This window comes from Rhodoferax sp. U2-2l (genome assembly GCF_020594515.1).
Classification (GTDB): Bacteria; Pseudomonadota; Gammaproteobacteria; order Burkholderiales; family Burkholderiaceae_C; genus Rhodoferax.
Window position 1 is genome coordinate 1 of sequence record NZ_JAJCTH010000007.1, and the last position, 56,142, is coordinate 56,142.

Sequence of the window (56,142 nt, forward strand, 5' to 3'; positions counted from 1 at the left end):
GGCGCTGTACTCGCGCCGCCGGGGTCGCTCTACTGTCGATATTTGATTCATCATCTCCACGATCTCCTTCGTGGGGACGATGCCTGATCATCTGCATCGACTCAATATGGGATGCCCAGCCGCATACACTGTACCCCGCGAGGGGGCAGGAGAACGGTTACCCCGTCGCCCGCCTAGCGCCACACAAACCAGCAGCTCAAATCACTGCATTAACCATAGCTACCTACCTTTATCTAAAAAAGGCTAGAGGCTATTTCCATTCAACGAATTCGAGTTGATCACGCCCACGAAAAAGATACGCAACTAACGTACAATTTACGTATGAAAGCCACCTTTGTTGAACTACCGCCGTTCGAGCGAAACCGCAAAGACTACATGGATGACGATGCCTACAGGTCGTTGCAGCTCGAGCTGATGGGTAACCCAACAGCAGGTGACGTGATAGAGGGCACAGGCGGTTTGCGCAAGCTGCGTCAAGCGGACCCGCGTCGCGGCAAGGGCAAACGCGGCGGCCTGCGGGTGATTTATTACTGGTGGTCGGGGGGCGATCAGTTTTGGCTTTTTACGGTCTATGACAAAGACCAAGCCGATGATCTGACCGCAGCGCAACGCAAAGTGCTCAAGCAACTATTGAAACAGGCGTTGGAATCTCGCCAACTGCAAGATGGAGAACATGATGGCCAATAAACGCGATATTTTTGCTGAACTGACCGAGGGTTTTGATGCGTTGAAATCTGAACGCGAAGGCAAGCTCACGCTGCGCACCTTCAAAGTCGAAAGCAAGCCAGCGCCCGTGCTGTTGCCGCAAGAGGTGCTACAGGTGCGTGAACAGCTGCATTTGTCACGCCCCGTGTTTGCGCGCTACCTGCGCACCAACCCGCGAACGCTTGAAAACTGGGAACAAGGTCGGGCCAAACCCAACGCACAGGCCGCGCTGCTGATTCGGATGGTGGCGCAGTTCCCGGATATGGTGCAGCGCTTGGCCGCAATTTAGGTCCGATGACAAAGATGTAAAACCCACCGAAGGCGGGTGGTGTGGTAACCGGGCGCAGAACCCATTCGCGTGATGAGGCAGATGGCGCACCACCCTTAGCGGCAACACCCCAACAAGCTCCCAACTCCAGCCATATCCCGCGAGGGGGCCGGAGAACTGTCGCTGTGTGCTATTAACGTTAACGAATCAAAAACGCCAGCACCTTGTCCGCAAACTTGCCATACGGTGGCCACAGGAACTTGAGGGTGCTAAAGCGCGTCTGGTAGAACACCGGGCGCATTTTGGAGAAGGTCTCAAAACCTTCCTGGCCATGGTAATGCCCCATGCCGGAATCGCCCACACCGCCAAACGGCAGGTCGTGCTGGCCCACATGGAACAGCGCGTCGTTGACGGTGACACCACCGCTCATCACATGGTTGATGAGGTGCTGCACCCGCGCCTTGTCATAACTGAACGGGTACACCGCCAGCGGCCGGGGCCCGGCGTTGATGGTGGCAATCACCTCGTCCAGGTCGGTGTAGGCGCGCAGCGGCAGGATCGGGCCAAAAATTTCACCTTGCAGCAGTTGGCAATCGGGCGGTGCGTTCAGCACGATGTGCGGCGCAATCTTGCGGCTGTGGTGGTCAAACGCGGGGCCGTCCAGCAACGACAGGACTTGCGCGCCGCGATTTCGGGCATCGTCCAGCGCCGCCAGCAGGCGCTTGAACGCGCGCTGATCAATGATGGCGGTGTAGTCGGGGGAATCCAGCCGCGGGTAACGCTTGGCCACCAGTCCGCGCGCCAGGTCGACAAACGCGTCCACCTTGGCCGCGGGCAGCCAAGCGTGGTCGACCGTGGTGCAAATTTGCCCGGCGTTGAGCAGTTTCACAAACAGGATGCGCTCAGCCGCCAGCTGCAAGGGAAAGTCGTCGCAGACGATGGCCGGGGCTTTGCCACCCAGCTCCAGCGTGACCGGGCAGAGGTTCTGCGCGGCAGCGGCCATCACCGCGCGGCCGGTCTGACCACTGCCGGTGAACAGCAGGTGGTCAAACTTGAGCTTGGAAAACTCCACGCCCACCCCACCGGTTTCGTCAAAAAACTGCAGCTTCTCAGGCGGAAAGTAAAGCGGCATGTGCTTGATCAAGTACGCCGCCAGATAGCGCGAGTTCTCGCTCATCTTGACCAAGGCGCGGTTGCCTGCGGCAAAAATGTACGAGAGCGGCACCAAACTCAGGTTCAGCGGAAAGTTCCACGGCACGATCACGCCCACCACGCCCAGCGGTTGCGGCATCACCCGGTTGCTGGCACCCAGAAAGTTGCGCCAGTCCACCCCCCGGCGCTGCGCGCGCATCCAGCCACGCAAATGCTTGAGGATGTGGTCCACACCGTCCACCGTCGGGAAGATTTCTGCCAGCAACGTCTCGTGGCGCGAGCGGTGGCCGTAGTCCGCGCTGATGGCATCGCACAACGCATCCTGATGCTCACGCACAAACCGCTGCAACGTGCGCAGGTCTTGTGTGCGCTCTTGCAGGCTGGGCACGGGGTGGGCCAGGTAGGCCTGACGCTGCAGCGCCAGGGCATCCTGCAGCACGCTCGCGGGAGGGGGGTGAATGTGCTTCATCATGCAGTCAGTTTAGGCCGCAAAGGCCGTCAGCGGCATGCCGCCCACCAGGTTTGAACGGCTGGCTCTAACTGCACTCCTGGCAGCGAAACCACCACAACGCATGAAAGACGATGGCAACGGCTCTCAATGCAGGGTTCCCAGGTCGGTGCCCGGGATGACACAGCCCTGTGCAAGGTTACTTGGCAGCCCGGTCACCCCACAGGCTGCTCAGTCGGGCATCGCGCCCGCAACTGGTGCGGTAAAACTTGTATTGCAAGGGGTTTTTCTTGTAATAGTCCTGGTGGTAAGCCTCGGCCGGGTAAAAGTCGGTTCCCATACGGATCTCGGTGACGATGGGTTCCTTGAACGGTTTGGACTTGTCAACCGCCGCCTTGGAGGCGTTGGCTTGCGCCAGTTGTTCCCCGTTGACAGCAAAGATGACGGTGCGGTAAGGCGAGCCGTAATCGCAAAACTGGCGGTCTTTGGTGGTGGGGTCGATGGTGTGCCAGAAATGGTCCACCAACTGGCGGTAGCTCACCTTGGCGGGGTCAAAAACAATTTTCACCGCTTCGGCGTGGCCGGTGGTGTGAAGGGACACCTCTTCATAAGTGGGGTTGGCTTTGTTGCCGCCGATGTAGCCCGAGGTGGTGGAAATCACGCCCGGCAGCTTGTCAAAGTCAGCCTCGACACACCAGAAACAGCCCCCAGCAAAAATCGCCGCCGCCTGGCCCGCCGCCACAGTGCCCGGTGCCGGGTCTTGCGCCTGCGCGCGGTTGGCGTAAAACATGGCGGCGCCCAACAACAGCAAGGTGCCCAGGGCTCGCAAGGTGGCACGGCGCAGCGCCTGCTGCGGTGCTGGGGAAACGGTTGAAACGGTTGAAACGGTTGAAACGGTTGAAGCGTGTGGCATGGCATGTCTTTCAGTGGGCCGGGCGGGTGCCGTCGGCCTCAATGTCTGGAAGATAACCGTTTGCGCATGTGCCGTCGCCATGGCCCGGCAAAAGCCGTGGCCAGGGGCCGGTTTTGCCTGCAAAACGTCTTTTACGGTGCTGCGCTTGCATCACAATGTGACACCCTTTCAACCTTCTTTTGCCCATGACTTCTTCAACCTCCAGCCCCTCTGTGGTCACCTGGCTGGGATATGGCGGGCTGATTCCGTTTGTGGTTTTGGCACTGGCCAACGTGTTTGAGCCCACGTATGCCACCACCTGGACGCGGGCGCTGCTGGGGTATGGCGCGGTGATTTTGAGCTTTGTCGGCGCACTGCACTGGGGCTTTGCCATGGCCCACCCGCAACTGCAAGACAGAACCCATCACGCGTTGTACCTCTGGAGCGTGGTGCCTTCGCTGCTGGGCTGGGTGGCACTGTTGATGGTGCCCAAGGCGGGTGCCACCCTGCTGATCGCTGGCCTGCTGGCGCATTACCGGCAAGACCTGCGCCTGGCGCGCGTCATCAACCTGCCGGGCTGGTATTTGCCCATGCGCCTGCGCCTGACTGTGTTGGCTTGCCTGTGCCTGGCGGCCCTGTTTGCCGCCTGAGGCCAGCCCCGCCACCCGCTTTTAGTCACTACATTCAAACACCGCCCAAGGAGTTTCACCATGACCGAGGACACACGCTGCTGCGGCACCGGCACCTGCATGATCAACGCCGAAGGCCTGTGCTGGTGCGGCCAACGCTGGAACGGCGATGAGATGTGCGCCCCGCAGTCGGCAGCCAGCCAGCCGCCAGACCCGGAAGAAAAAGGCCTGGAAGCGGCAGAAATCGAAGCCAATGCACCACCTGACGCAGCCCAGGGCCGAAGCTGATCCGCACCCAACCGATGCCGTGTAGCGTCGTCTGGTTCAAGCGCGACCTGCGCCTGCACGACCACGCTGCCCTGCATGCCGCGGCCACGCATGGGCCGGTGCTGTGCCTGGTTGTGATCGAGCCCAGCCTGTGGGCGCAGCCCGATGCGGCGCACCAGCATTACGCGTTTTTGCTGGAAACCCTGCGTGAGCTGGCCCAAGGCGTCAAAGCGCTCGGTGGCCGCCTGCATGTGCGCACCGGCGAAGTGACCGATGTGTTGGCGCAACTGCACGCGCTGGTAGCTTTTGATCGCCTGTGTTCGCATGAGGAAACTGGCAACGCCGTCACGTTTGCGCGTGACAAAGCCGTAGCGCGCTGGTGCCGCTCGCACGGTGTCACCTGGCAGGAATTCCCCCAATTTGGCGTGGTGCGCCGCCTGACCAACCGCGACCATTGGCTGCGCCATTGGCAGGCCCACACGGCAGCGCCGCAACTGCCCTGCCCCGAACTGACGTTCCATTCGAGCCCCTGGCCCGCGCAGCCGGTGCCTGGCGCGCCCGACCTGGGGCTGGATGCATGGGACCCGCCGCAACGCCAGCGCGGTGGCCGAAGCATCGATCTTGCCGTGCTGGACGACTTTTTGAACCACCGCTGTCGCCACTACCGGGGCGGCATCTCGTCGCCCTTGAGCGCACCCACGGCCTGTTCGCGCCTGTCGCCCTACTTGTCGCTCGGCGCGGTGAGCTTGCGCGAGCTGGTGCAGGCCACCGCGCAAAAGCGGCTGCAACTCGCGGCACAGCATCCCGATGCCGCCAAAGGACTGGACGCCTTTTTGAGCCGCTTGCACTGGCACTGCCACTTCATCCAGAAGCTCGAATCCGAGCCCGAACTGGAATGGCGTAACCTGCACCGCGGCTACGACGGCCTGCGTGAAAACGACTTCAACCCGGTCCACTTTGCTGCCCTCACCCAAGGCCGCACCGGCTGGCCGATGGTGGACGCCTGCGTGGCCATGCTGCGTGAAACCGGCTGGCTCAACTTTCGGATGCGCGCGATGCTGGTGTCGGTGGCCGCGTACCCGCTGTGGCTGCACTGGCAACCGGTTGGCCAGTGGCTGGCGCGCCAGTTTCTGGACTACGAGCCTGGTATCCACTGGAGCCAGATGCAAATGCAGAGCGGCACCACCGACATCAACACCACACGCGTTTACAACCCGGTCAAGCAGGCGCAAGACCATGATCCAAAAGGCATTTTTGTGCGCTGCTGGTGCCCGGCCCTGCGCCGCGTGCCCGATAGCTGGCTGCTGGAACCCTGGCGCATGCCTGAGAGCGTGCAGCAAGCCTGCGGTGTGCGCGTGAGTGCCGATGCCCCCGCCGGTGCGCCCGATGCCTGGCCGCTGCCAGTGGTGGCGCTGGACGCCGCCACCCGCAGCGCCAAAGACCGCCTGCACAGCCTGCGCAAACAACCCGAGGTGCGCGCTGCCAAAGCCGCCATTGTCGACAAACACGGCTCGCGCAAAGAGCGTGATGGCGGTCCAAGTCGCGCCCGTCCCAGACCCGCCGCAGACGGCCGCCAGATCAGCTTGTTTGATGCCCCGCAGTCACAGGTGGTTTAGGTAGCGCTCAAGGTACTGATCACCAATTTGACACATGTTAGCAATCCCTGACCATGGCGACTGACAATGACCTGCCACCCGCGCCAGCAGCGGGCTTGGTTTGATGGACACACCCCATGAAAATGCGCAAAAAATCTGACCTGCCCAGCAAAACCTGCCCGGTGTGTGGCTTGGCGTTTGCGTGGCGCAAGAAGTGGCAGCGGGATTGGGCGCAGGTCGTCTATTGCAGCGAGCGCTGCCGCCGCTCGGGCACCCCCGCAGCGGTCAGCGCAAGCGCCAAGCCAGCGGCGGACAAATAAGACCCAGGCCGAGACAAGCCCGAGCGCATGGCACCCGTGATTTACTGGTTTCGCAACGATCTGCGCCTGACTGATGCACCTGCTCTGGCGCACGCCACCCAACTGGCGCAGCGCACTGGCCAGACGCTGTTGCCGGTGTTTTGCCACGCACCGCCTGAGGTCACCCGCTGGGGTTTTGCGCGCGTGGGGCTGCATCGGCAGCGCACTTTGCGCACCGCGCTGGACGATCTGGCCGCGCGTTTGCAAGTGCACGGCAGCCGTCTGGTCGAGTTGGTGGGCGCACCGGCCACCACACTGCCCGCGCTGTGCCACGCGCTGGGCGCCACGCACATCGTGAGCGAAGACATTGCCGCGCCTGAGGAACAGGCTTCAATTGCGGCCTTGCGCGCCACCGGTTTAACGGTCGAGACCGTCTGGCAGTCGAGCCTGCTCGACCCCGCACAACTGCCATTTGCCACAAGTGATTTGCCCGATGCGTTCAGCACCTTTCGCCAGCGGGTGGAAAAGGCGGGGTTGACTGCGCCCGCGCCGCTGCCCGAGCCCACCGCACTGCCCACCCTGCCAGAGTTGGACAGCCCGGCCATCACCCAATTCATCGAAAAAAATCAGGCTCAGACACCGCCACGTCAGCAAGCGCTGGCTGCGCTCACTTTGGGGGAGCCCGAGGTGCACTCGTCCTTTCCCTACCACCGACCAGAATGGGCAGGTGGTGAAACTGCGGCGCTGGCGCATCTGCGGCGTTACCTGGCGGCCAAGCTGCCGCACAGCTACAAAGCCACACGCAACCAGCTCAGCGGCACCGGCTTTTCCAGCAAGTTCTCGCCCTGGCTGGCCAGCGGGGCGCTGTCAGCGCGCACGATCTATGCGCAGCTCAAAACCTTTGAGGCCGAATGGGGCGCCAACGACGGCACGTACTGGCTGTGGTTTGAACTTCTGTGGCGGGACTACTTTCGGTTCTTGCACTTGAAATACGGCGCGCGGCTGTACCACGCCCAAGGCTTGCGCCAGCTGGAGGGCGCCCAAGCCACAGCGGCCGACAACGCAGGCGTGCGACGCAGCCCCGCAGCCCAAACCGAGGCCTTGCAACGCTGGTGTCAGGGCCGAACCGGCGAGGCGCTTGTCGACGCCGCCATGCGCGAACTGTGCGGCACGGGCTACCTCTCCAACCGCATGCGCCAGGTGGTGGCCAGCTATTTGATCTATGACTTGGGCGGCGACTGGCGCGCCGGTGCCGCCTGGTTTGAATCGCAACTGGTGGACTTTGACATCTACAGCAACCAGGGCAACTGGCTCTACATCGCAGGTCTTGGCACCGACCCACGCGGCGGGCGGCGCTTCAACCCCGCCAAACAAACCCAAGACCATGACCCGGACGGCCGCTACCGGCGACTGTGGCAAAACGTCTGAGCGTTTGCAGCACGGTGTTGTCGGCTAAGTGCGATGCGTCGACGGCGCAACGGCCAAGCCTCCACGCCCTCGCCCACCTCCTGCGCTTCACACACATCCCGCAGCGATGGCCCACGTGACGGCGTGTCGGCGTGTCGGCGTGTCGGCGTGTCGGCGTGTCGGCGTGACATTTAAATCACAGCAATCCTGGCACCTCGCGCCTGCACAGGTGCAGCGCAAGGTGCCAAGATGATGGATAGATCGCGCTGCTCAGAACCCGATTCGCAGCAAGCTGTAGCTGGCCACCACGGTGCCCAGCAACGGCAGGCCATAACACACCAGTTTGGCACCCGTGCCAGCGTGAATGCCGATGTCATGCAGACTGTGAAAGATGCGGTGGCCGGCATGCCACAAAAACAGCACCACCACGGCCAGCAAAAAACCTTTGCCGATGAAGTTGGTGGCCAGTGCATGCACATTGGCGTAACTCAGTGCAGTCGGGCTGATCCCGAGCCCCAAGGGCGCGCCAATGCCGGTAATGAACACGAGCGCCGCGCCAAACAGGGCAGAAAGCATGCCGCCAGCGCCAAACAGGGCCCAGAAAATCGGCGCGTTGGATCGTTTCAGTGGGGTGTTCATCGTCCCATCCCCCAGGCAAGTACCAAAATGAGCAGGCTGGCCATGCCTGCAGCCGCCAGTCCAATCGTTGTGATGGCGGCAGCACTCACACGCTTGCCACCCACCATGATGGGCGGCAGGGTGCGCGGCATGATCTTGAACCAGGTCCAGCTGTGATACAGCATGGCGACCAGTACCGCCAGATGAAAGACGACGGCCAGCGGGCTCGTGTGCGCCTCAAGCCAGCCATTCCAGGCCGTCTCACCCTGCGACAGTCGCACCACACCCACCAGCAGCACGGCGGCGTAGGCGGCCACAAACAGGGCCGTGGCCTCGTGCACCATGTACTCGACAAAAAACGGGTTCTTTTTCCACCACCCGTCCATGGGCCGCACGTAGGGGCGGCGTTTGGATTCTGCTTTGCTCATTGGCTTTCTCCTTTGATACAGGTCTGTGCTTTGGGGGAGACAAAACGTAGGAAATAGTCCTTGGCGGCTTCGGTCTTGCCGATGTTCACTGCGTTGGCCGGGTCCACATGTTTGGGGCAAACCTCGGAGCAGTAGCCCACGGCGGTGCAGTTGAATACACCCTCTTCGGAGCGCACCAGCTCATTGCGCAACTCGGCGCCACCATCGCGGCTGTCCACGTTGTAGCGGTGCAGCAGCGCCATGATGCCAGGGCCGACGAACTTGGGGTTCAGCCCGTACTGAGGGCAAGCGGCATAACACAGCATGCAGTTGATGCAGGAGCTGAACTGTTCGTACACGTCGCGCTGTGCAGGTGTCTGCAGGTACTCACCTTCGGCCAGCGTGCGAGGTTCGGCCGGGATGATGTAGGGGTGGATGCGCTCAAGCTTTTCAATGAAATCATCCATCACAATGACCAGGTCGCGCTCGATCGGAAAGTGGTCCAGGGGTTCGATGGTGACCTTGCCAGGGTAATAGTCGCGCAGAAAGGTTTTGCACGACAGGCTGGGTTTGCGGTTGACCATCATGCCGCAGCTGCCGCAAATCGCCATGCGGCATGACCAGCGGTAGCTCAGGCTGCCGTCGAGGTAGTCCTTGATGTACTGCAAGCCCTGCAACACCGACATGTCATCGGTAAACGGCACCTTGAAGGTCTGCAGAAAAGGTTTTTCGTCCTGCTCGGGACGGTATCGCAGCACATCCATCTCGATGATCCGCTCAAGTTTGGCGATCGGTATGACTTTTTTGATGGGCGCAACATCAGACATGGTTGGCGTTCCTTTCCTGTGCGGCTTTGCGGTCCTTGTCGGCCTGCTCGCCAGCGGCGCCGTAAGCGCGGGTTCCCGGTTGGGATTTGGTGATCTTCACATCGCCGTAGTCGATGCGTGGTGCGCCCGCACCGGTGTAGTGGGCTTGTGTGTGCTTCAGGAAGTTCACATCGTCACGTGCCGCAAAACCATCCAGGCGCTGGTGGGCACCCCGTGATTCCTTGCGGTTGATGGCCGAATACGCCATCGCCTGAGCCACGTCGAGCTGGTAACCCAGTTCAATGGCCAGCAACCATTCGCTGTTCCAGACGCTGGATTTGTCCTCAATGTTGACGTTTTTGAAGCGCTCGCGCAGTTCGTCTATTTTGTGGCAAGTGGCCTGCATACTGTCACCCAGGCGGTAGATGCCGCAACCGTCTTCCATGGACTGGGCCATTTCCTTGCGCAAGTCGGCAATGCGCTCTTTGCCCTTGGTGTTGCTGACCATGGCGGTGGCACTTTGCGCGATGTGCTCTGCCAGTTTGAGCAGGCTACCCGACTTGCCTGCCCCCACGGACTTGGCAAACTTGGCTGCTTCTACCCCGGCCACCTTGCCAAACACACACAGTTCGGCCAATGAATTGGACCCCAGACGGTTGGCGCCATGAAGGCCGACGCTGGAACATTCACCAGCGGCGTAAAGGCCCGCCAGTGGTGCGGCGCAGTTGCCATCCACCAGAATGCCGCCCATCGTGTAGTGCACTGCCGGGCGCACGGGAATGGGCGTGTGGGCGGGGTCCACACCCAAAAATTCTTCGGCCAACTCGTAGATTTGCGGCAGCCGCTCACGCAGATAGGCTTCACCCAAATGGCGCAAGTCCAGGTGCACCACCGAGCCGTGAGGCCCTTCGATGGTGCGGCCTTTTTGCTGCTCATACCAGAAGGCCTGGCTCAGGCGGTCACGCGGACCGAGTTCCATGGCCTTGTTGCGTGGTTTGTCCTCGGCCGGGCCCAGGCCGTAGTCCTGCAAGTAGCGGTAGCCGTCCTTGTTCAGCAGCAAACCGCCTTCACCCCGGCAGGCCTCGGTAAACAGCAGGCCGGTGCCCGGCATGCAGGTGGGGTGGTACTGCACAAATTCCATGTCGCGCAGTGGCACCCCGTGGCGATAGGCCATGGCCATGCCGTCACCGGTGACGATGCCGCCATTGGTGTTTTCGCGGAACACGCGTCCGGCACCACCTGTGGCAATGATGACGGATTTGGCTTCTATCAGCGTGAATTGCCCGGACGCCATGTCGATGACCACCACACCTTGGACACGACCCTCGTCCACCACCAGATCCACACAAAAATGCTCGTCAAAACGTTGGATGGACGGGTATTTGATGGAGGTCTGGAACAGCGTATGCAGCATGTGAAAGCCGGTCTTGTCGGCAGCAAACCAGGTGCGCTCGATCTTCATGCCGCCAAAGGCGCGCACATTCACGTGGCCATCGGCCTTGCGGCTCCAGGGGCAGCCCCAGTGCTCCATCTGCACCATTTCTTCGCGGCACTGGCCGACAAAAAACTCCACCACGTCCTGCTCACACAGCCAATCGCCGCCCCCCACGGTGTCATTGAAATGGTGCTCCAGGCTGTCATGTGACTGGGTGACTGCGGCTGACCCCCCCTCGGCTGCCACCGTGTGGCTGCGCATCGGGTAGACCTTGGAGATCAGGGCAATCTTGAGCTTGGGGTCTGTCTGTGCGACAGCAATCGCCGCTCGCAATCCGGCGCCACCGGCACCCACAATGGCCACATCCGCTTTGAATACTTCCACGCTAAAGACTCCTTGCTGGTAAAGGCTTGCCTCAGGGTGGTCTGTTCAAGGGGTTGCACGTGTGGATTGCCTGTGGCTGTTTGAGCCAGGCCACATCAGTTTGAGCCAGGCCACATAAGGAAGCCGACATCCTCTGCTTGAGGACAATGCGTATTATCCCTAGGTCGTGCGCGAACAAACGCCCAATCGCACGTTGATTGACCTGACACAAGTACCGTGGCGGTCCGGCCGGCGCAGGACAGGCTCTGCGCAAACGATGGGGCACCGGCCTACGCGGCGGGCGGCGCTTTATCATCGCCAAACAGACCCAGGACCATGACCCGAATGGCCTTGACCGGCGCTTATGGCGGCCACTGACTGACTGCACAAAACCACCGTGAACCCAAGCCACCTTTCACCACCGCAGGCCGCGCACCCATCGGGTGGCGCCGCCAACGCCACCCCGCCCACCCACACCCTGCGCCTGATTCTGGGCGACCAGCTCAACCCGCTGCACCCGTGGTTTGCTTTCACTGACGCGGGCGTGGTGTATGTGCTGATGGAAATCCGCCAGGAAACGGACTACGTGCTGCACCATGCACAAAAAATCATCGCCATCTTTGCCGGCATGCGTGAGCTGGCTCGGCAGCTGCAGGCGCAAGGCCACCGCGTGCATTACCTGGCCATTGACGACCCGGCCAATCTGCAGAGCCTGACCGGTAACCTGAGCACGCTCTTTGCGCTCTACCAGCCCCAAGTCTTCGACTACCAGGACCCGGATGAATACCGGCTGGACCAGCAGTTGAAAGACTTCCTAACCTCCAGCCCAGACGCCATCAACATCACCAGCACGCAGGTCGATAGCGCGCACTTCTACACCCAGCGCCACGAAGCCGCCGCCCTTTTTGCCGAGCGCAAGCCCTGGCTGATGGAAACCTTCTACCGCCACATGCGCAAACGCCACCGGGTGCTGATCGACGGGCCGGACAAACCTGCGGGTGGCCAGTGGAACTTTGACGCGGACAACCGCAAACCCTGGAAAGGCACCCCGCCCGAGCCGCCGGACCTGAGGCCGCGCCATGACCACGCCCAACTGTGGCAAAGCATTCAGGCCGCAGGCGTGCAGAGTTTTGGCGAGCCCGCTGCCGACAACATCCGCTGGCCAGTCAACCGTGCCGAGGCGCTGCAGCAGCTGGACCACTTCATCACCCACGCCCTGCCGCACTTTGGCGACTATCAGGACGCCATGAGCCGCAAGGCCTGGCGGCTGTTCCACAGTCTGCTATCTTTTTCGCTCAACGTGAAGATGCTTGGGCCCCGTGAGGTGGTGAACCGGGTCGAGGCCGAGTGGCGCGCAGGCCGGGTCGAGTTGGCCGCTGCCGAGGGTTTTATCCGCCAGATCATCGGCTGGCGCGAGTACGTGCGCGGCATGTACTGGGCGCAAATGCCTGGTTATGACCAGCGCAACTTCTTTGGTCATGCCACGCCGTTACCGCAGTGGTTCTGGTCCGGTGAAACGCGTATGAACTGCCTGGCCGCCGCCATCACCACCTCGCTGCACAACGCCCACGCGCACCACATTCAGCGCCTCATGGTGATTGGCAACTTTGCGCTGCTGGCTGGGCTGGATGTGCAGGCGCTGCACCGCTGGTACCTGGGGGTGTACATCGACGCGTTTGAATGGGTGGAGCTACCCAACACGCTGGGCATGAGCCAGTTTGCCGACGGCGGCCTGCTGGCCACCAAACCCTATGTGTCAAGCGCCGCCTACATCGACCGCATGAGCGACTACTGCAAAGGCTGCGCCTATGACAAAAAACAGCGCCTGGGCGACACCGCCTGCCCGTTCAACGCGCTGTACTGGGACTTTTACCAGCGCAACACCGACAGACTCAAAAACAACCCGCGCATTGGCATGGCCTACCGCCAGCTGGCCAAGATGCCGCCTGACGAGCTGGCGGCGCTGCAAGCCCAAGCGCAGCAAGCCCGCCAGCGGCTTGAGACGCTCTGAGCGCCGCGCGGGTGGCGGGCTGGAATTGCCACGCCCACCCGCCGCGTGATCAACGCTGCTGGTTGTAACTGTTGCGGTCGCCGCGGTCGTTGCGCATCATCCGGTTCAACTCGTCGTTCAACCGGACCAGTTCTTCACGCAGCTGGCGGCGTTCTTGCGGGGTCACGACACCGTCGCGCTTGTAGGCAACTTCGTGGCGGGCAATCTCGCGCTCGCTTCTGTGCAACCTGCGCGCTTCGCGCTGGGTGATGCGGCCAGAACGCACGCCCTCATCAATGCGTTGGCTGATGTTTTGCTGGCGGTTGTCGATGCCGGTGGTGGTGCCCGCGTTGTTGGCCGGTGGCTGAACATAGCTGTTGTTCATCATCAGGCGCTCCACTTCGTTGCCCAGGCTGTCCACGTCGGCGCGCAATTGCTGGCGCTCCTGGGGTGTGGTGCTGCCATTGGCTTTGAAGCGGCTTTCGCGCTGGTCAATGTCGCGGTCACGGCGCAGCAGTTCCCTGGCCTCGGAGGGCGTGATGTGGCCCGACGCCATGCCTTGCTGGATGCGGGCGCTGATCGCTTCTTGCGCGCGGTCAATGGCTGGTGTGTTCGTGCCTTGCGCCATGACCGGGGCCAGGCCCAGACCCAAAAAGAGGGCCGATGCCAACAGCGAGGTGGTGAAGAATTTGGGTGTCATGGTGTTTCCTGAGTTGTCAAACCGTTGGGGGGAGCTTGCACGGCCTGCTTGGGCAGAACATGTTGCCCAATCTTCGTCAGTACTCAGGAGGGTGTCTGTGCGCATGCGAACACAAGACAGGTGTCTGCCAGCACCCCGACCGGCGGACCTTGGGCGGATCAGCCTTTTCTGCGAATCTCGCGCAACATGAACAGGTACAGCCCTTCAACCTTCTCGCGCGCCCAGGGCGTTTTGCGCAGGAATTTCAGGCTGGACTTGACGCTCGGGTCCAGCGCAAAACAACGCACCGGGATGCGCTGGGCCAACCCGTCCCAGCCATAAAAGTCCGCCAGCGCGGTCACCATGGTTTCCAGGGTCACACCGTGCAGCGGGTTGCGCGGCTGGGCGGGTGGTTGCGGTGCAGGCAGGGCCTGATGGGGTGGGGAGGATTCAGACATGTCAGCATTTTGACTGGTCCTGGTGCAACAATGCGGGCTCTAAACTGCCGGACTGCACATAAAGGAAAAGGATGCGATGAAAGCATTTCGTTGGGATCCGTGTTTTTTGACCGGGCTGCCCACGGTTGATGACCAGCACCATGCCCTGGTGGACATGATCAACCGGTTTGGTCATGCCCTGATGCGCCCGCAAGGTGCCAGCGCAGCCGAGATCGAGGCGCTGTTTCAAGATCTCAAACGCTACACGATTTACCACTTCCGCGAAGAAGAAGCGCTGATGGAGCAGCGCGGTGTGTACGCCATCCATATCGAGCACCACCGCCATGAGCACGCCCAGTTTCTGGCCGATTTGGTCCACATGCACACCAGCATGGCGGGCGACAACCGTGAGGCCGCCACGGCGCTGCTGAATTTTTTGTCAAACTGGCTGGCTTTTCACATTCTGGGCACCGACCGGCTCATGACCTGGCTGATGCAGGCTGCCCAGGCCGGTACACCGGCGCAAGAGGCGCTGGATGCCTTCCAGAAGACCCGCGACCCCGCCACCGCCACGCTGCTGCAAGCCATGCATCGGCTGGTGCACCAGTTGTCAGAACGCAGCCGGGCGCTGTTTGAGCTGAACCGAACCCTGGAAGCCCGCGTGGCCGATCGCACCCAGGAGCTTCAGGCGCTGAACCAGCGGCTGGAAACCATCGCCATGACCGATGTACTGACCGGCCTGCCCAACCGGCGCATGGCCATGCAGGTGCTGGAGCGCGAATGGCAGGCATCGCTGCAACACGGCACACCATTGGCCTGCATGATGATCGATGCCGACGGCTTCAAGAAAATCAATGACACCTGTGGCCACGATGCGGGCGACGCGGTGCTGCGCCAACTGGCCCATACCCTGCAGGACGCTGTACGCAATGATGACCTGGTGTGCCGCCTCGGCGGTGACGAGTTTCTGATCATTTGCGCCCACACGCCCCTGCAAGGCGCCTGGTTGACCGCCCAAAAGGTGTGCCGCGACGTGTCGGCCTTGCGTGTGCCCGCAGGCAGCAGCTTCTGGCTGGGCAGCATCAGCGTGGGTGTGGCGGCCCGCCAGAGCGACATGACGGGTTTTGAAGCCCTGCTCAAAGCGGCAGACGAAAGCGTCTATGTCGCCAAAGCCAACGGCCGCCAATGCGTCGCGAGTGTGCAGACGGTGGCATGACCAGACACCACTGACGATCTGACCCGCGGGTGTTGGACAGCGCCCGTACGTGTGCGCCCTGATTCACACACCAACGCCTCGCAGCTACGCTCATAGACGGAGCTAAAGACACGGCCACTGTTGGCGCGTGCCTGGATTAACCATCCGAGGAGAAAAAACACATGTCCAGCCGCAGCGTAGTGGCCATTGACCCTCAAGGCGACGTCAGCAACGACTTGCGTGCAGAAGCCGGTTCCGATGTCCAGGTTCATTGTGTCGCGTCGGTGGAGGATGCCAAGAAGTTGCTTCTCAGACAGCCCTGCACGGTGGGGCTGGTCGTATTCGATGCAGCAGCGCCGCTGCGTCAGGAGTCCGTCGAATCGCTGGTGGCCTCGGCCACCCACATCGAGTGGATCGCTGTTGTGACCGCCCAATCCCTCGCATCGCCCAGTTTCAAAGCCTTTGTGCTGTACGCCTTTCACGACTATCACACGCTCCCCATCGACCCGCAACGCTTGCTCATGACCGTCGGCCATGCGTGTGGCAAAGCGAACCTGAGGCTCTCGCTGAACGGCAAGGACAACGGGAGTTCCGGCCGCTTCGGCCTCTTTGGTCGCAGCCCGTTGATGCAGGATTTTTTTCAGCGCCTGGAAAAAGTCATCACGGCCGATCTCCCGGTCCTGATCGGCGGCGAAACGGGGACGGGCAAAGAACTGGTGGCGCAGGGCATCCACAAACACTCCCAACGCGCCGACGGTCCATTTGTGGTGGTCAACTGCGCCGCCATTCCGGAATACCTGATTCAGTCGGAGCTGTTTGGTCATGAAAGGGGTTCTTTTACCGGTGCAGTAGCCCGCAAGATCGGCAGCATCGAAGCGGCCAACGGGGGCAGCCTGTTCCTCGACGAGATTGGCGACCTGGCCTTGAGCCAGCAGGCCAATCTGCTGCGGGTGATCCAGGAGCGCAACATCACCCGGGTCGGGTCCACACAGGCCATTCCTGTCAACTTCCGGATCATTGCGGCGACCCACGTCGACCTGTTTGAAGCCGTGCGTGCCGGTCGTTTCCGCGAGGACTTGTATTACCGTTTGAACGTGCTTCACCTGGAATTGCCTCCTTTGCGCCAACGTGAGGGAGACGTGGGCCTGTTGGCCGAGGCCATTCTCAAAAAAAGTGCCGATGGCCACCGGGGCGCCAGGGCGAACGGGTTCAGCGCGCAGGCCATGCAGGCGATGAACACCTACCACTGGCCAGGCAACGTGCGTGAACTCATGAACCGGGTTCACCGCGCGGTCGTCCTCAGCGACAACAAACTTCTCAGCGCTGCCGACCTCGGGCTGGAGGCCTACACCGCAAGCCACACAGAAACGACCCTGGAAAACGCCAGAGCCACGGTAGACCGTGCCGCTGTCGAGCACAGCCTGCGCACCAATGCCTACAACGTATCGCAGGCAGCGCGCCAGCTCGGTGTGTCCCGGGTGACGTTCTACCGCATGATGCACAAGCACAACGTGGCGGCGATGCGCTAACAAGAAGATGTCAGATTCAACAGGTTTGTATGGCCTACACACTGAGGAGTTCACATGATGAAAACCAGGTCGACACGACACCTTAGCCGCCCGCACGGCCCCCTCCTTGGGCTGCTGACTGTTTGTTGCGGCGGTTTGGCACACGCGGCAGATCCGCTGCCGGCAGACCTTGACGTGCTGCGCGCGCAGATCGTCGAGCAAACCCGGCATCTCGACGCCATCAAGCGGCAGGTGGCCGAGGCCGATGCCAAACTGGTCGAGATTCAGCGGGTGCTGGGCACCGAGGCACTCGGCGCGCAACGTGCCACGGGTGTCAGTCCCGTGCCCGATGCCCAGGCCGCCGCGCTGGCGCAAGCCGCACCGGCGGCCCAGTCGAAACCGGTTGGCCAGGCGCCCACGCAAGGGCCCGTCCAGCAGATGGCGCAAATCTTCGAGCAACCAGGCATCCTGACACCGCGTGGCAAATATGTGCTGGAGCCCGGCCTGCAGTACGGCTATTCGTCAAGCAACCGGATTTCACTGGTGGGCTACACCATCATTCCGGCGCTGCTGATCGGGCTCATTGATGTGCGTGAAGTCAAGCGCAACACCGTCACCACCACCTTGACCGGACGCTACGGCATCACCAACCGGTTCGAGATTGAGGCCAAGATTCCGTATGTTTATCGCTCTGACTCCGTGATTTCGCGGCCACTCAATATCGGTGAAGGCCGCGACCAGCTGTTCTCCAGCTCCGGCAAAGGCCTGGGTGACGTTGAATTCACTGGCCGCTACCAGCTCAATGATGGTGGCGCCGACAGCCCCTATTACATTGGCACATTGCGCGTGAAGAGCCGCACCGGAAAAGACCCGTTTGAAGTTCTGACCGATACGGTCGCGGGCACGTCCAATGAGCTGCAAAAGGAGCTGCCCACCGGCTCAGGCTTTTTGACGGTGCAGCCGGGTCTGACCGTGCTGTATCCGGCAGATCCAGCGGTGTTTTTTGGCAGTGTCAGTTACCAGTACAACTTCAAGCGCTCCAACGTCACGTTGAACACCACCAACGGACCGGTTCCGTTGGGCGAGATCGCGCCAGGCGGTGTGCTTGGTTTCAATTTCGGCATGGGCCTGGCCATCAACGAACGCTCGTCTTTCAGCATCGGCTACGACCATTCTTCTGTCGGCAGGACAAAGATCAATGGCACCAACGCCGTCAACTCGGTCCGAACCCAGCTGGGCACCCTGCTGGTGGGTTATTCACAACGGCTCAACAAGTCCACGTCGCTGAATGTGTCGGTAGGTATGGGTGTGACCCGCGACACGCCGGATGTTCAGCTCTCGGTGCGTTTGCCCATGACCTTCTGATCGCACTCTGCCCGGTAAATAACAAGGGCCGCGAAAGCGGCCCTTGTTATGTGTACTGAACAACCCCGTGCCGAAAAATCACCGCCGGATCGAATCAACGATACCGCTTTGCACCGCCGATTGCACCGACATCGCACGCATCACCTGCAGGCTGTTGACCGTGGCATTGATGGTGGTGACGTGTTGGATTTTCTGGTTGTCCAGGGTGTTCTGAATCACGGTGCCGACCATGTCAGGCCCCACTTGCGCCGTGAAATGGTTGCCTGGTCCGTTCTGGATCACATCCAGCGTGGCTGCGGCGCCATGGACACCTGTGAGTTCCTGCACGGCCGCCCCGCGCCCGGCCACCGTGCCCAGGTCCTGCAACCTGAGCACCGTGCGGGCCATCAGTTCACCATTGATGAACACGGCGCGCTCAATGCCGAAGGTGTACTTCAGATGGGAGCCAGGCACGTCAAAACCACCCCGAACCTCATCGAGTGAAGCATCCCCAAGCGCCAGAGCCCGGCCCACCAGCGGATCAGGTGGCGAGGGGGGTGTTTGGCCTGCAGGCACGCTGCGCGCCTGCGGTGGCTGCACCGCCCGATCGGGCTGGCTGACTGCCAAACCGGCGTCTGCTGGCACGGTATCGACCGACTCCTGGGCGCTGGCCACGGGCGCCGCGGATGCGGGCGTGTCGCCGGGCGGCACGGATGCCGTGACACCTGGCGTGCTCAACGCCTGAATCGTCTGTTCAATCCGCCTGAGCGCCGCAGCGCGAACTTCGGCCGCGCTGCGAAAACTCGAATAATCAATGGGCGTGTCACCGGTGTGGGCATACAGCAGCGTGCCCGCCAACGGCAGTGCCAGTACCAGGGACAGCATCGTTTTGCCAAACCGCCCGGAGGGTGCCAACTGTTTGGGTTTCATGACCTGTCCTAATAATCCGACGGACCCCGCCTGGGGAACATGGGCTCGGCAGCACCACGGTACGCGGCACCGCCCAGCGGCGCCAGGGGTGCGGCCCGCCAATCCGCCTCGGCATTGAATTGGGCCAGATGGCGCTGGTTGCGCACCACAAACAGGATGTGATTCGCCCACAATTCCTTGAATCGCGCATACGGCATGGCGCGGGTGCCAGACGCCGGGTCACCCACCAGAATACGACCGTCTTTCATGCCCTTGACCACCACAAAATGGTTGTAGCCGTTTTCCTTGATCAGCACGATGGCCGGCACACCTGACGACCGGAGCTGATCCAAGTCGGCCTGGAAACCATCCGCCTCAAAACCGTGGGCTTGCAGGTAGTTTTTCATGTCGAGCAACGAAAAACCTTCGCGCTTGATCTTGACCTGGTTGCCACGCGCGTACATCTGGCCAAAGACATCCTGCTCGCTGACTCGGTAGCCATAGTGGTAGGTCAACAAGGTGGCTACAGCTGCGGAACCGCAGCTGAAGTCATATTGCTGGCGCAAGGTGTTGTTGAAAGTCCGGCTTTTGATGCTGTCGACCGGCACGGTGAAAGCCCCCCCGGACTGGATCGGCACGTCCACCTGGCCGCCCAAGGCGTGCCCAAGGCAGCCGCCCGTCACCACCAGCATGGCGAGCCAACGGGGGCGGGGCATTGTGCGCATGGCCCGCATCCTCATTGCACCTGCAGATTGATGATGGTGGCGTTCTGAATGAGAACGTTGTTGCCAGAGTTCTGAATCACGGTGGACATACCACTGGCATCTGTAAACGAGCCTGAGGTGACCCAGTTACTGCCCGTCGTCAGGTTATAGGCCTGGTTGTCGCTGACCACACCGTCGAGGGCATTTTTGTTGAGCACTTCCACTTGGGCACCGCCGCGATTTGCATCGAGCGCGTTGCTATCCACAGCCGCCACACCGAAGAGTTCGCCCACTGCTGTCACCGTCGTTGTTGCATCGGCGGCATCCGATGTCTGAGCTTCCTGCGGCAAAGCGCTTGCATGATCATCCGACACGGGTTCGGCGACAACCTGGCCATGAAGCATGCCACCTAACAACGCGCCTGCCATCAACCACCGGGAAATTTGAGCAGCCATAACAGGGTTCTCCACTAGGAATCGGGGAAAAGCCCGAAGGCCAAATGGCCTTCGGGGCATGCTCTCAAAGACTCACGGTCCGGTGCGGGCCAGGCTCAGGTTGGCCTGCACGTTCACAGCGTTCTGCACCAGTGAGTTGATACCGCTGTTTTGCGTTGCCACCATGATGCCTGCTGCCGACTGACCCACGCTGGTCATGGTGTTGGACATATCGAACGCGCCCGTCGTCACCGTGATGACGCCGCCCGCACCGCCAGCACCGCCAACGGCACCGTTGCCGACACCGCCTGCGCCGCCTTCACCGCCTTCACCCGTGCCGCCAGCCGCGCCCACGGCACCTGCTGCACCCGCACCGCCATTGCTGGAGCCACCGGCCGCACCGCCCGCACCGGCTGCACCATTGCCAGCCGTCGCGGTCGAGCTACCGTTGCTGGCAGACGTCGAGGCGCTGCCGTTGGTGGCTGCACCGCCGGCACCGCCGGCGCCGCCTGTGTTGCTGGCTGTGCCGCCTGCGCCACCGGTGGCTGTGCCGCCAGCGCCTGTCGCAGTGGCTGTGCCCGTGTTCGCGCCGCCCGTGGCCGATGCTGCGCCTGCGGTTGCTGCGCCGCCCGTGGCGCTAGCCGAACCCGTGCCCGCACCGCTGGTGCCAGTTGCCGCGCCGCCTGTGGCTGCCCCGGCTGTGGACGCTGCAGAACCGGTGGCTGCACCTCCGGTGTTGGTGGCAGTTGGTGTGCTGCCGCCCGTGCTGGCCGCTCCACCAGCGCCGCCGGTTGTTGCCCCGCCTGTGGTGGTGGACGTGTCGTTTCTGGCTGCACCACCGTTGCCGCCGGGCACCACTGGATCAACCGAACCACCGCCGCCCGCGCCAGCTGTTGCCGAATTGGTGGAGTTGGTACCGCCCGCGCTGGTGGCGGTGTTGGTATCGGCACTGCCGGTACGGGCACTTTGCTTGGAGGCGGACATACCACCCATGGCTGCGTCGAGTGCTCTGGATGAGCCGCCGTCTGCCGCCGATTTCACATCATCCACAGACCCGGTTCGGACGCTGTCGGAGGATCTTGTCGAACCCGTCGTGGCAACGCTGGTGGCGTCAGAACCCTTGGCCGACTGCATGTTTGCTGCCTTGCCGTCGCCACCATAGGCGGTCGCTTCACCCCCATTGGCACCCCGTGCACCGCGGGCGTTACCGCCATCGCCGCCGTTGCCGGCTGTGGCGCTGCCATTGGAAGCGTCACCGGCAGTGGCGCTGCCGTTGTCAGCCGTGGCAGAGCCACCGGAGCCACCCGAACCACCCGAGCCACCGGCGCCGCCGTTACCGGCATTGCCACCGAAGCCGCCGCTGCCGCCGGCACCGCCGTCACCACCGCTGCCACCCCGGGCGTTGCCCCCATTGCCACCCATACCCGCACCACCTGCACCACCACTGGCGCCATTGGCCGTGCCGTAGTTCCGGGCCACGTTCCCAATGTCAAACACCCGGTTGCCGCTGACGCTGCCTTCCAGATCAATTTTGGCAATGGCCTTGCTGGTGTTGAAGGAGTCGGTAAAGCTGGACGTAGCTACCCCGCCGTTGTTGGCTGAGGTGGCGTAGTCATAGGCCTTGGCATCACCTTCATTTTTGCTGTTGGTGTTGCTGCTCTTGTCATTGTTCTGATCAGAGCTGTTGGTCGATGCCGTGCTGCCGTTGTTGGCAGACGCGGCCTGATCCTTGGCCCTGGCATCGCCGTTGCTGGCCGAGGAGTTGTCGTTGGTGGTGGTGGCCGTGCTGCCGTTGTTGGCGGCAGCGGCCTGGTCTTTCGCCTTGTTGGACCCTGTGTCGGTCCTGCTTAGCGTGTTGTTGCTGTTTCTGGTGTTGGTGCTGCTGTCTGTGTCGGTCTTGCTGTAGGTCGAGCTGTCTGTCCAGCTGTCCGACACCGACGCATTTTCAGTGGCCTGGTTGTTGTTCCGGCCCTCCTGCGTGGGGTTAACTGACGCCATCTGCGACAGTGATGCGGAACCCTCCCCCGGCGTTGCGGCAGGGTCCAGTGTCACTGTCGCCGTGTTGGTCGGGTTAGCCCAAGCCGTGCTTGCGCCAAATGCCAGTGCAACAGCTGTTGCGAGTAGTGTCTTGTTCATGAGGAACCTCTCCTATGTGTAGTGGCCATCCGATAACAGACGCCGCCCTATGCCGCGCCCTGCGCACTCTTCAGCAACACCTGTGCCAGCACATTAAATTGATCTATGTTGTTGTTTTAAAACGGTTTTTTTAATACGCACGCCAAACCGGATGCGCCATACCCCCGCTTCTGTAAACCTGGTGAAACAGAGGATGCGTTGCAACTATTTGTATCAGTTGTTAGCTTGAGCTGTGCCGCCAATGAAACCGGTCCATTGACGTCAAATGGACCCCCTGTCTCAGTTCTGAAACACCTTTGAATAATGGGGGGGTGGTCGTCACGTGGCCGCGACCCGGCGCATACGCCACTCGGCGTATTTCCCAAACCTGCGGGCGTCCCTAAAGTCAGGCCATCGCTGATCCTCCAACCCGCTGTCAACAGCGGGCACCGCCAGCGACAACGGTTTCATCAACTTTGCAGGAGCCCCCATGTCACTCTCTAACTCACGTCGTTTTACCCTGAAGGCACTCACCGCTGCCGTCGCCCTGACCACCCTGTCCGCACTGCCCGCCTACGCGGCAGACACCATCAAGGTCGGCATCCTGCACAGCTTGTCTGGCACCATGGCCATTTCCGAGACCGTGTTGAAAGACACCGTGCTGATGGCCATTGACGAGATCAACGCCAAGGGCGGTCTGCTCGGCAAGAAGCTGGAGCCCGTGGTGGTGGACCCGGCTTCCAACTGGCCGCTGTTCGCAGAGAAGACCAAGCAGTTGCTGGGCCAGGACAAGGTGGACGTGATTTTTGGCTGCTGGACCAGCGTGAGCCGCAAGTCAGTGCTGCCCGTGGTGGAAGAAATGAACGGCTTGCTTTTCTACCCGGTGCAGTACGAAGGTGAAGAGCTGTCCAAAAACGTGTTTTACACCGGTGCCGCGCCGAATCAGCAAGCCATTCCTGCGGTGGACTATCTGATGAGCAAAGACGGTGGCGGCGCCAAACGCTGGGTGCTGCTGGGTACCGATTACGTCTACCCCCGCACCACCAACAAAATCCTGCGCGCCTACTTGAAATCCAAGGGTGTGAAAGACACCGACATCGACGAAAAATACACCCCGTTTGGCCACTCGGACTACCAGACCATCGTGGCGGACATCAAGAAGTTCAGCGCCGGTGGCAAAACCGCCGTGGTGTCCACCATCAATGGCGACTCCAACGTGCCCTTCTACAAGGAACTCGGCAACGCTGGCCTGAAGGCCAAGGACGTGCCGGTTGTCGCCTTCTCCGTGGGTGAAGAAGAACTGCGCGGCGTGGATACCAAGCCGCTGGTGGGCCATCTTGCCGCCTGGAACTATTTCCAATCGATCAAAAACCCGACCAACACCGAGTTCATCAACAAATGGACCGCTTACGCCAAGGCCAAAGGCATTGCTGGTCACAAAGACAAGGCTTTGACCAACGACCCGATGGAAGCCACCTACATCGGCGTGAACATGTGGAAACAAGCGGTTGAAAAAGCCAAGACCACCGACGTGGACAAGGTGATTGCCGCCATGGCCGGCCAGACCTTCAAGGCACCCAGCGGCATCGTGAGCAAGATGGATGAGAAAAACCACCACCTGCACAAGTCGGTGTTCATAGGTGAGATCAAGGCCGACGGCCAGTTCAACGTGGTCTGGAAGACACCCGGCCCGGTGAAAGCCAAGCCATGGTCGCCGTACATCGAAGGCAACGCTGGCAAGCCTGACGAGCCTGCGAAGAAGTAACTGGTGGTTGGGTTGGGTGCCTAGGTGGGCTGGGGTTACGTGTGAACTCAGGACGTCGCGGTACTCAGCTCCGCGGCTGTCCCCCGGCCTGCGGCCTTCTCCTTGATGCCGCTGCGCTGAGTACCACGCCGTCCTGAGTCAGCCAACCGATCAGCGCACCAAGGTCTGGTACCCCATTTGGAGCACCTACAGCGTCGGCTGACGATGACATTGGGGCAGATGGTGCAGCGAAATTAAGGAGGAGACCGCGCAGCGGGCGGGGGACATTCGCGGAAGCATCTGCCCCAATGTCATCGGCTCCTACAACTCCGCTTCAAAGGTCTCTGGTCGATAAAAAACAAGCAAAGAACCCATGCGACATTACCTAGCCATCGCCGCCCTGCTGCTCGCCCCCCAGGTTCATGCCTTGACGGCTGACGAGGTGAAAGGCATGACTCTTGGCGAGACCGACAGCCGCGTTGAAGCGCTGGGCCAAGCCATGCTCACCGCTGACGACAAAACCGCAGCCTTTCTGCAAGCCCTGTCGGACGATGCCGTCAAGATCGCTGGCGACAAGATTCTGGTGATCCAGGGTGACAAGGTCGTCGACGCGGTTACCGAGGTCGAAGTGGCTTTACCCGATGATGCCGAAGACGTGATCAACAACAACCGCATGCGCGGCGAGATTGATTCGGCACTGGCGGCGCTCAAGCTGTTCTCGCCAGACGACACGGTGCGTGCAGCCGCAGTCAAACAATTACAAAGCGACGCCGACGAGACCAAGCTGCCACTGATCGAAAAAGCCTTGGCCACCGAACAGAACGCCAGCATCAAAGACCAACTGGGCATGGTGCGTGCCGCCGCCCTGCTGGGCAGCGCCGACAAAACCAAACGCCTGGAAGCCGCGCAACTGCTGGCTGGCAGCGGCCAGGCGAACACCAAAACCATGCTGCTAGCGCAGCTGGAGGCCGAGACCGAGCCGGACGTCAAAGCCGCCCTCACAGCCGCCCTGCGCCAGGTGGAATCGGCCTTGGCCTGGGGTGACAAGCTGGGTGCCCTGTTCAGCGGCATCAGTCTGGGCAGCATCCTGCTGCTGGTGGCGCTGGGCCTGGCGATCACCTACGGGCTCATGGGTGTGATCAACATGGCCCACGGTGAGCTGATGATGATTGGCGCCTACGCCACCTATGTGGTGCAGGGTCTGTTTCGCACTTACCTGCCCGGCGCCTTTGACTGGTATCTGCTGGCGGCGGTGCCGGTGGCGTTTTTGGCCTCGGCGCTGATGGGCGCGCTGCTGGAGCGCAGCGTGATCCGTTTCCTCTATGGCCGCCCGCTGGAGACGCTGCTCGCCACCTGGGGCATCAGCCTGATGCTGATGCAGCTGGTGCGCACGGTGTTTGGCGCACAAAACGTCGGCGTCGAAAACCCGTCGTGGATGAGTGGCGGTGTGCAGGTACTCGGTAATCTGTCGCTGCCTTACAACCGCCTAGTGATCATCGGTTTTGCCATTTTTGTACTCGGCAGTGTGGCCTGGATGATTGGCAAGACGCGCCTGGGGCTGTTTGTGCGCGGTGTCACGCAAAACCGGCCGATTGCGTCGTGCATGGGCGTGAACACCGCACGGATTGACACCTACGCCTTTGCCCTGGGCTCGGGCATTGCCGGGCTGGCCGGCTGTGCGTTGAGTCAGGTTGGCAACGTGGGTCCGGACCTGGGTCAAGGCTACATCGTGGACGCCTTCATGGTGGTGGTGCTCGGTGGTGTCGGCCAACTGGCTGGCACGGTCTACGCCGCACTGGGTCTGGGCATCCTGAACAAGTTTCTGGAAGGCTGGGCCGGTGCCGTACTGGCCAAGATCGCGGTGCTGGTGTTCATCATCATCTTTATTCAAAAGCGGCCACAAGGCATTTTTGCGATGAAAGGCCGCGAGGTATGAACACCCCCCGGCCTGCCCACTTCGTGTGGCCGCTTTCCCCCTTGCAGGGGGCAACGCCAGCGGCCCGGCTAAGCCGGTTCCGCGGCGTTTCTGGCCTGTACCCCGCTGGCACTCTTCGGTCTCGTGAAAACTGAGCGCACTATGTCATCGAACCCTGTATCACTTCCTTCTCATCCTCCGCTGCTGAGCCGCACCGGCTGGGCCGCCTTTCTGGTGGCGCTGATCATCGTTTGTGCAGTGGCGCCGGTACTGAATCTGCTGGTACCCGCAGACAGCGCCTTCCATCTGAGTGACTACGGCGTGGGCCTGGTCGGCCGCATCATGTGTTACGCGATTTGCGCGCTGGCGATGGACTTGATCTGGGGTTTTACCGGCATCCTGAGCCTGGGCCACGGGCTGTTTTTTGCGCTGGGTGGGTATGCCATGGGCATGTACCTGATGCGCCAGATCGGCACGGACGGCAACTACAAGAGCGAACTGCCCGACTTCATGGTGTTTCTGGACTGGAAAGAGCTGCCCTGGCACTGGACGTTTTCTGACAGCTTCATCGCCACGCTGTTCCTGATCATTGCGGTGCCGGGCTTGGTGGCGTTTGTGTTTGGCTACTTTGCCTTCCGTTCGCGCATCAAGGGTGTCTACTTTTCCATCATCACCCAGGCGATGACCTTTGCCGCGATGCTGCTGTTTTTCCGCAACGAGACCGGTTTTGGTGGCAACAACGGCTTCACCGATTTCAAACGCATTCTGGACATTCCGATTGCCACGCCAGAGATGCGCATGACACTCTTTGTGCTGACCGGTGTCACGCTGCTGGGTTTCTTTTTGATGGCGCGCTGGCTGATCAACAGCAAGTTTGGCCGGGTGTTGCAGGCGGTGCGTGACGCAGAAACGCGGGTCATGTTCAGTGGGTATAACCCGCTGGGCTACAAACTCACCATCTGGACGATTTCGGCCATGATGTGCGGGGTGGCTGGTGCGCTGTATGTGCCGCAGGTGGGCATCATCAACCCGGGTGAAATGAGCCCGGCCAATTCGATCGAGATCGCCATCTGGGCGGCAGTCGGTGGGCGCGCCACGCTGATCGGGCCGATCCTGGGCGCCTTCATCGTCAGCGGCGCCAAAAGCTGGCTCACCGTCGCTTACCCCGAATTCTGGTTGTACTTTCTGGGCGCGCTGTTCATTGGTGTGACGTTATTCCTGCCGGATGGCGTGGTCGGGCTGGTGAAACGTCTGAGCAAAACCGCAGCCGCCAAATCAGGAGACAAAGCATGACCCCCGAGCTGATGGAGCAAAACGCGCGCCACTTGGATGCCTACCGCGCGGCGCACCCGCCCAAAACCGGCAACACCGAATCAGGTGGCCGCACCGCCGCGTTTTCCCGCCTGACGATTCCCGGCGAGGTGGACACCACCCACGGCCGCATCCTGTACCTGGAAGACGTGAGCGTCAGTTTTGACGGCTTCAAGGCCATCAACCAACTCAGTCTGGACATTGCCCCGGGTGAGCTGCGCTGCATCATCGGCCCCAACGGCGCGGGCAAAACCACCATGATGGACATCATCACCGGCAAAACCCGCCCAGACGCGGGCCGCGTGTTTTTCGGCAGCACCATTGACCTGCTGCGCTACAAGGAGGCCGACATCGCCCAGATGGGCATTGGCCGAAAGTTCCAGAAACCTACGGTGTTTGAGCAGCTCACGGTGTTTGAGAACCTGGAGCTGGCGCTCAAAACCAACAAGGCCGTCACGCAGTCGATGTTGTTCAAGCTCGACAGCACGCAGAGCGACCGGCTGGCCGAGGTGTTGCACACCATCCACCTGAGCGAGAGTGTGTCGCGCCAGGCGGGTTTCCTGAGCCACGGGCAAAAACAATGGCTGGAAATTGGCATGTTGTTGATGCAGGACCCCAAATTGCTGCTGCTCGATGAGCCCGTGGCTGGCATGACCGATGAGGAAACCGAACGCACGGCCGAGCTGTTTTTGTCTTTGAAAGGCAAACATTCGCTGATGGTTGTGGAGCATGACATGAGTTTCATCAACACGATTTCTGACATCGTGACGGTGTTGTGTGATGGGTCGGTGTTGGCGCAGGGCACGCTGGCGCAGGTGCAGGCGGATGAGAGGGTGATTGAGGTGTATCTTGGGAGGTAGTGTTTTGTCTTGGCCAGACGGGCTGGCCCTGCCGGGCGGGTTTGCCAGGGTGTGCGCCCGGCGGCGCTGGTGTCGGGTTGTGCGCCCGACTGCGCACTCACTTTTCTTTGTCTCGCCAAAGAAAAGTAAGCAAAAGAAAAGCGACCCCACTGTCTGCGTCCCGAAGCAGAGCTTCGGGCAACCTGAGGTGTGGCGGGTTGGCGGGGAACCGCTCGAACTCGGCTTCGCCTCAGACAATCGCGGTTCTTTTTCCCGCCAACCCGCCACACCTCAGGCGCATACAGAAGGGGCTGGGGACCAACTGCTCGTGGCGCTTTGCGCCACTTTGCGCCAGCGGCAGCGCGCTGGCAGCCCAAAGCGCTGCAATGCCCGGCGCAGCCGGGCGAGCAGTGCTGCGCACTGCGCCGTGGTGCGTCGGCGAGTAGCGCAGGGCTGGGCGGATCAGGGCTCGCGATTGTTTGAGGCGATAGCCGAGTTCGAGCGAGACCCCGCCCGGACCGAGCAACGCAGCGTGCCCGAAGCTTTGCTTCGGGACGACGCATTCGGCTCGCCTTTTCTTTGCTTACTTTCTTTTGGCGAAGCAAAAGAAAGTGAGTGCGCAGCCGGGCGCATGTCCCGGCAAACGCCGGCCGCGCAGGCAAACTCAATCAAAGCAATTCACCCGCCGGGGCGAGACCCGGCCAGCCAGCGCACGCTAAAACAAAAAAAGGATAAAAACAGATGCTGACCGCAACCAACATCAACCAATACTACGGCGGCTCGCACATCCTGCGCGACATGAGCCTGCAAGCCAGTCTGGGCAAAGTCACCGTCATCCTGGGCCGCAACGGGGTCGGCAAAACCACCCTGCTCAAAAGCCTGATGGGCCTGATTCCGATCAAAACCGGCACGATTGAATTGGACGGAAAACCCATCCAGAACGCCACACCGTATGAACGCGCCCGCGCCGGCATCGGCTTTGTGCCGCAAGGTCGCGAGATCTTTGCCCGCCTCACGGTGGAAGAAAACCTGCGCATGGGCCTGGCCTACAAACCGGCCAGCACACCCATTCCGCCCGAGTTGTTCGAGCTGTTTCCGGTCTTGAAGCAGATGCTGCAGCGTCGTGGCGGTGACTTGTCTGGTGGACAGCAGCAGCAGCTCGCCATTGCGCGGGCGCTGGCGGCAGGCCCCAAACTGCTGATGCTCGACGAGCCCACCGAGGGCATCCAGCCCAGCATCATCAAGGACATTGGCCGTGTGATCCGGATGCTGGCCGACCGGGGCAACATGGCGATTGTGCTGGTGGAGCAGTACTACGATTTTGCCCAGGAGCTGGCCGACCAGTACGTGGTGATGGAACGCGGCGCCATCAAGGCGCAGGGACTGGGCGCCTCCATGGAAGCCGATGGCGTGCGCCAGATGGTGGCGATTTAACTTCCGTGGCGGGACGTGGCCCGCCATGACAGCCAGACAGCCATGCCAAAGATTCGCCCGCGCTGACACCCTCGCACTCGGCCAGTCAGCCAGTTCATTGCGTCGGCTGACAAACGCCCACCGCTTCCTGCCCGCGTTGCCAGCACGGGCTGGCAGCGGTGGGGTCCAGCGTCGGGATGCCATCCAGGTTGATGGCCGCCACGCGGGTGTCGAAGGCGGTCACGCCTTGCTTGTCAAGTCGCAGGCGCAGCACCCAGCCCTGGCGCTGGCGCGCGTTGTCGGTTTCTTTCATGACGAAGTTGCCCACGCTGTAGATGATGGGTTTGCCCTGGTAGTGCTCCATGTCTTGGGTGACGTGCGGGTGGCCGCCAATCACCGCATCGGCACCTGCGTCGATCATCAGGCGGGCCAACTGGCGCTGGCGCGGGTTGGCGGTGAGTTCGTTCTCCCAGCCCCAGTGCATCACCGGGATGACCAGATCGGCCCGGTAAACCGTGCGCGCCTTGTGAATGTCGGCCACCACCTGCTCGTCCTCGCTCCAGGCCACGCCAGGGGCGTTGGCATCAGCCTCAAAACTGCGCGGCATGAATTCGTTGTAACCCAGCAAGGCCAACCGCAGGCCTTTGCGCTCGATGATCAGTGGGGTGTGCGCCTCGCTCAAGTTGTGGCCACCGCCAAAGTAGCCCAGTTGCGACTGCTTCAACAAGCCCAGCATTTGGGCAAACGCCTCGCGGCCAAAGTCGCCCGAGTGGTTGTTGGCCAGCGCCAGTGCGTCAAAGTGGCGCTTGAGCACGGGTAGCGTGCGCGGATGCGCCCGGAAGGTGAAATTTTTGGCACCGGCCGAGCCCACCGTGGCCACCACACATTCCAGATTGCCCAAGCGGATGTCCGCCGCCTGAAACACGTCCGCAAAGTTGGCAAAGGGGTCTTTGCCACGGCGAATCATCTCGCCCGCCGTGTCGTCCAGCACGATGTCTCCAACAAACACCAGACTGACCGGCGCGGCATCATCCGCCGCACACGCTGCGGCGCACCCCAGCAGCAGCAGCGCCGCCGCCAGCCAGCGGTAACCCAATGCGCGGATGACCGGGCTCATGGCTGAACCCCGTGCAAGGTGCAGCTGTAAATCAGCTCACGCTCCACCGGGCCCGCGTACAGATGGTGCGTGCCGGTCAGGGCGTAGGGTGTGGCGCCTGTCTGGAACGGCGGCAGGTGAACCGCCTCATGGATCAGCACCGGCTGCTTGGGTGTGTCCAGGTAGGCGTAAAGCTTGACATAGTCCACGCGGCCGCCCTGCCCCACCATGACGGGTTTGAACCAGAAACGCCCGCCCATGTCACGGGAGGGCACCGGGTACGGGTCGGCCACCGGACCTGTTTCAAACACTTGGGTGCTGCCCGCGTAGGTGACCTCGCAGCGCAGCAACGCCGCCGACCAGACCGACGGCGCCAAGACCAGACAAGCCAGCGCCAGGACGGCGTGTTTCAAGGGACAAGGCAAGGGCCTCATGAACGCTGACCCAAGGGCGAGCCGGGTTCACACATCGCTCAGAATCAGTTGCGCCAGCGCTTGACCCGAGACCAGCGTGATGCCGTTGTCCCTGGCAAAACGCTGCGCCTGCTCAGACACCGCCCCCAGGCTGATGTAACTGCACTGATCGGCGGCCAGCGTCTGTTGCGCCGCCACCAGTTCGCGCAAGGCCTCGACCCCGTGGCTGGCGGCTTTCCAGCGCTTGCAGCTCACCAGGGTGGTGCGGCCGGACAAGGTGAGCTTGAGGTCGGCCGTCGGGCCACCCAGCAGGGTCACGTCATATCCCTGGCGCTTGTACGCTTGCTGCAGCACGGCCGAAAAATCCCGCCAGGGCATCGTGCCCGCACGCTCCAGCGCCAAGGCCACACGTTTCGGGCTGGGCGCCTGCAGCTGCTGCCACGCGCGGTACAGACCAATCCCCAGAAACGGAAACGCCCCCATGAGGCCAAAGACCAGGTACTCGGCGGGCAGCAGCGCCCCGCAAAGCATCACAAACACCAGAACAATCAACAAACTGACCCACCACGGTGAGCGCAGCAAGATCGCAAACAGCGAATTGGGGGACATCTTCCATTTCATAGGGTCACACGGGGCCTCTCAGGTGGGGTCAAAACTGCAGTGTAGGCGCTTGGTTGCCCAGTCAGGTGGACCAGATGCGTGGCGTCACGGCGGATAGCTGCCAGAAATGGGCGCGCCAGCCCAGCCAGACTTGGCGCAGCAGTTGGACGGCAGGTTCCACCAAGGGCGCCAGCACCCGCACCACCATCACCTGGCTGTTGGGGCAGGTCGCACCGGCGGTGCCGCACAAGCTGTGGCTGGCCAGCATGTCCCGCGCCAGCTCAAGACCCCGCTCCCGGCGCTGCCGGTCCAGCGCGGTGCCCGCGACAAAAAACAGCGAGGCCATGCAGCGCTGCCCGGCCAGCCCCAGCGGGCCGTTCATCAGGCGGGCATCCGCCGCGTTCAACAGGCCACGCTCCAGCCAGACACCGGGCAGTTCGATGTGTTGCAGATAACTGCCTTGCTCAAACGGCAGCGCCGCGCTGGGCAAACCGAACGCGGTCACGTCCCAGCCGATGAACTCGGCCTGCGGGGCCAGGTTCAGGGTCAAGCGGTTTTCAGCCCGGCACTGGTTGTAGGCGATGGCCTCGAGCGGCAGCCACTCCAGCCGGGCCTGGTCCGCCAGGCTGATGTGGGTGCGCTGCAGCGCCAGCTCACCCGCTGAACGGTAAAAACGCGTGGCACCCGGTGTGGTGATCAGACCATGGGCAAGGCCTCTGGCGCTGATGCGCATGTCCAGCGTGTCACCACCCACCAGACCGCCGGGCGGGTGCACCAGCACGTTGTGGCAAGTGGCATCGCCCTCGGGGTACAGGCTTTGCAGCACCCGCAGCGGGCCGGTGTGGCTGTGCCGCGCCACGGTGCGGTTCTGTTCAACGGTGTAGTCGATGTCGAGTTGGGCGTGCCAGGTCATGGGTCAAGTTTATGGTCAGCCGGCCTCAGGTGGCCCGCCATCTGGCCCAGGCTGTGAGGCGTCGGCCGTGAAGCAGACGGGGCTGGAGACGATTCAGGCTTGCCAGAAGCTCAGGTGCAAGGCGGCGATCTCGGCCTCGACCTCGGCCACCGGACCCAGCACCTGGATGTTTTTGTGTCCGGCGGCAAAGACACTGCGGCACGGCACATCCAGCGTCGGGTTTTCGGCATGGTTGCCGGTGATTTCGAGCAAATGCCGCTCGGTCATGCCAAACACCAGGTTGCCAATGTGCGCCCAATACTGCGTCCCGGCGCACATGGCACAGGGCTCGACGGTGGTCACCAGCGTGCAGTGCCACAAAAAATCAGGCGCAAAGTTCGCCGCCGCGGTGCGGGCCAGCACCGCCTCGGCATGGTTGACAGCGTCCACATTGCCCTGCTCCAGCAGCACCGTTTCGCCATCGGGCGCCACCAGAATCGCGCCGAACGGGTGATGTCCCTGCGCCAGCGCCCGCCGGGCCACGTCGTTGGCGCGGCGCAACTGGCAGCTGGCTTGCTCGGGGGTCATGGCGATGGTCATGATCAATGGTTTTGCGAGCCGCGGTGCGCCCAGCCGGTGGTGTGTTTCTCGATGGCGCTGAACAGCTCGTACATCACCATCGCCATCGCGCCCACCACCACCAAGCCGGCAAAGGCCAGACCCATCTGCATGCTGGAGCCCGCGCTGATCAGCAGGTAACCGATGCCTTCGTTGGCGGCGGTCATTTCACTGACCGTGGTGCCCACAAACGCCAGGGTGATCGCCACCTTCAGCGAGCCGTAAAAATACGGCATCGAGCGTGGCAAGCCCACCTTGACCAGCACGTCCCAGCGCTTGGCCCCCAACACGCGCAGCACGTCTTCCAGCTCCGGCTCCAGCGTGGCCAGGCCGGTGGCAATATTCACCATGATCGGGAAAAAGCTGATCAAAAACGCCGTCAGGATGGCTGGGCCCACGCCAATGCCAAACCACACCACCAGAATCGGCACAAACGCGGCTTTGGGCAAGGCATTGAACGCCGTCATCAATGGATACACCGCCGCATAAGCCAAGCGCGAACTGCCAATCACAAAGCCCAGCAACACCCCCACCACAATGGCGATGCCAAAACCGACCATCGTCACCCAGAAGGTGCGCCAGGCATGGCCGGCGATGGTGTCGCGAAATTCCCAGAACTGGGTCCAGATGCGCCACGGGCTCGGAAAGATGAACTCCGACACGGCAAACGCCGAGCACAAGATCTGCCACATCACAATCACCGCCACCAGCAGCAGCCAGGGCGACCAGATTTCCATTTGTTTTTTGTTCATGTGATCACCTTGCGTCTGTCATTGCGGCACCGGCGCACCAGTTTGGCGCATGGCGCCGATGTGGCCACGCAGTTCATGCACCATGTCGCTGAAGTCCTTGGTGTAGGTGATTTCCAGGTCGCGCGGGCGCGGCAAGTCGATTTCGCGGCGCACCACAAAGCGGCCCGGGCTTTTGCTCATCACATACACCGTGTCAGCCAGGAACACGCTCTCGCGCAGGTCATGGGTGACCAGGATCACGTTGAATTGCTGCTCGGTCCACAAATCGCGCAGGATGCACCACAGTTCTTCGCGCGTGAAGGCGTCCAGCGCACCAAAGGGCTCATCGAGCAGCAGCATCTTGGGCTCGTGGATCAGCGCCCGGCAGATGCTGGCGCGCTGCTGCATGCCGCCGGAAAGCTGCCAGGGGAATTTGTCCTCGTAACCGCCCAGCCCCACTTTTTGCAGCAGCTTGCGCGCACGTTCTTCATATTCCTTGCGTTTGGCTTTGAAGTTGCTGCGGTAGGGTTCCACAATTTCCAGCGGTAGCAACACGTTGTCCACCGTGGTGCGCCAGGGCAAGAGTGACGGCGCCTGGAACGCCATGCCGCTGATCTTCAAAGGGCCGGTCACCGGCTGCTGGTCGATCAAAATTTTGCCCATGGAGGGCATCTTCAGCCCGGTGGCCAGCTTCATGAAGGTGGATTTGCCACAACCCGAGGGCCCGACGATGGCGATGAATTCGCCCTGGCGCACCTTCAGGTCGATGGCCTCCACGGCGAACTGGTTGTCCACCAGCAATTCATGGTTGTAGGCCAGCCAGACGTCTGAAAAATCGACAAACCAGGGAGACGGCTCTTTGTGCATAGTGATATCAAGAGGTAGGCCGCCAACCCCAGGGTCACCAGGGGCTGACAGCGAGACAAGAAGCCGTGATTTACTTCTTGGGCAGCACGTCCAGCGCGGCTTTCGAAGGCAAAAAGCTGCCGTTCCACACCGCATCCGGGTTGACCCGCGTCTTGGTGTTGAACGCGTCCGACACCTGGCTGGCCATCAGGGACAGGCGCGGGCCATTGATCTGGCCAAAACCCTCCGCGCGCGCATTGGGGCTGTTGATGACGGTGTCGATGGCGAGTTGCAGGCGGCGGGTTTCGAGTGGCACGTTGACGATGCCGTCACGCGCTTTCACATCGGCAATGGCCGCGCCGGGGTTGGTGATCACGTCTTTCGTGCCTTTGGCCAGTGCTTCCAGGAACGCCTTGATGGCGGCCGGGTTCTCTTTGACCATCTTCGGGCTGGCGATGATCGCGTTGCCGTACAGCTTGACGCCGTAGTTGGGATACGGCAGCACAGTCACGTCTTCGGCCTTGACGCCACGCGCTTCCAGGTTCAGCAGCGAGGTGAAGGTGAAACCGGTGATGGCATCCACATCGCCGCGCACCAGCATGGTTTCACGCAGCGGCGGGTCCATCGCGGTCCAGGCGACGTTGGTCACCGCGTTGGCTTTGGCAAAAATCGGGAAGGCACGCCGGCCCGCGTCAAACACCGGGGCGCCGAGCTTTTTGCCGCTCAAATCGGCTGGCGTCTTGATGCCGGATTTTTTCAACGCCATGACCGACGCGGGGGTGTCGTTGTATACCATCATCACGGCGACGGGCTTGTTGGGCGCATCGGGGTTGTTGGCGTGGAACTCCATCAGCGCGGCCAGGTCGGCAAAGCCCATGTCGTAGGCGCCAGAGGCCACCCGCGTGACCGTGCCGCCCGAGCCGTTGCCGGCATCAATGGTCACATCCAGCCCGGCGGCCTTGAAGTAGCCTTTGGCCGCAGGGGTCAGAAACAGCGCGCTGGGGCCTTCAAAGCGCCAGTCCAGCTGGAACTTGATGGGCGTGGTCTGCGCCTGCGCCTGGCCAAAAAAGCAGGCAGATGCCAGAACGATGGACGTGTGAAGAAAAGTGCGTTTGCGCATGGGGGCCTCGTTAAAAAAACAGGTTGATTCACGTCAACTTAGCAATATCAGTGCCAACCCAGCCCAGGTCGCGGACCTTCCGCCGCGTGTGAACCACCCCGCTACGATGCATCCACCCGGCGTCGCTGCGTTGGCGGCGAGATCGCGGATTTGTGCGGTGTGCCCACGATTGACGGGCATACTGCGTGCCGCCGCGACCTACCCCAACCTGCTTTCATGAACGAACAAACGCCCTGCCCCTTTGGCGAACGCCGCTACAACGCCTGGAACGACCACGTCAAAACCCGCTACGGGGGGCGGGTGCAAAAGGTGTCGGTGGCGGCGGGCTTCACCTGCCCGAACCGCGACGGGCTGCTGGGCAAAGGCGGCTGCACCTTCTGTAACAACGCCAGTTTCACCCCGGGGTATCTGACGGGCAGCCAGTCCATCACCGGGCAACTGGACGCCGGACTGGATTTTTTGCGCAGGCGTTACCCCGGCACGCAGCGCTACATGGCCTACTTTCAGAGCTACAGCAACACCTACGGCGAGTTTGAGCGGTTACGCGCCTGTTATGAAGAAGCGCTGGCGCACCCGGCCATCAGCGGCCTGGCCATCGGCACCCGGCCCGACTGCCTGCCCGACGCCGTGCTGGACTACCTGGCCGAGCTGAGCCGCAGCCAGATCATCGAGCTGGAGATTGGCGTCGAATCGTGCAATGACGCGGTGCTGGCGCACGTGAACCGCGGCCACAGCTTTGCCGCCAGCGTGGATGCCATTGAGCGCGCCGCACAGCGTGGCCTGGACGTGACGGCGCACTTGCTGCTGGGCCTGCCGGGTGAATCCACGGACAGCATGCTCGATGGCGCCCGGCGGTTGTCTGGGCTGCCGATCCACGCGCTCAAAATCCATCAGCTGCAGGTGGTGCGCGGCACCTTGCTGGCGCGCGACTGGCAGCGAAACCCAGAGGCCGTGCCGCTGCTGGGCGAGGAAGAATGCATCAGCCTGTTGGCCGACTTCATTGAGCGCCTGTCGCCGCGCATCCTGCTGCAACGGGTGGGCAGCGAGGTGCCACCTTCGCAAAAACTGGCGCCCGACTGGAACCTGCGTCTGAGTGAACTGGCCCCGCGCATTACCGCCGAGCTGGCGCGCCGGGGCAGCTGGCAAGGTTGCCGCTACAGCGCCACGTAGCGCTCCTTGCGGTGGTTGGTGGCCAAGGTCTGGTTCAACATCACCGCACCCAACACCGACAGCGCCACGTGCTGCCAGTCCACCACGGCAAACGCGGCCAGCAACACCGCCGCGTCCATCACCATCTGCACCCGCCCGGCGCGCCAGCCAAAGCGATCCTGCAAAAACAGCGCCAGCACATTGAAGCCGCCCAGGCTGGCGCGGTGGCGAAACAGCATCAAAATGCCCACGCCCATCAGCAGCCCGCCCATCACCGCGGTGAACAGCGGCGACAACACCCCAAAACTAACCACCTTGGGCAGCAAGGTGACCAAGCCCGACAACAACGCCACCGCCAACACCGTTTTGAGCGTGAACCCGCGCCCCATGCGCCGCCAGGCCAGCACATAAAACGGCACGTTCACCAGAAACAGCACCGCGCCAAAGTTCCAGCCCAGGGTGTAGTGGATCAACAGGGCCAGGCCGGTGGTGCCGCCTGTCAGCAAACCCGCGTTGCCAAACATCAGCACCCCAAAGGCCACAAACAGCGTGCCGGTGAACAGCGCCTGCACGTCCTCATGGGGGCGGTGCGCCAAGGTGACCGGGGTGGCGGCAGCGAGTTGGGTGGCGGTGTAATTCATGGCGGGTGCGGTAGGTGGGGTCAGGCTGTGGCGGGTGAACAAGGCCTTCATCGTAGTCAAAACTGGCTGCAACAGGGTTGCAAACTATTGATCAATTTGGGCCAAAGGCGCAGAATTCGTGCATGAAAAACACCATGTCCGATGATTCTTTGCTGGATAAGTTCGATATAGCACTGTTGGACGCTTTGCAAAAGAACGCGGATGCCACCCACCAGCAACTGGGCGAGGCCGTGCACCTGTCGCCGTCGCAGGTCAGTCGGCGCATCACCCGCTTGCACGCCAGCGGCATCATCCGGCGCACCGTGGCTTTGCTGGATCCGGCAAAAATCGGCCTGGGCGTGCGCGCCATCAGTTATGTGACCTTGCTGCGCCATGGCGATGACGAGGGCGCCGCCTTCGAGCGCGAGATGGCCACCTTCCCCGAGGTGCTCGAGTGTTTTGCCGTGACGGGTGAGTCAGACTACATCCTGCAGATCATGGCCGCCAGCCTGAACGACCTGTCCGAGTCGGTGCTGCGCCGCCTCACACGCATCAAGGGCGTGGGCAGCATCCGCTCCAACATCGTGCTGCAAAGCATCAAAAGCAGCACCGAGCTGCCCCTGGCGCAACTTCGGCGCGGCTGAGCCCCCCGGGCCAGCCGCGCTCCGACAAGCGGCACCCAAAACGACCCCGCCAAAGGAGAGGCCCCCTGTGTTGGTGGCCAGCAGCTAGGCAAGGTCATAGGTTATCGCTATGCTGTGCCGGATTGTTACGAAGGTCGTGCATGGCACCTCACCCAGACACCACACCGCTGCGCAAGAAGAACCAGGGGCAATGGCTGTTGCTCTGTTTGGTGCTGGCCGCTTTGGGCGTGATCATGGCGGCGGCGCAGTGGCGCGAGATTTCGGAAGTCGACCGCAGTGAGCGCGAGCAGTTGCGAACCCAGACGCGGGTGGCCAACGAACTGCTGACCAGCCAGATCCAGTCGGCCGATGCGGCGCTGCGCACCTTGGCTGCCAGCGTGGAACGCTGGCGCGGGCCAGACGGCTACCTGCCGTATGCCCATGACCACCTCCAGCGCGTGGCCGACATGGTGCCCGGCGTCCGCTCTTTTGCGGTGATCGACGCCAACGGTCTCTGCCAGCTGTCCAACCGCCCCGAAGTGCTGGGCATGGATTTTTCGCAGCGTGCCTTCTTTCAACAAGCCGCCACCGACACACGCGGCCTGTGGCTGCACATTGCACCGCCCTACCAGACCGTATTGAACATCTGGACGGTCACCTTGTCGCGCGCCATCATCCGGCCCAACGGGGCGTTCGGCGGGGTGGTGGTGGCCACGCTGTCGCCCGGCCACTTTGAGTCGCTGTTGAAAGACTTGCGTTACGCCAGTGACATGCGGGTCACACTGATCCACGACCAAGGACAGATTTATGTCACCTCCCCGCCCGACTTGCCGGTGCAGCCAACGCAGCGTGCGCTCAGTATTCCGTTTTTCCATGAGCACCTCCAAGCGGGCTTGCCGGAGACCGATCACATCGGCCGCGGCTTAAACGGCAAAGCCCGGATTGCGGTGGCCCATACCGTGGGGCTGGAAAACCTGCGCGCCACCCACCGTTTTGTGGCCGTGGCCTCGCGCGACACCGCCGCGGTTTATGCCTCCTGGCGCGTAATCACCACGGTGCTGATCTGCCTGTGGCTGATGATCGCGGCGCTGTCATCGTGGGCGCTGCGGCGCCACCAGCGCAGCGCCGCGCGCCTGAGCGCCAAGGCCGAGGCAGCCGAGCGCGCCATGCGCATCAGCAACGCACGTTTTGAGCAACTGGCACGCACCATTCCGTGCATGCTGTTTGACTATGACGTGTCGGCCTCAGGCGTCGTTCAGGTCACCTACGTCGGACCCTACAGCCAGACCCTGATCGGCATCGCCCCCGAGGTGCTGCTGGCCGACTACCCGCAATTCGCACAGCACATTCATGAGGATGACCGACCCACTTTTCAGGCGATCACGGACGGCGCGATCGCCACGCGCCTGGGCTATGAATGTGAGTACCGCTTCCGGCTGCCCTCGGGTGAACTGCGCTGGCTCAAGACCTCGGCCACACCCGGCGCATCCAGCAGGGACAACGACATCACCCACTTCAGCGGCTTTGTCATTGACATCACGGACACCAAAAACCAGCAGATCATGCTGCGTGAAATGGCCTACCAGGACCCGCTGACCCTGGCCGATAACCGCCGCAGCTTTCTGGAGAAACTGCAGGCCGAGCTGGCGCGGGTGCATCGCTATGGCGAACAGGCCTCGCTTCTGATGCTTGACATTGACTTTTTCAAACAGGTCAATGACACCTATGGTCACGTGGTGGGCGATGCGGTGCTGAAACACCTGGTGGCCGTGCTGCGCGAAGGCCTGCGTGGCGTGGACTCATTGGGCCGCCTCGGCGGCGAAGAATTTGCCGTGCTGCTGCCCGGCACCAGCACCGAAGCCGCCATCCAGCTGGCCGAGCGCCTGCGCCACGCGGTGCAGCTCAGTCCCGCCGTGGAAGCCGGGCAAACCGTGTACTTCACCATCAGCCTGGGCGTGGTGGCCATCACGGCCGACATCGCCGACACCAAAACAGTGCTGCACCTGGCCGACAAAGCCATGTACTACGCCAAGCAGTCCGGCCGCAACCGCGTTTGCACCGCAGATGAGGCCCCCGCCACCACCTTGCAAGGCGCACTGGACTGACCCTACACTGACCGCCAGCCCACCGCCAGGCCGCAGACACCACCACCGGGAGATGACCATGACCCTCTTCAAAGCCCTTTCTGCCCAACGCGCCTGGCGTGCCGGCGCCCTCGTCACGGCGGTCATGCTGGCTGCTTGCGCGGTCGAACTGGAAAACAAGCAGCCCGCCCAAGAACTGGCCCGGGCCGCCCAGGCACCCGGCTCGGTCTACATCGGCTGGCGCGTGTTTCAAGACCGCTGTGCCGCCTGTCACGGTCCTGACGCGCTGGGCATGGGCCAGGCACCCAACCTGCTCACAACGATGCGCGACATGGGTCCGCGCCGCTTTGTCGGACTGGTCCTGCAGCGTTATGACTGGGCACTGCCGCCCGACCAGGCCCGCAAAGAAGGCGCCGCACTGGACCAACTGGTCGATCAGATCCTGCAACGCCAGGGCCCCCTGCTGACCATGCCCGCCTGGCAAGGCGAGCCACGTGTGAGCGCCCACATCACCGATCTGTACGCCTATCTGTCAGCCCGGGCGCAGGGCACGCAAGGGATTGGGCGGCCGACGCCTTAGCGCTGAGCGGCGATCGGTTGAGGTTCGGGGTCATCACAACAGGCCATCGTGTTTGAGTAAATAACAGACGTCGGCATTCGCCACGTCCACTTGACGGATGGCGCGGCGTTGCGTCCCTGGCAGGATCGATGGGTGATGGGTGATGGGTGATGGGTGATGGGTGATGACCAATGACAGGGGGGGTGAATGCTTACGCGGCTGTCCACCGCCCTGCGGGCTCCTCCTTGATGCCGCTCCACCATTCACCCCCCCCTGTCATCGGTCGCCAGCACTGTGGTTAGGCCCAGACTGATTTCTTCACACTTCGCCCTTTGTTGGCTGACGCAGGACGGCGTGGCATTCAGCGCAGCGGCATCAAGGAGGAGGCCCGCAGGGCCGGGGGACAGCCGCGGAGCTGAGTGCCGCGTCGTCCTGCGTCCTGGTGCACCCATCGGCTGATCGAAGGCCTGTGACATCAGTCGCCAGCACCTACCCCTCAAACTGCGGGTGCAACTGTTTGATCCGGCGCATCGCCATGGCGGCAGCGGCAGTGCGGGTTTCCACGCCCAGTTTGGCAAACACCCGCTCCAAGTGTTTTTTGACCGTCATCGGGCTGCTACCCACGATGTCGGCAATGTCGCGGTTGATCTTGCCCTTGATCACCCAGTACAGCACCTCGGCCTCGCGCGGGGTGAGTTTGAAGCTTAGCGCGATGGCCTCGATCACGCTGTCATCACTCACCTCCTGCATGATGATGAGCCAGTCACCACCGCCCTCGCTGTCACCAATCTGCTGGTGCAGCCGAAAGGTCAGCCTGTGGGCGCCCTGTTCGATGCTCAGGCGCGGTGGCTCGGCCAGCACCTCTTTGGCCTCCACGTGGCGGCGCAGCCAGGCCAGCACCGGCAGCGGTGTGGCGGGGGCGTCGGTGCCGTAGTAGCGCATCAGCAGGTCGCGCGCCAACGGCGTTTGCCACATCAGTTTGCCGTCGCTCACCCGAACGGTGATGCTGGCGTAGCCAAAGGCATCCAGCGCGCTGCGCGCCTGGCGTTTTTCACGCGCGCCCTGCAGATGTACCGCCATGCGTGCCAGCACCTCCTTGGGCTTGATCGGCTTGGTGACGTAATCCACCCCACCACACGCCAGCGCGGCCACCAGGTGTTCGGTCTCGGTCAGGCCGGTCATGAACACGATCGGGATGTGCGCGGTTTGCGGCAGGCTTTTGAGGCGGCGCGCTACCTCAAAGCCGTCCATGCCCGGCATCATCGCGTCGAGCAGGATGATGTCGGGCAGCACCTGCGCGGCGCGCTGCAAGGCGGCCTCGCCGTTGATGGCCACCAGCACGGTGTAGCCAGATTCGTCCAGCGCGTCATGCAGCACGGCCAGGTTGTCGGGCACGTCGTCCACGATCAGCACCACATCGCTGTTGGCCCGGTCCAGGGTGCGGTCCAGCATCGGTTTGGGCAGGGTGCTTTGCAAGCTATTTTTCATGACTCAGGCTGTCGATCTTGCCCAGCATGGTCTCAAACTGGAACTGTTTGGCCAGCTCACGCAGGTCGGTCACCAGGTGGACGCTGTGCGGATGCGCCAGCGCCATCTCGTCGAGCTGGTTCAGGATGCCGCGGTAGTAGCCCAGCACCACCAGCTCGCGCAGCGCAGCCAGCGGCGCCTTGGGCGGCAGCACCATTCCGGCGGGTGACCGGGCCACTTCAGCGTCGGGCGCGCTCGGGTGCTCCAGCCAAGAGAGGTTCAGGCGGCGCTCCAGCCAGTCCAGCAGGTCGGCATGGCGCACCGGTTTCAAAATAAAGTCTTCACTCGGAATGCCCAGGCCGTTGTCCAGCCCGCGGTCAAAGGCGTTGGCCGAAACAATGGCGATGAAGGGATCAGGATTCGGGCTGTCGGCCAACAGGGCGCGCAAACGGCGGATGGTTTCCCAGCCGTCAATGCCCGGCATGGCCAGGTCCATCAGGATCACGTCGGGCAAATAACCGGCGGCCAGCAGGTCCAGGCAGTCATGGCCGCTGGCGGCGGTACGCATCTCAAAACCCAGCGGCTGCAACAGTTTGACCAACAGGTCGCGGTCGGTTTCCTCGTTATCCACCACCAGAATGCGCCGACGCGGCCCGACATAGGCACGGCGGGCGCGGCGCACAAACAGGCGGTTCTGGTGTCTGGAGGCGGGTGAGTACACGCTGTCGCTCTGGATCTGGCGCACCTCGGGCAAAAACAGCTTCACTTTAAAGCTAGATCCCGCACCCGGCGTGCTGGTCACCGCCATCTGCCCGCCCATCAGGTCGGTCAGCATTTTGGCGATGGTCAGGCCCAGCCCGGCGCCCGGCGCAGTGCCGCCCGCGCCCTGGCCGCGGGTGAAGGGCTCAAAGATGCGGCCGATCTCGGTCTCAGACAAGCCCGGGCCGGTGTCTTCGATCTCGATGGCCGCCATCTCGCGGGCATAAGCCACGCGCATCACCACATGGCCTTGGGCTGTGAACTTGATGGCGTTGCCCACCAGGTTGATCAGAATCTGGCGCACCCGCTTTTCATCCGCGCGCACCACGGCGGGCAGGCTGCCCTCAATCTCGCAACTGAATACCAGGCCCTTGGCCAGGGCGTCGAGCTCAAACAGGCTGGCAATGTCGTGCACCACATCGGCAAACGGCATGGGTTTGACGTTGAGCGTGAGGCGGCCCGCCTCGATGTGAGCGATGTCCAGCGTGCCTTCAATGAGCGAGAGCAGATGCTCACCACCACGTTTGATCACGCTCACCGCCTGCTTGCGGTGCGGCGGGATGCTGGCGTCTTCGCCCATGAGTTGCGCGTAACCCAGGATGCTGTTGAGCGGTGTGCGCAGTTCGTGGCTGATGGCGCTGATGTACCGGCTTTTGGCCTGATTCGCCTGGTCGGCCGCGGCGCGGGCTTGCTCGGCCACCTGTTTGGCGCGCTGCAGGGCGTCGTCGGTCTGGCGATGCAGCTCAATCTCGCGCATCAGCAGATGCGTCTGGCGGTTGGATTCTTCTTGTGCCACCTGGCGGCTTTTGTGCGCCAGCACCACCCACCAGACCACCAGCCCGGCGATCAGGATCAGCGCCACGTACAGCTTGACAAAGCCCGACTGCAGGGCAGCCTGTGACGCCTGCAACATCTGGGCGTCGAACACCGAAGCCATCAGCGAGCGGTTTTCCTGCCGGTACAACAGGCCAAACACGCTGGCCAGCAGCGGCGCAATCACCAGCATCAACAACAGGAAGGTGCCCAACCCCTTGTCCAAAAATGCCCAGCTGCGTTGCGGCAGCAGCCAGCGCAGCGCAGCGTGCCACTGGCTGGCCAGCGAAGCATGCGGCTTGCACAGGTCACCACAACGTGCGTCCAGCGTGCAGCACAGGGAGCAAATCGGCCCCTGGTAAGCCGGGCAATGCGCCATGTCCGGCCCCTCGTAGTCGCGCTCGCAGATCACGCAGGTGTGCACTTGCAGGCGCTGGTACATGCCCGCCTCTGCCTTCGCTCCTTCTCCCTCTGGGAGAAGCTTGGGATGAGGGCCTGCAGCTGGGCCAGCCTGCGGACCACCTCGGGCCAGGTAATACTTGCCCTTCGTCGCCCACGCGATCAACGGTGACGTCACCAGCGCCGTGCCCAAGGCAATCAGCGCCGAAAACGCCTGCGCCAGCGGGCCGAACACCCCCAGATACGCCGCCACCGACAGCGCAGAAGCCAGTGCCATGGCACCCACCCCCACCGGGTTGATGTCGTACAAGTGGGCGCGTTTGAACTCGATGCCCGGCGGGCTCAGGCCCAGCGGCTTGTTGATGACCAGGTCCGCCACCACCACCATCATCCAGGCAATTGCAATGTTGGAGTACAGGCCCAGCACCTCACCCAGCGCGGCAAACACATCCATTTCCATCAGCACGAATGCAATGAATGTGTTGAACACCACCCACACCACGCGCCCCGGGTGGCTGTGGGTCAGGCGCGAGAAAAAGTTGCTCCAGGCCAGCGAGCCCGCGTAAGCGTTGGTGACGTTGATCTTGAGCTGCGAGATCACCACAAAAAGCGCCGTGGCGGCCACCGCCCAGCCGTAGTTCGGAAACACATATTCATACGCCGCCAGGTACATCTGGTTCGGGTCCACCGCGCGGTCCAGCGGCACGGCGTTGGAGATGGCCAGATAGGCCAGCAGCGCGCCACCCAGCATCTTGACAACCCCAAAAATCACCCAACCCGGCCCACCCGCCAGCACCGCCAGCCACCAGCGCCACGGGCGGGCCCGCTGGCGTACGGGCATGAACCGCAGGTAATCGGCCTGCTCCCCCATTTGGGTCATCAGCGCCACCCCTACCGTGAGCGCTGCACCAAACAAAGGCAGACTGAAGCTATCAGACACCCCTTTTTCACCAATGTAGTGCGTGACACCGGCGAAGGCGGTCGGATCGCGCATCAAGACATACACGAAGGGCACCACCAGCATCACCAACCACAGCGGCTGCGTCCAGACCTGCAGGCGGCTGATGGTGGACACCCCGTGCGTTACCAGCGGAATCACCGCCAGCGCGCAGATCAAATAGCCCCAGCGCGGCGGGATGCCCAGCGCCAACTCCAGCGCATAGGCCATCACCGCGGCCTCCAGCGCGAAGAAGATGAAGGTGAAGGTGGCGTAGATCAGTGAGGTGACGGTGGAGCCGATGTAGCCAAACCCGGCGCCACGGGTCAGCAGATCCATGTCCACGCCGTAGCGCGCGGCATACACGCTGATCGGCAAGCCCGCCAGAAAAATGATCAACCCGGTGGCCAGAATCGCCCAGAACGCGTTGACAAACCCGTATTGCACCAGCAGCGTGGCGCCCACCGCCTCCAGTATCAAAAACGCCGCAGCCCCCCCCAGCGCCGTCTGAGCCACCTGCCATTCCGACCACTTGCGAAAACGCTGTGGCGTGAAACGCAGGGCGTAGTCTTCCAGCGTTTCACGGGCCACCCAGCCGTTGTAATCGCGGCGCACCAGGGTGATGCGCTGCGGCGCTTTCGGCTCGGAAACCGGATCGGCGTTGGCAGGAAAAATATCGGTCGTCACTGGCTGGAACGTGCAGTTTTCATGCCACGCGCCCACCCCGTTGCACGCGGCACAGCTTTTGCATCATGCCATGCATGGACCTTTATCTCCGTATCCGGCCCGCTTGTGCGGCCGCACGAGCCAATGACCCCTGCAAATGATTGAAACGACATGGAATTGACGCCTCGCGAAAAAGACAAACTCCTGCTGTTCACCGCCGCCCTGCTGGCCGAACGACGCAAAGCCCGTGGCCTCAAACTGAACTACCCCGAGGCGGTGGCCCTGATCAGCGCCGCCGTGATGGAGGGCGCCCGCGATGGCAAAACCGTGGCCCAACTGATGAGTGAAGGCCGCACGGTATTGACCCGCGCCGATGTGATGGACGGTATCGCCGAGATGATCCCGGACATCCAGGTCGAGGCCACCTTCCCCGACGGCACCAAGCTGGTGACCGTGCATCAACCGATACCATGAACACCCCCGGCTTGCCCACTCTGTGTGGCCGCTTTCCCCCTTGCAGGGGGAGCATCAGGCACACCCCCGTGGCGGCCAAGCCGCCTCCCCCTTAAAGGGGGCAACACCGGTAGCCCGGCAAAGTCGGTTCCACGGTGTTTCTGGCCTGAATCAACGCGCCACAGCGGCCTGTTAAAGACATTTTTCCTGGAGATTGTTATGCATCAAAAAACCAATTCCGCTCTGTTTTTTACAGCTGCTTGCGCCCTGTCCACGGCGGCCAGCGCCCATACAGGCCATGGCACACACAGCCTGATGGAAGGCCTGATTCACCCGTTTGGGGCTGACCATCTGCTGGCCATGATGGCAGTGGGTATCTGGTCAGTCAGTGCCCTGCCAGCTAACAAAGCCTGGCAAGGACCGGCCACCTTTATGCTGGCGCTGGTCATCAGTGCGGTGTTGGGGGCCAGCGGGATCACGATGCCGTTTCTGGAACAGGCGATTGCACTCTCGGTCACACTTTTTGGCGCCATGCTGGTGCTGGCCAGCACACCCATGCCCAAGGCCTTTGGGCTCGCACTGATTGCCGTGGCAGCCTCGCTGCACGGGCTGGCCCATGGCGCAGAGACACCAGAAACCGGTTTTGCGGGTTATGTCGCTGGCTTTTTGCTGACCACGGCGGTCTTGCACCTGAGTGGTGGCGGCATCGGCCTGTGCATCCGCCGCTGGCTGGCAGAGCGCGGCGTCACGGTGTTGGGCAGCTTGGGCGGCCTGCTCAGCGTCGCTGGTCTCTACCTGTTCAGCCAAGTCTGAGGCCCAGCCCATGATTCCCGGCGAACTTTTTACCGACGAGGGTGAACACCCCCTGAACACCGGCCGTCGCACCCTCACCCTGGTGGTGACCAATGCGTCTGAGCGGCCGATCCAGGTGGGCTCGCACTACCACTTTGCCGAGACCAACGGCGCACTCAACTTTGACCGCGCGGCGGCTCAGGGCATGCGGCTCAACATCGCCTCGGGTCTGGCGGTGCGGTTCGAGCCCGGCCAGCAGCGCACGGTGGAGCTGGTGGATTTTGCCGGTGAGCGCATCGTTTATGGCTTTCGTGGGTTGACGCAAGGGGCGCTGTGATGAGGCGTTTGTTTTTAATACCTTGTCAGCCAGCGTTTGGGATGGCGCCGACTGACGGGCTGCTCTGCTCCGCGGCTGTCCCCCGGCCTGCGGCCTCCTCCTTGATGCCGCTGCGCAAAGCAGCCCGTCAGCCAGCTTGGCATAGTTTTTTGGCGCTCCTCATCTGGAACTCCAACAGCGCCTCCCGCCGCGAGGCTTGGGGGAGTGTGATGCAGTGAGGTTAAGGAGGAGGCCGCAGGCCGGGGGACACGAACGGAATCACGCTCCCCACGTCACGCGGCCACCCACAGACCTGGCCCTGCCATCTACCCCTGATCCCTTTTCACATTCATCACTGAAAGAATAACCATGGCCACGATTGGACGACGCGCCTATGCCGAGATTTTTGGTCCGACCACCGGGGATCGGGTTCGCCTGGCCGACACCGGCCTGATCATCGAGGTCGAGCAGGACTACACCCTGGCCGCAGGCGCTTATGGTGAAGAAGTGAAATTTGGTGGTGGCAAAACCATCCGCGACGGCATGGCGCAATCGCAAAAGATGCGGTCTGAGGGCGCGGTCGATTGCGTGATGACCAATGCGCTGATCCTGGACCACTGGGGCATTGTTAAGGCCGACATCGGCCTCAAAGGTGGCCGCATCGTCGCCATCGGCAAGGCCGGTAACCCTGACGTGCAGCCCGGCGTGGACATCATCATCGGCCCCGGCACCGAGGTCATCAGCTGTGAAGGCAACATCGTCACCGCCGGCGGCATCGACAGCCACATCCACTTCATCTGCCCGCAGCAGATCGAAGAAGCCCTGGCCAGCGGTGTGACCACCATGATGGGCGGCGGCACCGGCCCGGCCACCGGCACCTTTGCCACCACCTGCACACCCGGCCCGTGGAACATCGAGCGCATGCTGCAGGCGGCCGACGCTTTCCCGATGAACCTGGGTTTCTTGGGCAAGGGCAATGCCAGCCTGCCCGCCGCCTTACACGAGCAGATCAACGCCGGTGTGATTGGCCTCAAGTTGCACGAAGACTGGGGCACCACACCTGCGGCCATCAGCAACTGCCTGGACGTGGCCGACGCCACCGACACCCAGGTGGCGATCCACTCCGACACGCTCAACGAATCGGGCTTTGTCGAAAACACCATTGCCGCCACCAAAGGCCGGGGCCTGTGCGCCTTCCACACCGAAGGCGCCGGTGGTGGCCACGCACCCGACATTTTGCGGGTGGTGGGTGAGGCCAACTTTTTGCCCAGTTCGACCAACCCGACCATGCCCTACACCGTCAACACGCTGGACGAACACGTGGACATGCTGATGGTCTGCCACCATCTGGACGCGGGTATTGCCGAAGACCTGGCCTTTGCCGAGAGCCGCATCCGCAAAGAAACCATCGCCGCCGAAGACGTGTTGCACGACCTGGGCGCCATTTCCATGATGAGCAGCGACAGCCAGGCCATGGGCCGGGTGGGTGAGGTCATCATCCGCACCTGGCAAACCGCCAGCAAGATGAAACAACAGCGCGGCTGGCTGGCACCCCCGCTGGTGCTGGGCGCAATCCAGTCCGAGGCTGCGCTGGTGGAACACAAAGAGCGCAACGACAACTTCCGCGCCAAACGCTACATTGCCAAAACCACCATCAACCCAGCGATTGCCCACGGCATCAGCCACGAGGTGGGCAGCATCGAGGTCGGCAAATGGGCCGATCTGGTGGTTTGGAAACCGGCGTTTTTCGGTGTCAAACCGGCGCTGATCCTCAAAGGGGGTTTCATCGCGATGGCCGCCATGGGCGACCCCAATGCGTCCATCCCGACACCGCAGCCGGTGCATTACCGGCCGATGTTTGGTGCCTTTGGCGGCGCGTTGGCGCGTGGCTCCCTCACCTTTGTGTCGCAGGCAGGTTTGAATGCCGGTATCAAAGAGCGTTTTGGCCTGCAAAAGACCCTGAGTGCGGTAAAAAACATCCGTGGCGTGCGCAAACAGCACATGGTGCACAACCACTACCTGCCCACCATGGAGATCGACGCCCAGACCTACAGCGTGCGCGCCGACGGCCAGTTGCTGACCTGCGAGCCTGCGGTGAGCCTGCCGATGGCCCAACGTTACTTTTTGTTTTAAACAGCATGGACATTCGTATCGACGATTTGCAAGGCAGCGCGATCCAGGCCCTGCTGCAAGAGCACTTGAACGACATGCACTCCAGCTCGCCGCCCGAGAGTGTGCACGCGCTTGATATCGACGCGCTGCGCCACCCAAGCATCACCTTCTGGAGCGCCTGGGAAGGCGGTGAGTTGATGGGCTGCGGCGCGCTCAAACAACTCAGCCCGGAGCATGCCGAACTCAAGTCCATGCGCACCGCCCGCAGCCATCTGCGCAAAGGTGTGGCCCGTGCGATGTTGCAGCATATCCTGGCGGCGGCTCGGGCCAAAGGTTTCCAACGCATCAGCCTGGAGACCGGCACCCCGGCGCCTTTTGTTGCCGCCCAGAAGCTTTATGCCAGCGAAGGTTTTGTGGAGTGTGGTCCCTTTGCCAGCTATGTGCTGGACCCGTACAGTGTGTTCATGACCAAGGTGCTGACCGCTGACGAACCCGTGTTGTGCTGATGGCCCCAAGACCGATCCAGCAGTACGATTCGCCTCATCTCCCCTTTTGCACCCTTACCATGCTCCACGTCTCCAAACTCATTCCCCAAGGCGCCGGTCTGGCAGCAGTGCTGCTTAAACGTGCCAGCACCGTCGAGCTGGACTGGGACGTCCGCCAGAAAAGTCGCTTTGACGCGACCGACTCGACCGGGCGCCAGCTGGGCATCTTTTTGCCACGCGGCATGGTGGCGCGCGGTGGCGACGTGCTGGTGGCGCATGACGGCTCGCTGATCAAGGTCTGGGCGGCACCACAAAGTGTGCTCAAGATCACCGCTTGCCCGGACCATGGCACGCCGTTTGATCTGATCCGCGCCGCTTACCACCTGGGCAACCGGCATGTGCCGATTGAGCTCAAGCCCGACCACCTCAAGATCGAGCCCGACCATGTGCTGGCCAGCATGTTGCACGCCATGCACCTGATCGTGACCGAAGTGAGCGAGCCGTTTGAGCCCGAAAACGGCGCCTACGCCACCGGCGGCCACTTTGGGGGCCACCACCACGGGCATGAACACGACCACGATCACAGCCATGACCATGTGCACACACCTCCGGCCAGCCCCGAGGCACCCAAGCCCCACGTGCACGGCCCGGGTTGCGGCCACCACCACTGAGCGCCAGCGAGCACATCACGCATGCACGACAGCAGCCTGATGCAGCTGATGTGGCTGGCCTCACCGGCCTTGCCGATTGGCGGATTCTCGTATTCAGAATGCTTGGAAGCCGCCGTTGATGCAGGGCTGGTAACTAGCGAAACAGAAGCATCGGACTGGCTGGTGGAGCAACTCCATACCAGCCTGGCGCGTGCCGACCTGGCGGTGATCGCCCAAGCCATTCCCGCCTGGCAGACAGCCGACCACACCCGCATCGCGCAGCTCAATGCCTGGGTTTTACAAACCCGCGAAAGCAGCGAATTGCGCGCACAAAGTGAACAAATGGGCCGCAGCCTGCTGGAGTGGTTACGTAACCACACCACCGCACAAGCCGAGCAGATCGCCCTGCTCGCGAACCTGCAACCGACCTACCCGCTGGCCTTTGCGCTGGCGGCCAGTGCCACCGGTGCGCCGCTGCGTGACTGTCTGTTGGCCAATGCCTTTGGCTGGGCCGAGAACATGATGCAGGCCGCGATCAAGGCGGTGCCGCTGGGCCAGAGTTCTGGCCAGCGCATCCTCTCGGCCCTGGCAGCGAACATCCCTGCGGCGGTGGATCTGGCGCTGGCTCTGGATGATAAGAACCGACAAGCTTTTTCCCCCATGCTGGCGATCCTGAGCGCCCGGCACGAGTCGCAATATTCAAGGATTTTCCGATCCTAGCCCTTATTCAATAACGGCTGATAGCTTCACTTTACATAGCACACCAACCATGACCACACCGCTGCACCACGTTCCCAACCGCACCAAAAAGCTGCCACCTTTGCGCGTCGGCATTGGCGGGCCGGTCGGCTCCGGCAAAACCACGCTGCTCGAAATGTTGTGCAAAGCCATGCGCGACACCTACGACCTAGTGGCCATCACCAACGACATCTACACCAAGGAAGACCAACGCCTGCTGACCGTGAGCGGTGCACTGCCTGCCGAGCGGATCATGGGGGTGGAAACCGGCGGCTGCCCGCACACCGCCATCCGCGAAGACTGCTCGATCAATCTGGAGGCCATCGACCGCATGCTGGTGGACTTCCCCAATGCTGACATCGTGTTTGTCGAGAGTGGTGGCGACAACCTGGCCGCCACCTTCAGCCCAGAGTTGTCGGACCTGACCATCTACGTGATCGACGTCGCCGCGGGCGAGAAGATCCCGCGCAAAGGTGGCCCCGGCATCACCAAAAGTGACCTGTTTGTCATCAACAAAACCGATCTGGCACCCCACGTGGGCGCCAACCTGGAGGTGATGGCGGCGGACACCACCCGCATGCGCACCACGCCCAAGGGGCTCAAACCTTTTGTGATGACCAACCTGAAAACCAACGCCGGGCTGGATGACGTGATCCGCTTCATCGAGCAGCGCGGCATGCTAAAGCCCCAAGCCTGAACGCACCCGGGACCCGCCAAGCCGGGTGGTGATCCGACCACGCGCTGGCGCCCAGCGGACGCAGGAAGCTACGAAATCAAAGCATGATGCTATGATTTTCGATTTTCTGTCCACCAGGAATCCCGCTTGAAACGCCTACACCGCACCGACCACCCCTGCCACGCAGGTTGCCATGGCGCTGCTTGACGACGATCTCTCCACCAGCAGCGCGCTGGTGATTGACGCCAACCCCACCTCACGCTCGGTGCTGGTGTCCCAGTTGCGCGACTTTGGCATGGGCACGGTGGTGCAAACCGCGCGCCTGCAGGATGCCCGACGCCAGCTGGAGTTCCGCAAGTTTGATGTGGTGTTGTGCGAGTTGCACTTTGCCGATGACACCATGACCGGGCAAGACCTGCTGGACGACCTGCGACGCAACCAGTTGCTGCCGTTTGCCACCGTGTTTCTGATGGTCACCGGCGAAGCCACTTACACCAAGGTGGCCGAGGCGGCTGAGTCGGCGCTGGACGGATACCTGCTCAAGCCCCACAAGGCCAACCAGCTCGGCGAGCGGCTGCGTCAGGCACGCATCCGCAAAGCCTCTTTGCAGGACATCTTCAGCGCCATCGAGGCAGAAGATTTCGACACCGCCGCCCGGCTGTGCCTGCAGCGCTTTGAGACCAAGGGCCTGTTCTGGTTGTATGCCGCGCGCGTCGGGGCCGAGCTGCTGCTGCGCATCGGCAAATTTGATCAGGCGCAAAAGCTGTACCAGGCGGTGGTGGCTGCCAAAACCCTGCCCTGGGCCAAACTGGGGGTGGCGCGTTCGCTCCTGGACGAGGGCCAGACCGCCAAAGCGGTCAGCACGCTGGAAAACCTGATCAGCGAAGACCCCAACTACGCCGACGCGTATGACGTGATGGGCCGCGCCCAATTCGAGCAAGGCAAGTTTGCCGACGCGCTGGCCACCTACAAAATGGCCAGCCAGCTGACACCGGCCTCCATCACACGGCTGCAAAACCTGGGGCTGATGAGTTACTACTGTGGCGACCGCAAAACCGCCGAGCAGGTGCTGGACCGCACCACCCGCCTGGGCCTGGACTCGAAGATGTTTGACTGCCAGACGCTGGTGCTGCTGGCGTTTGCGCGTTTTGAGAGCGGCGACCACAAGGGCCTGCAGCGCTGCCGCGACGACTTTGCCCGCCTGATCGAGCGCAGCCCCGACAACGCCCGACTGCAGCGCCTGAGCGGCATCGTGGACGCGTTACAACTGCTTGACAAGGGGCAGTTCGCGCAAGCGCTCCAAGCCATTCGCAGCCAGTGCCAACGTGTCAAGGACACGGATTTTGACTTTGAATCCGCGTCCAACCTGGTAGCGCTGCTGGCCCAACTGGGCCACAAAGCGATCCAGCTCGACGAGGTCGAGGCCGTGGTTACCACGCTGGGCCTGCGGTTTGCCGGCACCCGGGCCTTGTCCGAGCTGCTGGCAGGCGCTGCCGGTATTCACCCCCCCTATGCCGACATCGTGCGCCGTGCCCACAGCCACATCCTGAAACTGGCTGAAACCGCCATGTCACTCAGCATGGGCGGCGACCCGCAGGCGGCCGTGCTCGACCTGATTCGCCACGGCCAGGACACGCTGAGTGGCAAGCTGATCGAAACCGCCTACCTGGTGATGCACCGCTACGCCGACAAGATCAAGAACACGGCCGAACTCACCCCCCTTGTCCATGACCTGCGGGTGCGTTACCGCACCCAGATCACGCGCGCGGCGCTGGGTGAACCCAAGCGCCAGGCCGGTGGCCTGACCCTGCGCGCTGGCAACAAGACAGAGAAGGCGACCTGACCCGTTGCTGGCCGGACTTGGGGAGCCCTGCCCCGTGCCACGACCCGGGGGGCCTCCCTGCATCCGACTCCTGGATGGCGGATCAAGTCCGCCATGACCCTGCTCTGGGTGGCTCAGCCCCACAGGTCCAGCGGCGGGTCGGTCACCACGGCACGCAAAATGTCGGAGCGCGAGATGAACCCAGCCACCAACCCCGCCTCGTCCACCGCCGGCAACCCGGGCAGGCCGGTGTCCAGCAGCACCCGCGCCACCCGGCGGATGTCGGCGTCGGGCGCCACACTGGGCACCGGGGTGACCATGATGTCCTTGACGTTTTGCATCATCAGCGCGCGCCAGGCCAGCGCGTGGCTGTCGGGTGATGGCAGCCGCTCGGGCTTGAGCAAATCCGCCCGCGTCAGCAGGCCCACCAGGTGGTTGGTGGCGTCCACCACCGGCGCCTGGCCGACGCCTTTTTCGCTGAGGATTTGCCACGCCTGCAGCACCGTGGCGCTGTCTTTGATGGTGATGATCTGTGCGCTCATCACGTGGCTGACCCGCGTCAAAGGCTGGCGCGCGGTGCTGCCCGCACGCGTGTCGGTATAGGCCGACAGCGGGCTGCGCCGGGATTCGTCAGCGCCCACCGCAGCACTGGCCAACTTGTTGGCCTCCGACTCAACAAACGCGCCAGACGACTCTGCCAGCGCGTCACGCCCCTCTTGCCCGGCAGCCAGCACACGGCGCGCGCGCGTCAGCGCGTCCACACCACCCACCTGGCGCAATTGCTCCATGCTGCCGCGAAACAGTTGCCCCTGCATGCCGTAAACAGAAAACATGGCGTGTTGCCTCCTTGTAGGGTTGCCGCGCGCGAGACCAGGTGCCGTGACCACGCGGCGATAAGGGCCGATCCGGGCCGCGTCAATCCGGCGGCTATAGGTTTTATCGACGCTTGCTGGCCCGGACTTGATTCCCGGCCAAAAACCACTCAGGCTTTGGGCAAAAACAGCGCCTGCAGGTCGTTCAAAAAATCAAAGCCACGCGCGGTGGGTTGCACATGGTTCAGGCCGTCGGTCAACAGGCCGCGCGTTTGGGCTTCTTGCAGCGCGGCAGTGATGGCGGTGATGGGCAATCCCGTGCGTTCGGTAAAACTTGGCAACGCAAAACCATCGGCCAGGCGCAAGGCGTTGAGCATGAACTCAAACGGCAACTCGGCGCGTTTCACCTCGTTCTCCTGCGCCAGCGCGGTTCCGGCCAAGGCTTGCGTCATATAACGCGCCGGGTCACGCAGGCGCACCTGGCGCAGCACGCGGTGGGCAAAACTGAGCTTGCTGTGCGCCCCCGCGCCAATGCCCAGATAGTCACCAAACTGCCAGTAGTTCAGGTTGTGCGCGCAGCCATGACCGGGCCGGGCGTAGGCTGACACCTCGTAGCGGCGCATGCCGTGCTCACCCGTCAGGTCGGTGATCAGGTCCAGCATGTCGGCGGCCAGATCGTCCTCCACCGGTGCGGGCGGATGTTTGGCAAAGTAGGTGTTGGGCTCGATGGTCAGGTGGTAGATGGACAAGTGCGGCGGCGCATAGGACAAAGCGGTTGCCACATCGGCCCGCAGGTCATCCAGCGTCTGGCCCGGCAAGGCATACATCAGGTCCAGGTTAAACGTCTCAAAGTTAACAGCCGCTTCCTCCAGCGCAGCCTGAGCTTGAGCCCGGTTGTGGACGCGACCCAGGGTTTGCAGGTAGCTATCGTTGAAGCTCTGCACCCCGACCGACAGGCGCGTGACACCGGCCGCGCGGAAGGCTTTGAAGCGGTCTTTCTCAAACGTGCCGGGGTTGGCTTCCAGCGTGATTTCAGCGTCAGCCGCCAGCTTGACCCGGGCGCGAA

At 62.4% G+C, this 56,142-nt stretch carries 55 protein-coding genes (1 of these 55 only partly in view); 30 read left to right on the plus strand and 25 right to left on the minus strand.

Annotated elements, in window-relative coordinates; all coding sequences use genetic code 11:
- Positions 1-321: 321 nt before the first annotated feature.
- Both LHU53_RS07900 and LHU53_RS07905 read left to right on the plus strand, forming a co-directional pair.
- Positions 322-687 carry a type II toxin-antitoxin system RelE/ParE family toxin gene (locus LHU53_RS07900; protein ID WP_227332097.1) on the plus strand — a complete coding sequence of 122 codons (366 nt, stop codon included), beginning with the start codon at positions 322-324 and terminating at the stop codon, positions 685-687.
- Positions 677-994 (plus strand): DNA-binding transcriptional regulator, encoded by a 318-nt coding sequence (locus LHU53_RS07905; protein WP_227332098.1) that lies wholly within the window; start codon positions 677-679, stop codon positions 992-994. Before LHU53_RS07900 ends, LHU53_RS07905 begins: the two co-directional genes overlap by 11 nt.
- Positions 995-1,172: 178 nt before the next feature.
- Here LHU53_RS07905 and LHU53_RS07910 read toward each other — a convergent pair whose 3' ends face one another.
- Positions 1,173-2,594, minus strand: a complete 1,422-nt coding sequence (locus LHU53_RS07910; RefSeq protein ID WP_227332099.1) for a coniferyl aldehyde dehydrogenase — start codon at positions 2,592-2,594, stop codon at positions 1,173-1,175.
- Between the two features lie 178 nt (positions 2,595-2,772).
- The gene (msrA, locus tag LHU53_RS07915; RefSeq protein WP_227332100.1) at positions 2,773-3,486 is read right to left on the minus strand and encodes a peptide-methionine (S)-S-oxide reductase MsrA; all 714 of its coding nucleotides are present in this window, start codon (positions 3,484-3,486) and stop codon (positions 2,773-2,775) included.
- 185 nt (positions 3,487-3,671) lie between these two features.
- Here msrA and LHU53_RS07920 point away from each other — a divergent pair, with 185 nt between their 5' ends.
- From LHU53_RS07920 to LHU53_RS07940, 5 genes are all read left to right on the plus strand, one after another.
- Complete coding sequence (locus LHU53_RS07920; RefSeq protein ID WP_227332101.1) at positions 3,672-4,115, plus strand: DUF3429 domain-containing protein; 444 nt, start codon at positions 3,672-3,674, stop codon at positions 4,113-4,115.
- Positions 4,116-4,175: 60 nt separating this feature from the next.
- Entirely contained in the window at positions 4,176-4,382 is a 207-nt protein-coding gene (locus tag LHU53_RS07925; protein WP_227332102.1) for a hypothetical protein, read from the plus strand.
- A 14-nt stretch (positions 4,383-4,396) separates the two neighbouring features.
- A complete protein-coding gene (locus tag LHU53_RS07930; RefSeq protein WP_227332103.1) occupies positions 4,397-5,977 on the plus strand; it encodes a cryptochrome/deoxyribodipyrimidine photo-lyase family protein in 1,581 nt (526 codons plus the stop codon).
- A gap of 116 nt (positions 5,978-6,093) precedes the next feature.
- Positions 6,094-6,276 carry a DUF2256 domain-containing protein gene (locus LHU53_RS07935; protein WP_227332104.1) on the plus strand — a complete coding sequence of 61 codons (183 nt, stop codon included), beginning with the start codon at positions 6,094-6,096 and terminating at the stop codon, positions 6,274-6,276.
- Positions 6,277-6,303: 27 nt separating this feature from the next.
- Positions 6,304-7,683: a DASH family cryptochrome gene (locus LHU53_RS07940; protein ID WP_227332105.1), complete on the plus strand. Its 1,380-nt coding sequence runs from the start codon at positions 6,304-6,306 to the stop codon at positions 7,681-7,683.
- A 249-nt stretch (positions 7,684-7,932) separates the two neighbouring features.
- Here the strand turns inward: LHU53_RS07940 and frdD are convergent, their stop codons facing one another.
- From frdD to frdA, 4 genes are read right to left on the minus strand one after another with little or no spacing between them, the layout of a single operon-like run.
- Positions 7,933-8,301 carry a fumarate reductase subunit FrdD gene (gene frdD / locus LHU53_RS07945; protein WP_227332106.1) on the minus strand — a complete coding sequence of 123 codons (369 nt, stop codon included), beginning with the start codon at positions 8,299-8,301 and terminating at the stop codon, positions 7,933-7,935.
- The gene (locus LHU53_RS07950) at positions 8,298-8,708 is read right to left on the minus strand and encodes a fumarate reductase subunit C (protein WP_227332107.1); all 411 of its coding nucleotides are present in this window, start codon (positions 8,706-8,708) and stop codon (positions 8,298-8,300) included. The genes frdD and LHU53_RS07950 overlap by 4 nt, the downstream gene beginning before the upstream one ends.
- On the minus strand, positions 8,705-9,514 hold the full coding sequence (locus LHU53_RS07955; RefSeq protein ID WP_255631961.1) for a succinate dehydrogenase/fumarate reductase iron-sulfur subunit: 810 nt from the start codon (positions 9,512-9,514) through the stop codon (positions 8,705-8,707). The genes LHU53_RS07950 and LHU53_RS07955 overlap by 4 nt, the downstream gene beginning before the upstream one ends.
- On the minus strand, positions 9,507-11,312 hold the full coding sequence (gene frdA / locus LHU53_RS07960; RefSeq protein ID WP_227332108.1) for a fumarate reductase (quinol) flavoprotein subunit: 1,806 nt from the start codon (positions 11,310-11,312) through the stop codon (positions 9,507-9,509). Before frdA ends, LHU53_RS07955 begins: the two co-directional genes overlap by 8 nt.
- Before the next feature lie 457 nt (positions 11,313-11,769).
- On the opposite strand from frdA, the gene LHU53_RS07965 reads away from it, so the two are divergent.
- Positions 11,770-13,302, plus strand: a complete 1,533-nt coding sequence (locus LHU53_RS07965; RefSeq protein WP_227332262.1) for a cryptochrome/photolyase family protein — start codon at positions 11,770-11,772, stop codon at positions 13,300-13,302.
- A gap of 49 nt (positions 13,303-13,351) precedes the next feature.
- Here the strand turns inward: LHU53_RS07965 and LHU53_RS07970 are convergent, their stop codons facing one another.
- Positions 13,352-13,981: a hypothetical protein gene (locus LHU53_RS07970; protein WP_227332109.1), complete on the minus strand. Its 630-nt coding sequence runs from the start codon at positions 13,979-13,981 to the stop codon at positions 13,352-13,354.
- A 158-nt stretch (positions 13,982-14,139) separates the two neighbouring features.
- Complete coding sequence (locus tag LHU53_RS07975; RefSeq protein WP_227332110.1) at positions 14,140-14,418, minus strand: VF530 family DNA-binding protein; 279 nt, start codon at positions 14,416-14,418, stop codon at positions 14,140-14,142.
- 76 nt (positions 14,419-14,494) lie between these two features.
- On the opposite strand from LHU53_RS07975, the gene LHU53_RS07980 reads away from it, so the two are divergent.
- The 3 genes from LHU53_RS07980 (at position 14,495) to LHU53_RS07990 (ending at position 18,465) form a co-directional block, all read left to right on the plus strand.
- The gene (locus tag LHU53_RS07980; RefSeq protein WP_227332111.1) at positions 14,495-15,613 is read left to right on the plus strand and encodes a GGDEF domain-containing protein; all 1,119 of its coding nucleotides are present in this window, start codon (positions 14,495-14,497) and stop codon (positions 15,611-15,613) included.
- 161 nt (positions 15,614-15,774) lie between these two features.
- The gene (locus LHU53_RS07985) at positions 15,775-17,121 is read left to right on the plus strand and encodes a sigma-54 dependent transcriptional regulator (protein WP_227332112.1); all 1,347 of its coding nucleotides are present in this window, start codon (positions 15,775-15,777) and stop codon (positions 17,119-17,121) included.
- Between the two features lie 57 nt (positions 17,122-17,178).
- On the plus strand, positions 17,179-18,465 hold the full coding sequence (locus tag LHU53_RS07990) for an acetate kinase (RefSeq protein ID WP_370632258.1): 1,287 nt from the start codon (positions 17,179-17,181) through the stop codon (positions 18,463-18,465).
- 78 nt (positions 18,466-18,543) lie between these two features.
- Here the strand turns inward: LHU53_RS07990 and LHU53_RS07995 are convergent, their stop codons facing one another.
- From LHU53_RS07995 to LHU53_RS08010, 4 genes are all read right to left on the minus strand, one after another.
- Positions 18,544-19,374 carry a hypothetical protein gene (locus LHU53_RS07995; RefSeq protein ID WP_227332114.1) on the minus strand — a complete coding sequence of 277 codons (831 nt, stop codon included), beginning with the start codon at positions 19,372-19,374 and terminating at the stop codon, positions 18,544-18,546.
- 8 nt (positions 19,375-19,382) lie between these two features.
- Entirely contained in the window at positions 19,383-20,069 is a 687-nt protein-coding gene (locus tag LHU53_RS08000) for a C39 family peptidase (protein WP_227332115.1), read from the minus strand.
- 20 nt (positions 20,070-20,089) lie between these two features.
- Positions 20,090-20,512: a hypothetical protein gene (locus LHU53_RS08005; RefSeq protein WP_227332116.1), complete on the minus strand. Its 423-nt coding sequence runs from the start codon at positions 20,510-20,512 to the stop codon at positions 20,090-20,092.
- Positions 20,513-20,584: 72 nt separating this feature from the next.
- Entirely contained in the window at positions 20,585-22,627 is a 2,043-nt protein-coding gene (locus LHU53_RS08010) for an MSCRAMM family adhesin SdrC (protein ID WP_227332117.1), read from the minus strand.
- Positions 22,628-23,096: 469 nt separating this feature from the next.
- Here LHU53_RS08010 and urtA point away from each other — a divergent pair, with 469 nt between their 5' ends.
- The 6 genes from urtA (at position 23,097) to urtE (ending at position 29,849) form a co-directional block, all read left to right on the plus strand.
- Positions 23,097-24,371, plus strand: a complete 1,275-nt coding sequence (urtA, locus tag LHU53_RS08015; RefSeq protein WP_227332118.1) for an urea ABC transporter substrate-binding protein — start codon at positions 23,097-23,099, stop codon at positions 24,369-24,371.
- Between the two features lie 352 nt (positions 24,372-24,723).
- Positions 24,724-26,286, plus strand: a complete 1,563-nt coding sequence (gene urtB / locus LHU53_RS08020) for an urea ABC transporter permease subunit UrtB (protein ID WP_227332119.1) — start codon at positions 24,724-24,726, stop codon at positions 26,284-26,286.
- A 141-nt stretch (positions 26,287-26,427) separates the two neighbouring features.
- Positions 26,428-27,558 carry an urea ABC transporter permease subunit UrtC gene (gene urtC / locus LHU53_RS08025; protein WP_227332120.1) on the plus strand — a complete coding sequence of 377 codons (1,131 nt, stop codon included), beginning with the start codon at positions 26,428-26,430 and terminating at the stop codon, positions 27,556-27,558.
- Entirely contained in the window at positions 27,555-28,436 is an 882-nt protein-coding gene (gene urtD / locus LHU53_RS08030; protein WP_227332121.1) for an urea ABC transporter ATP-binding protein UrtD, read from the plus strand. The genes urtC and urtD overlap by 4 nt, the downstream gene beginning before the upstream one ends.
- A 511-nt stretch (positions 28,437-28,947) precedes the next feature.
- Positions 28,948-29,163 (plus strand): hypothetical protein, encoded by a 216-nt coding sequence (locus LHU53_RS08035; RefSeq protein ID WP_227332122.1) that lies wholly within the window; start codon positions 28,948-28,950, stop codon positions 29,161-29,163.
- Positions 29,157-29,849, plus strand: a complete 693-nt coding sequence (urtE, locus tag LHU53_RS08040) for an urea ABC transporter ATP-binding subunit UrtE (RefSeq protein WP_227332123.1) — start codon at positions 29,157-29,159, stop codon at positions 29,847-29,849. Before LHU53_RS08035 ends, urtE begins: the two co-directional genes overlap by 7 nt.
- A 94-nt stretch (positions 29,850-29,943) precedes the next feature.
- Here the strand turns inward: urtE and LHU53_RS08045 are convergent, their stop codons facing one another.
- The 8 genes from LHU53_RS08045 to LHU53_RS08080 form a co-directional block, all read right to left on the minus strand.
- Positions 29,944-30,945, minus strand: a complete 1,002-nt coding sequence (locus LHU53_RS08045) for a CapA family protein (RefSeq protein WP_227332124.1) — start codon at positions 30,943-30,945, stop codon at positions 29,944-29,946.
- Entirely contained in the window at positions 30,942-31,337 is a 396-nt protein-coding gene (locus LHU53_RS08050) for a hypothetical protein (RefSeq protein ID WP_227332125.1), read from the minus strand. Before LHU53_RS08050 ends, LHU53_RS08045 begins: the two co-directional genes overlap by 4 nt.
- 48 nt (positions 31,338-31,385) lie before the next feature.
- On the minus strand, positions 31,386-31,946 hold the full coding sequence (locus LHU53_RS08055; protein WP_227332126.1) for a restriction endonuclease: 561 nt from the start codon (positions 31,944-31,946) through the stop codon (positions 31,386-31,388).
- A 73-nt stretch (positions 31,947-32,019) separates the two neighbouring features.
- Positions 32,020-32,850: an urease accessory protein UreD gene (locus LHU53_RS08060; RefSeq protein ID WP_227332127.1), complete on the minus strand. Its 831-nt coding sequence runs from the start codon at positions 32,848-32,850 to the stop codon at positions 32,020-32,022.
- Between the two features lie 93 nt (positions 32,851-32,943).
- Positions 32,944-33,429: a nucleoside deaminase gene (locus LHU53_RS08065; RefSeq protein WP_227332128.1), complete on the minus strand. Its 486-nt coding sequence runs from the start codon at positions 33,427-33,429 to the stop codon at positions 32,944-32,946.
- 2 nt (positions 33,430-33,431) lie between these two features.
- Positions 33,432-34,199, minus strand: a complete 768-nt coding sequence (locus tag LHU53_RS08070) for an ABC transporter permease (protein ID WP_227332129.1) — start codon at positions 34,197-34,199, stop codon at positions 33,432-33,434.
- Between the two features lie 18 nt (positions 34,200-34,217).
- The gene (locus LHU53_RS08075) at positions 34,218-35,045 is read right to left on the minus strand and encodes an ABC transporter ATP-binding protein (protein ID WP_227332130.1); all 828 of its coding nucleotides are present in this window, start codon (positions 35,043-35,045) and stop codon (positions 34,218-34,220) included.
- A 70-nt stretch (positions 35,046-35,115) separates the two neighbouring features.
- Positions 35,116-36,144, minus strand: coding sequence for an ABC transporter substrate-binding protein (locus LHU53_RS08080; protein ID WP_227332131.1), 1,029 nt, complete (start codon positions 36,142-36,144; stop codon positions 35,116-35,118).
- Between the two features lie 216 nt (positions 36,145-36,360).
- Here LHU53_RS08080 and LHU53_RS08085 point away from each other — a divergent pair, with 216 nt between their 5' ends.
- Entirely contained in the window at positions 36,361-37,314 is a 954-nt protein-coding gene (locus LHU53_RS08085; RefSeq protein WP_227332132.1) for a TIGR01212 family radical SAM protein, read from the plus strand.
- Here LHU53_RS08085 and LHU53_RS08090 read toward each other — a convergent pair.
- Positions 37,299-37,934, minus strand: coding sequence for a YitT family protein (locus LHU53_RS08090; RefSeq protein WP_227332133.1), 636 nt, complete (start codon positions 37,932-37,934; stop codon positions 37,299-37,301). The genes LHU53_RS08085 and LHU53_RS08090 overlap by 16 nt on opposite strands.
- A gap of 134 nt (positions 37,935-38,068) precedes the next feature.
- On the opposite strand from LHU53_RS08090, the gene LHU53_RS08095 reads away from it, so the two are divergent.
- From LHU53_RS08095 to LHU53_RS08105, 3 genes are all read left to right on the plus strand, one after another.
- Complete coding sequence (locus tag LHU53_RS08095; protein ID WP_227332134.1) at positions 38,069-38,557, plus strand: Lrp/AsnC family transcriptional regulator; 489 nt, start codon at positions 38,069-38,071, stop codon at positions 38,555-38,557.
- A 140-nt stretch (positions 38,558-38,697) separates the two neighbouring features.
- Positions 38,698-40,641, plus strand: coding sequence for a diguanylate cyclase (locus tag LHU53_RS08100; protein ID WP_227332135.1), 1,944 nt, complete (start codon positions 38,698-38,700; stop codon positions 40,639-40,641).
- A 58-nt stretch (positions 40,642-40,699) separates the two neighbouring features.
- Positions 40,700-41,200 (plus strand): c-type cytochrome, encoded by a 501-nt coding sequence (locus LHU53_RS08105; RefSeq protein WP_227332136.1) that lies wholly within the window; start codon positions 40,700-40,702, stop codon positions 41,198-41,200.
- A 468-nt stretch (positions 41,201-41,668) separates the two neighbouring features.
- On the opposite strand, the gene LHU53_RS08110 is transcribed toward LHU53_RS08105, so the two are convergent.
- Positions 41,669-42,667 (minus strand): response regulator, encoded by a 999-nt coding sequence (locus tag LHU53_RS08110; RefSeq protein ID WP_227332137.1) that lies wholly within the window; start codon positions 42,665-42,667, stop codon positions 41,669-41,671.
- Entirely contained in the window at positions 42,657-46,241 is a 3,585-nt protein-coding gene (locus tag LHU53_RS08115) for an ATP-binding protein (RefSeq protein ID WP_227332138.1), read from the minus strand. Before LHU53_RS08115 ends, LHU53_RS08110 begins: the two co-directional genes overlap by 11 nt.
- A gap of 150 nt (positions 46,242-46,391) precedes the next feature.
- Here LHU53_RS08115 and LHU53_RS08120 point away from each other — a divergent pair, with 150 nt between their 5' ends.
- The 9 genes from LHU53_RS08120 (at position 46,392) to LHU53_RS08160 (ending at position 54,285) form a co-directional block, all read left to right on the plus strand.
- Positions 46,392-46,694, plus strand: a complete 303-nt coding sequence (locus LHU53_RS08120) for an urease subunit gamma (RefSeq protein WP_227332139.1) — start codon at positions 46,392-46,394, stop codon at positions 46,692-46,694.
- A 198-nt stretch (positions 46,695-46,892) separates the two neighbouring features.
- Complete coding sequence (locus LHU53_RS08125; RefSeq protein WP_227332140.1) at positions 46,893-47,486, plus strand: HupE/UreJ family protein; 594 nt, start codon at positions 46,893-46,895, stop codon at positions 47,484-47,486.
- 10 nt (positions 47,487-47,496) lie between these two features.
- On the plus strand, positions 47,497-47,802 hold the full coding sequence (locus LHU53_RS08130) for an urease subunit beta (RefSeq protein ID WP_227332141.1): 306 nt from the start codon (positions 47,497-47,499) through the stop codon (positions 47,800-47,802).
- Between the two features lie 348 nt (positions 47,803-48,150).
- Positions 48,151-49,914 (plus strand): urease subunit alpha, encoded by a 1,764-nt coding sequence (gene ureC / locus LHU53_RS08135; protein WP_227332142.1) that lies wholly within the window; start codon positions 48,151-48,153, stop codon positions 49,912-49,914.
- Positions 49,915-49,919: 5 nt separating this feature from the next.
- Positions 49,920-50,399 (plus strand): GNAT family N-acetyltransferase, encoded by a 480-nt coding sequence (locus LHU53_RS08140; protein ID WP_227332143.1) that lies wholly within the window; start codon positions 49,920-49,922, stop codon positions 50,397-50,399.
- Between the two features lie 59 nt (positions 50,400-50,458).
- Positions 50,459-51,049 (plus strand): urease accessory protein UreE, encoded by a 591-nt coding sequence (gene ureE / locus LHU53_RS08145; RefSeq protein WP_227332144.1) that lies wholly within the window; start codon positions 50,459-50,461, stop codon positions 51,047-51,049.
- A 21-nt stretch (positions 51,050-51,070) separates the two neighbouring features.
- Positions 51,071-51,748: an urease accessory protein UreF gene (locus tag LHU53_RS08150; RefSeq protein ID WP_227332145.1), complete on the plus strand. Its 678-nt coding sequence runs from the start codon at positions 51,071-51,073 to the stop codon at positions 51,746-51,748.
- Between the two features lie 49 nt (positions 51,749-51,797).
- The gene (ureG, locus tag LHU53_RS08155) at positions 51,798-52,463 is read left to right on the plus strand and encodes an urease accessory protein UreG (RefSeq protein ID WP_227332146.1); all 666 of its coding nucleotides are present in this window, start codon (positions 51,798-51,800) and stop codon (positions 52,461-52,463) included.
- A gap of 172 nt (positions 52,464-52,635) precedes the next feature.
- The gene (locus tag LHU53_RS08160; RefSeq protein WP_227332147.1) at positions 52,636-54,285 is read left to right on the plus strand and encodes a response regulator; all 1,650 of its coding nucleotides are present in this window, start codon (positions 52,636-52,638) and stop codon (positions 54,283-54,285) included.
- 113 nt (positions 54,286-54,398) lie between these two features.
- On the opposite strand, the gene LHU53_RS08165 is transcribed toward LHU53_RS08160, so the two are convergent.
- The gene (locus LHU53_RS08165; RefSeq protein WP_227332148.1) at positions 54,399-55,097 is read right to left on the minus strand and encodes an HPP family protein; all 699 of its coding nucleotides are present in this window, start codon (positions 55,095-55,097) and stop codon (positions 54,399-54,401) included.
- A gap of 149 nt (positions 55,098-55,246) precedes the next feature.
- Positions 55,247-56,142: the 3' portion of a radical SAM family heme chaperone HemW gene (gene hemW, locus LHU53_RS08170; RefSeq protein ID WP_227332149.1), read on the minus strand. 343 nt of this gene lie beyond the right edge of the window; 896 of the gene's 1,239 nt are visible here — the last part of the coding sequence; its start codon lies beyond the right edge, outside the window; it ends in the stop codon at positions 55,247-55,249.

What these genes read in the sequence shown, in the direction of transcription:
- LHU53_RS08085 (WP_227332132.1), top strand. Translation starts at nt 36,361, where the DNA reads ATGAACGAACAAACGCCCTGCCCCTTTGGCGAACGCCGCTACAACGCC.
- urtB (WP_227332119.1), top strand. Translation starts at nt 24,724, where the DNA reads ATGCGACATTACCTAGCCATCGCCGCCCTGCTGCTCGCCCCCCAGGTT.
- LHU53_RS07980 (WP_227332111.1), top strand. Translation starts at nt 14,495, where the DNA reads ATGAAAGCATTTCGTTGGGATCCGTGTTTTTTGACCGGGCTGCCCACG.
- LHU53_RS08095 (WP_227332134.1), top strand. Translation starts at nt 38,069, where the DNA reads ATGTCCGATGATTCTTTGCTGGATAAGTTCGATATAGCACTGTTGGAC.
- LHU53_RS08140 (WP_227332143.1), top strand. Translation starts at nt 49,920, where the DNA reads ATGGACATTCGTATCGACGATTTGCAAGGCAGCGCGATCCAGGCCCTG.
- LHU53_RS07935 (WP_227332104.1), top strand. Translation starts at nt 6,094, where the DNA reads ATGAAAATGCGCAAAAAATCTGACCTGCCCAGCAAAACCTGCCCGGTG.
- LHU53_RS08150 (WP_227332145.1), top strand. Translation starts at nt 51,071, where the DNA reads ATGCACGACAGCAGCCTGATGCAGCTGATGTGGCTGGCCTCACCGGCC.
- LHU53_RS07930 (WP_227332103.1), top strand. Translation starts at nt 4,397, where the DNA reads ATGCCGTGTAGCGTCGTCTGGTTCAAGCGCGACCTGCGCCTGCACGAC.
- ureE (WP_227332144.1), top strand. Translation starts at nt 50,459, where the DNA reads ATGCTCCACGTCTCCAAACTCATTCCCCAAGGCGCCGGTCTGGCAGCA.
- LHU53_RS08090 (WP_227332133.1), bottom strand. Translation starts at nt 37,934, where the DNA reads ATGAATTACACCGCCACCCAACTCGCTGCCGCCACCCCGGTCACCTTG.
- LHU53_RS07920 (WP_227332101.1), top strand. Translation starts at nt 3,672, where the DNA reads ATGACTTCTTCAACCTCCAGCCCCTCTGTGGTCACCTGGCTGGGATAT.
- LHU53_RS07990 (WP_370632258.1), top strand. Translation starts at nt 17,179, where the DNA reads ATGAAAACCAGGTCGACACGACACCTTAGCCGCCCGCACGGCCCCCTC.
- LHU53_RS08110 (WP_227332137.1), bottom strand. Translation starts at nt 42,667, where the DNA reads ATGAAAAATAGCTTGCAAAGCACCCTGCCCAAACCGATGCTGGACCGC.
- LHU53_RS08120 (WP_227332139.1), top strand. Translation starts at nt 46,392, where the DNA reads ATGGAATTGACGCCTCGCGAAAAAGACAAACTCCTGCTGTTCACCGCC.
- LHU53_RS08000 (WP_227332115.1), bottom strand. Translation starts at nt 20,069, where the DNA reads ATGCCCCGCCCCCGTTGGCTCGCCATGCTGGTGGTGACGGGCGGCTGC.
- LHU53_RS08070 (WP_227332129.1), bottom strand. Translation starts at nt 34,199, where the DNA reads ATGAACAAAAAACAAATGGAAATCTGGTCGCCCTGGCTGCTGCTGGTG.
- LHU53_RS07910 (WP_227332099.1), bottom strand. Translation starts at nt 2,594, where the DNA reads ATGAAGCACATTCACCCCCCTCCCGCGAGCGTGCTGCAGGATGCCCTG.
- LHU53_RS08130 (WP_227332141.1), top strand. Translation starts at nt 47,497, where the DNA reads ATGATTCCCGGCGAACTTTTTACCGACGAGGGTGAACACCCCCTGAAC.
- msrA (WP_227332100.1), bottom strand. Translation starts at nt 3,486, where the DNA reads ATGCCACACGCTTCAACCGTTTCAACCGTTTCAACCGTTTCAACCGTT.
- LHU53_RS07985 (WP_227332112.1), top strand. Translation starts at nt 15,775, where the DNA reads ATGTCCAGCCGCAGCGTAGTGGCCATTGACCCTCAAGGCGACGTCAGC.
- ureC (WP_227332142.1), top strand. Translation starts at nt 48,151, where the DNA reads ATGGCCACGATTGGACGACGCGCCTATGCCGAGATTTTTGGTCCGACC.
- LHU53_RS08005 (WP_227332116.1), bottom strand. Translation starts at nt 20,512, where the DNA reads ATGGCTGCTCAAATTTCCCGGTGGTTGATGGCAGGCGCGTTGTTAGGT.
- urtA (WP_227332118.1), top strand. Translation starts at nt 23,097, where the DNA reads ATGTCACTCTCTAACTCACGTCGTTTTACCCTGAAGGCACTCACCGCT.
- LHU53_RS08010 (WP_227332117.1), bottom strand. Translation starts at nt 22,627, where the DNA reads ATGAACAAGACACTACTCGCAACAGCTGTTGCACTGGCATTTGGCGCA.
- LHU53_RS07905 (WP_227332098.1), top strand. Translation starts at nt 677, where the DNA reads ATGGCCAATAAACGCGATATTTTTGCTGAACTGACCGAGGGTTTTGAT.
- LHU53_RS08065 (WP_227332128.1), bottom strand. Translation starts at nt 33,429, where the DNA reads ATGACCATCGCCATGACCCCCGAGCAAGCCAGCTGCCAGTTGCGCCGC.
- LHU53_RS08100 (WP_227332135.1), top strand. Translation starts at nt 38,698, where the DNA reads ATGGCACCTCACCCAGACACCACACCGCTGCGCAAGAAGAACCAGGGG.
- LHU53_RS08060 (WP_227332127.1), bottom strand. Translation starts at nt 32,850, where the DNA reads ATGACCTGGCACGCCCAACTCGACATCGACTACACCGTTGAACAGAAC.
- LHU53_RS08055 (WP_227332126.1), bottom strand. Translation starts at nt 31,946, where the DNA reads ATGTCCCCCAATTCGCTGTTTGCGATCTTGCTGCGCTCACCGTGGTGG.
- LHU53_RS07925 (WP_227332102.1), top strand. Translation starts at nt 4,176, where the DNA reads ATGACCGAGGACACACGCTGCTGCGGCACCGGCACCTGCATGATCAAC.
- LHU53_RS08165 (WP_227332148.1), bottom strand. Translation starts at nt 55,097, where the DNA reads ATGTTTTCTGTTTACGGCATGCAGGGGCAACTGTTTCGCGGCAGCATG.
- LHU53_RS07970 (WP_227332109.1), bottom strand. Translation starts at nt 13,981, where the DNA reads ATGACACCCAAATTCTTCACCACCTCGCTGTTGGCATCGGCCCTCTTT.
- LHU53_RS07955 (WP_255631961.1), bottom strand. Translation starts at nt 9,514, where the DNA reads ATGTCTGATGTTGCGCCCATCAAAAAAGTCATACCGATCGCCAAACTT.
- ureG (WP_227332146.1), top strand. Translation starts at nt 51,798, where the DNA reads ATGACCACACCGCTGCACCACGTTCCCAACCGCACCAAAAAGCTGCCA.
- LHU53_RS08160 (WP_227332147.1), top strand. Translation starts at nt 52,636, where the DNA reads ATGGCGCTGCTTGACGACGATCTCTCCACCAGCAGCGCGCTGGTGATT.
- LHU53_RS07975 (WP_227332110.1), bottom strand. Translation starts at nt 14,418, where the DNA reads ATGTCTGAATCCTCCCCACCCCATCAGGCCCTGCCTGCACCGCAACCA.
- LHU53_RS07950 (WP_227332107.1), bottom strand. Translation starts at nt 8,708, where the DNA reads ATGAGCAAAGCAGAATCCAAACGCCGCCCCTACGTGCGGCCCATGGAC.
- LHU53_RS08125 (WP_227332140.1), top strand. Translation starts at nt 46,893, where the DNA reads ATGCATCAAAAAACCAATTCCGCTCTGTTTTTTACAGCTGCTTGCGCC.
- LHU53_RS07940 (WP_227332105.1), top strand. Translation starts at nt 6,304, where the DNA reads ATGGCACCCGTGATTTACTGGTTTCGCAACGATCTGCGCCTGACTGAT.
- urtD (WP_227332121.1), top strand. Translation starts at nt 27,555, where the DNA reads ATGACCCCCGAGCTGATGGAGCAAAACGCGCGCCACTTGGATGCCTAC.
- LHU53_RS08075 (WP_227332130.1), bottom strand. Translation starts at nt 35,045, where the DNA reads ATGCACAAAGAGCCGTCTCCCTGGTTTGTCGATTTTTCAGACGTCTGG.
- LHU53_RS08080 (WP_227332131.1), bottom strand. Translation starts at nt 36,144, where the DNA reads ATGCGCAAACGCACTTTTCTTCACACGTCCATCGTTCTGGCATCTGCC.
- LHU53_RS07995 (WP_227332114.1), bottom strand. Translation starts at nt 19,374, where the DNA reads ATGAAACCCAAACAGTTGGCACCCTCCGGGCGGTTTGGCAAAACGATG.
- LHU53_RS08045 (WP_227332124.1), bottom strand. Translation starts at nt 30,945, where the DNA reads ATGAGCCCGGTCATCCGCGCATTGGGTTACCGCTGGCTGGCGGCGGCG.
- LHU53_RS08105 (WP_227332136.1), top strand. Translation starts at nt 40,700, where the DNA reads ATGACCCTCTTCAAAGCCCTTTCTGCCCAACGCGCCTGGCGTGCCGGC.
- frdD (WP_227332106.1), bottom strand. Translation starts at nt 8,301, where the DNA reads ATGAACACCCCACTGAAACGATCCAACGCGCCGATTTTCTGGGCCCTG.
- LHU53_RS07900 (WP_227332097.1), top strand. Translation starts at nt 322, where the DNA reads ATGAAAGCCACCTTTGTTGAACTACCGCCGTTCGAGCGAAACCGCAAA.
- urtE (WP_227332123.1), top strand. Translation starts at nt 29,157, where the DNA reads ATGCTGACCGCAACCAACATCAACCAATACTACGGCGGCTCGCACATC.
- urtC (WP_227332120.1), top strand. Translation starts at nt 26,428, where the DNA reads ATGTCATCGAACCCTGTATCACTTCCTTCTCATCCTCCGCTGCTGAGC.